The organism is Streptomyces natalensis ATCC 27448, from assembly GCF_000935125.1.
Classification (GTDB): domain Bacteria; phylum Actinomycetota; class Actinomycetes; order Streptomycetales; family Streptomycetaceae; genus Streptomyces; species Streptomyces natalensis.
The window spans coordinates 386445-443733 of record NZ_JRKI01000026.1 but is presented as its reverse complement, the minus strand read 5'-3'; the positions used below and the strand labels follow the sequence as shown (position 1 = coordinate 443733).

Here is a 57289-nt window from a genome sequence, read left to right as displayed (position 1 = left end):
GGGCTTCGTCGGGGAGGGGCTCCACAGCCTGTGCCCCGGCGACGCTGCGGGCGATCTCGCGCTCGAACCTGGGCGTCTCGCCCTCATCGGCCTGTGACCCACCGGAGGTTCACCTGTGGCGTCGGGTCCCGTAGTTATCGCCCGGACAGGAGGAGTCCGCGCGGCAACCAGGGTCGCTGCCCGCGCTGTTCGCCTATTCGAAGGTGAGGACCGGTTTGACGGCGGTGCCGTCCTGCATGCCGGCCACCGCGTCGCCGATGTTCTCGAAGGGGAAGGTGGTGATGAGACGGTCGACCGGGAAGAGGCCGCGTTGGTGGAGGTCGACCAGCTGTGGGATGAAGCGGCCGGGATCCGAGTCACCCTCGATCACTGCGTGGATGCGGATGCCCTTGAGGATCAGGCTCATGATGTCGAAGGTGACTTCGGTGCCGTGGCCGACGAGGGCGAGGCCGCCCCTGGGGCGCAGCGCGCCGACGGCTTGCCTGAGCATCTCGGGCCGGCTGGTGGTGTCCACGATGTGGTGTGCCCCGCCGTCGGTGAGGTGCAGCACGGTGGCGACGAGGTCGTCGCCCGATGTCGGGTCCAGGGCGGCTTTGGCCCCGAGTTCCATGGCCAGGGCACGCCGGGAGGCGACCGGGTCGATGGCGAGGACCGGGGCGCAGTCCGCGGCGACCGCGGCCATCAGGGCGCTGAGTCCGACCCCGCCGGCACCGATGACGACCAGCGACTGGCCCGGCTCGGGACGCAGACGGTTGAGTACGGTGCCCGCTCCCGTCTGCACCCCGCAGCCCAGCGGTGCGGCGACGGTGGCGGGCAGGTCGGCGGGAACCCGGATCGTGTTGCGCTGGTGGGCGATGGCGTACGTGGCGAAGCTGGACTGGCCGAAGAATCCGCCGTGGACGGGGGCGCCGTCGAGGGACAGCGGGGTGGTGCCGTCGTGGCGCCCGCCGGAGAGGTTCAGGGTCTGCAGGCTGTGGCAGTAGGCCGGTTGGTCTGCCGCGCACTGCTCGCATGCACCGCAACTGTGGAAGGTGAGGCACACATGATCGCCCGGGGCGAGGCCGGTCACGTCCGTGCCCACCGCCTCGACCACGCCGGCGCCCTCGTGGCCGAAGACCATGGGTGTCAGCTGCTGGGGCCAGGCGGCCTGGGAACTGAGGTCGGTGTGGCACAGACCGGCCGCGGTGATCCTGACCAGCACCTCGTGCGGCCGCGGGGCTTCGAGGTCCATGTCCCGTACGACGAACGGTCCGCCCTGGGATTCGGTGACGGCGGCTCGGATACGCATGACGAAATCCTTCCTGCGACGTCCTGGGGCTGCTGTCAGGCGGTGCGCTCGAGGGTGAAGTAGAAGAAGGGGCCGTCCTCGGGGACTTCCTTGCCGTTCATGATCGCCATGAGGGTGGTGTCGTCGACCCGCTTGAGGTGATCCAAGGCCGGCATCCCGTCGTAGATCATCGCCGCGGTGACCTCACCGCGGAATTCGACGCTCCACAGGCTGGCCTCGCCCTTGCCGAGCTCGATGTTGGAGTACAGCTCGCCACTTTCGCTCCGGCAGATCGCCGGCTTCGCGTCCCTCACACTCACGAACGTCTTGCCGTACCACCCCACCTGAGCGTGCTGGCCGTTCAGGGGGTGCCCGGTGTGGAACTCGCTGCCTTTCCACTCGCCGAGAATCTCCTCGGGCCGGACAGTGTCCAGCGCGGCCCAGATCTCGTCGAGTTCGGCGGCCGAGACCTGGCCCTCCTGCTTGCGCAGCTCCGAGAACCGGGTACGGGCCTCGATCGCGTCCATGATGACTTCCTCTCGTCGTGCGGTGCCGCACGGGTGCGGCACCCAGTCGCTCTGACACCACAAACCAAAAACCTGACACACCCCTGAGAACTACTTCTTGCCGCGAGCAGGCTTGAGGACCTTGGCGACGATGGCAGGGTGAGCCAGTCTGCTCGGGGGGCTCAGCAGGCTGGCAACCTGGAGAAAAGCTGAGGTCAGTTCAGCGTCGTGCGCGGCCGCTTCGGCCAGGCGTGACAGATACCAGTCGGCCAGTCGTTTTCCGGGAATCCGAGGACCGCTCACGCCGGGCATGGACAGGTCGGAGACGGCGGTGAACCACCAGGGACCGGCGAGCGCGCGGGCGGTGTCGCGGAAGAAGCGGCGCTGGAGGCCGTCGAGGCCGCGACGTACATGGCGGTCCAGAAGGATTGCCTGGGATGCCGCAGCCCCGATCCCGCCCGCGTAAACGGGGTTGGCGCTGCAGAGCGCGTCCCCGATCACCAGCAGCCCTGCCGGGAAGCGGGACAGGCGGTCAAATCGGCGCCGGAAGACGTGCGGGATCTGCATGAGGTGGATGTCGCCGACCGGCTCAGCCGCGCCCAGAGCCGAACCTACATCTGCAGGCAGAAGCGAGTGCACCAGGTCGTAGAACCGCCCAGGGGTGCTGGAGGGGCGGGAAGAGCCGTAACCGACAGCTGTGAGTGACCAGCAGTTGTCCTCTCTCGCAACCAAATAGACCCCCTGGGGCCGAGCCGGATGGGGGATAACGGCGATCACTCGGTCGCCGCCGCAGGCATCTACCGGAAGGCGCAGTACTTGGGTCGCGTAGGCGAGTGAGATGCCCACACGTTGTTCGGGTGGCCGCGAATACCCCAACTCTCGCAGCCAGATCAAGGAGCGGGCACTGCGTCCGGTCGCATCAACGACCAGGTCTGCACGAAGAGACTCGGTCCGTCGGCTCCCCTTGGGTGTAATGACCACTCCGATGACCCGGGTGGCGGCGGGAGCGATCAGGCCAGTGGCTTCCAGGCCGGTGCGCAGGGTGACGCCGGGCAGATCTCGGACGCGTTCCTTGATGCGGTGTTCCAGCAACGGCCGGCTGGCCAGGATGGTGTCCTGGTTCGTGGACGGCCTGTGCAGAGTGTGGCCGTGAAGGTCGATACGGTACTGGGTTCGCATGGAGGCTGTTACGGCCCCGTCGGCAAGATATTCCGCATGCAGTCCGGGAAAGAGCTCCTCCAGCAGCTGTGAGGTCTTCAGAGGGAGCGCGTGCAGATGTCGCCCCTGTGGTACGCCACGCCGAGCACCGAACCCATCACCGCCATCGCGCTCCACTACGGTGACACGGTCGAAGCAGCCGGACAGGACCCGGGCCGCCAGCAGACCGCCAATGCCGGCGCCGAGGACTACTGCATGGTTCCCTACAGGGTCAGTCGATCGACCATCGTGCCTCATCACGGCCTGGTTGGCGGGCAGGGAAAAGGCTCCCGTCATGTGGTCCTCACAGTAGGTGCGGACAGTGGGCGTTGGCCGGCTCTCGACGGTAGGTGCGATGTTCTTGGTAGAGGTCATCGCGGGCGGACTGCCGGTGGAGACCGAGGCGCCGGTGCCGTACACGCGACAGCGGTTCCCGGCAGAGGTGATCGGTCATGCCGCGTAGGCGTATCGCTTTCGCATACGAAACGATCCGGGCCCGGACGACGTTCGGCCCCGCTGCGCCAGGCAGCCGCGCCGCCAGCAGACCCGGCAATTTCCGGCCGGGATGCCGCGTCGCTGTTATCCGCTGTTCGTCCTCAGTGCAGGGTTGGCGCTTTGGCTTGGTGCCGCTCCATCGACGCCGTCAGGAGAAGCTGCCGTAACGGGATGATCGGATATCGGACCCCGCCTGCCATAGCGCGCGGCCTGCACAGAGAATTGCCACTTGGGATCAACCTGCAAACAAGGGGCGCGCGTTCGATCGGCGTGTGGGGGGCATACGGCGCACTTGATCCGTCGCTGCACGTGCCACTGAGCCTACGGCGAGCACTCTCACACTCCTCGCGCCCCTTGTGCGAATGGAAGATCTATTCCTGGGACCCTGGTGGTTGTGCTGGCCGCGGCCGCGGCGATGGTGTCCCGCCGAGTGGGGTAGCCGGGTAAGGGCCGGGAACGCGTGGGTGTCTGCCCCGGGAGTGCATCTGATGCCGGTGACTGCTCCCGCAACAAGGACAGGCCATCGCGCAAGGCTCCCTGGTGAACGGGCAGTTCAACCGGAGGAGCGCACGATGGCTTTGTCCCAGTCTGGGCGGCCCCTCCCCACCACGCCGCGCAGCCCGCCTCCGAGCCCCAGGTACAGCGCCCGTCGCGGGCAACGGCCAGATGCCGGGCGAGGGCGGTACCGACGGGCCAGGTGTCCCGGTGAGGTACGAGCTCGCCGGCGACAGGGGACGAGGAAAGTCTTGGCGCCCACCGCGCCAGCAGCGACACGGTTGGCAGCCAACCAAACACCCAAGCACGGCTTGCGGACACGGAATTCACCGACCACAGCAGGCCGGTGCACATCGCCCACGTATGCGGTGCCCAGCCACGGGAGTCGGGCGGCACAGGCCATGGGCGAAGAAGGCTTGAACCACAACTGCACCTGCTCGTTGACTGTGTGGCCGTGAACATCGTCGTCCCGGAGTGTGGCTGCCTTCTGCCGGGTCTCCGCTGAGGCGACAGTGTCGTCCTTGAGCAGATGACAGAAGTCTCGGCGCAGCGCTCCCGAGGGTGCATCGGGGCGTGAAGGAACGCAGGTGGAGCGCGTACTCAGCCTGTGCTATGTGTGGTGAACCGGTTGTGTGCCGTGTGCGCCCCAGTGCTCCTTCGGGATGCGCACCGGCGGTTTGCCGGTTCGCGCTGGACGGGCATCTCTCTCGCCGTAGAACGCGGCCGGTATCCGCCCGCACCGGATCGAGAAAGCCTCAACGGTCAGGCTGTTCGGCCGGGACGTCCGCGCCGCCCGCCCTGGTGCAGGACGTCATCACGGCTTTGGGGGCCTGGGACCGGTCACCGTCACCGAACACACCACCGCCACCGGACACACCACCGCCACCGAGACTCTCGCCTTCGCCCCGCCCACCGCCGCGACGACACCATGACCACCTCACCCAGTGCTGCTTCCAGTAATTCCAGTACCCCGGCTCCTGCCGGTGCGTGGTCCTTGAAGAGCAGTTCCCCCTGCTGACCCGCATCACCAGTCCGAAGGCGCTGCGCGCCCTGCCCAGGCAGGACCTGCCCGCTCTGGCCGGTCAGATCCGTGCGTCCCTCATCGAGACCGTGTGCGCGAGCGGCGGGCATCTGGACCCGAACCTGGGCGCGGTAGAGGAGCTGACCATCGCCCTGCGACAACGCCGCCCAGGTGCATATCACTCCAGGAGCGTGACCCGATCACGAGCGCCATCAGTGAAGGGCAAGCAATGATCATGACGCCACCGGTCGCCCCGGGGCGAATCCCCGTGGTGGGCCACCTGGTGTCGTTGGGGCGGCGGCCACTGGAGTTCCTCACCTCACTGCCCGCCCACGGCGACCTCGTCGAAATCAGGCTCGGGACTGTCCGGGTGTTGGTGGTGTGCCACCCGGATCTGATGCACCAGGTGCTCCGCGACGGGAAACTCTTCGACAAAGGCGGTGCATTTTTCGAGCAGATGCGACGAGTGACGGGAAACGGCCTGACAACCTGTGAACATCAAGACCATCGGCGCCAACGGCGACTGGTGCACCCGGCGTTCGCCCCAGATCGCCTGACCGGCTACGCCACCACGATCAGCACGCAGGCCGGCGAGGTCTCGCGGTCATGGCGCGACGGTCAAGTGATCGACGCCGTGGCGTCGATGAACGAGACCACCGCCCAGATCACCGCCCAGATCTTGTTCGGCGCCACCCTCACCCGCGAGGAGGTCCGCGATGTTCATCGTTGCCTGACCGCGGTGGTCCGCGGGATCTTCCGACGGATGCTCATCCCGGCGACCCTGCGGTGGATTCCCACTCCGGGCAACCGTCAACTGGACCGCGCGATCACGCGCTTGGACCAACTGGCGCTTCGAATCATCGCCGCGTACCAGCGCGGTGGTGAAGACCACGGTGACATGCTCTCGATGCTGATGTCTGCGCGCGACGACCAGGGCGACACGTTGAGCGACCAGGAGATCCGCGATCAGATCATCACCTTCCTCGGCGCCGGGACCGAGACCACCGCGACCCTGCTGGCCTGGACCCTGCACCTGCTGGCCAGCCACCCCGAAGTGGAACAGCGCCTGCACGCCGAGGTCGATACCGTGCTGGGCGGACGCGCCGCCACCCACGCCGACATCCCCCGCCTGAACTACACCCGCCAGGTCCTCACCGAAGCCCTGCGTATCTACCCACCAGTGTGGCTGGAGACCCGGCACGTCACCCGCGACACCCAGCTGGCCGGGCACGCGGTGCCCGCCGGCACCATCCTGCTGCTCAACCAGTACCTGATTCACCACCGGGCCGACCTGTTTGCCAACCCCGATCAGTTCGATCCCGACCGGTGGCTGCCAGGCCAAGCCGACCTGCCCCGCGGCGCGTTCACCCCCTTCGGTGGCGGCGCCCGCAAGTGCATCGGCGACGACATCGCCATGCTCACCGCCACCTTGGTCCTGGTGGCCATCGTGGGCCGCTGTCGCTTGGTCACCGTCCCGGGCCTCGAGGTCCGGCCACTTCCTCGCGCCTGCCTGCGGCCACACTCCCTGCGGCTGCGTGTGCGGAAACGCTGCCCCTGACCCGAGGTCACGCCACCGCGCGGTGGCGCTGAGCAGCCTCCTGACATGCAGCCGTGAGGAAGGAGAGCAATGTGGAGCAGAACACTCCGGGGTACGCCAGGACACGATTCGACCTTGGATTCCGGTCGAGCGTGAATCCGGAGGTCGACCAATTCCTGGCATCCCCACCCAAGCACGGGGACCTGATGGAAACCGGATTCGGGCCGCGGACCGCGGACGTGGCGCGTGAACCGGACCTGATGTGGCAGTTGCTGCGACGCGCGCACGGTCGACAAGGGCGTCGCCTTCTGCAACCAATTCCGGCTGGCGATGAGAAACGGTTTGGACGTCGACCCGCACCAGGACACCGGCGGTAGCGGCGGCTGGCGCGGCCGGTATTCCACCCGGATCGAATGGCTGGTTCCGTCACGATCACGGTCGACGAATTAGCGAGAACACCCAGATTAATTCTATTCGAAAGAGGTGACGCGCGTGACATCCAACGCTACCGACCCGACTTCCCCGTCTGCGTCCTGGGCGATCGAGCGCACACATCTGCGGGCTGCCGCATTCTTCGGACTATGCCCGTTCGCGCTCACCGTATTCATCATCGCTCTTGGGACATTTCCTTACCCTGAAAACAGTCTAAACGCGCAATTGTACATCGACTATGTCCTCCGGAACCATACTGGCGAAGTGGATCCACTGCTATGGGGTGTAGCCCTGGGAACCATGCTGGTGTTCGTCATTCACTTGGCTGTCGCGTACATGCGACAAGCAGGCCGCGTCACAGCAAGTGGACTCACCATGGTCGCTTGTATGGTGCTCACCACCGGGGTGTCAGTCATCGTTATGGGCTTCTTCGGTGCCACCGCCATGTTTGAGCGTGGCTTTGGGACCAAGCCGGCGGATCTGAGGTTCATCACATTCATCTGGGACACCATGGACGTGGCCTACAATTCGTCCCTGGTCCCGCTGGTGATGATGTGGATCGCCGTCATCGTCGCCAACCGCAGGAATCCCATCCTTCCGCGCGCTCTAGGGCTCTGGGGTGCGGCTGTTGCCGCCCTGGCCAACTTCATCGCTCTCGGCAGTGTGTTCATCAACGGCGGGCACTGGTCGGCAGGCGGCGCGTACAGCTTCATCCTTCACGCTGCACCCACCTTCGGATGGGTGACGATCACGTCCGTATACCTGCTCCGAAAAACAGCCAAGTTCGCAGCCACCCCGTCTGGTGAGCGCGGGCAGTGAACCCTTTTCATCCTCCATTTTCGCAAATCAGAGATGGTGCGGCTGATGCGGTTGGTGCCCTCTCGCGCCTGTACAGGCGCGGAGAACCACCACGACTGCCCCCCCGGTGTCGGCGGGTCGGACGAACTGCCCCTCGTGCTCGTTGACATCACGGGTGAACAAGTCCTCCCACTCAGCCGGTTCCGCGATGGTCAACTGGGCGAGCAGCGCCGACGACATCCGCATGGCGTTCGGGCCGAGGTGGACGAGGCCGACCTGGCCCAGTTCGGGGGCGATCCACGGGTGGCGCAGGGTCATTGCCCGCAGTTCGGTGGCGGCGTGGGTGACGGCCGCCCGCCACCGTGTCCCGTCGACGACGGTCGGTACGTCCGGTTCGCCGTAGACGTCGTCCACGACCAGCTCGATCAGCTCGTCCTTGTTGGCCACGTGCCGGTGCAGGGAGGTGGCAGCCGTGCCCAGGCGGGTGCCGAGCTTGCGCATGCTGAGCTCCTCGACGCCCTCCGCTTCCAGCGGACGGATCGCTTCGTACATCGCGTAGGGCATCGAGGGTGGTGGAGTAGCGGCGGGATTTGGTGGAGAAGTGGCCGCGGAATCCGGGCATGTGGGTCCACTTCCAGAGCTTGAGGTCCGTGAATTCCGGGAGGTGGCCGAGCGCCCAGGCGGTGTGGATCATCTGGCGGACGGGGCGCCGCACGCGGAGGTTGGGGAAGGGTTCGGCCCGTCCGGTGCCTTCGCAGTTGGCGCACAGGTCGCGCAAGCCGTCGGGGCCGCGCAGGTAGCCGCGTCCGCCGCAGGGGGCGCAGACGAGGGAGCGTTCTACGGTGCCGGAGTCTTCGGCGCTTTTGGTGGCGTACGTCAGTCGCACATCTAGGTGGTGAGGAAGGCCGACCTGGTCGAAGCAGTGAGGAGCCAGTCCAAGTTCGATGGCACGCGCTCCAGGTTCCATGTCGGAGGACAGCGACCCGTCGGACAGGCCGCCACCCCCTCATCATCCGCAGCACCTGACCGGATTCCTGAGCCTTGCGCGCAGCGGCGACAGGAGCCTTGCGATCTGACGGCCGCCATTTTGTCTCTACTGCGTGCAGTCGCTGTCGCCAGCGGTCGCCAGTTGTCGGATGGCCGCCGCCGGCGGTCGGGATTGAACACAGCTTTTGATGCGTCGTGTTGGGCAGGAGACTCGGTGGGCGCTGTCCCGGGTCCGGGGTCTGACTCATGAGACGTTTGACCGGAGTGTCCGTATCACACAGTGTCGACTGTTGGCCGGGGATGGTGCGTTGCCAGTACCGGGCGGCGAGGTGTGTCTCGATAGGGGCTTGCCGATCAATCAGGCGTCATCACAATTCTGACCGCCCGACGCGGCCCGGTGCCGGCAACGCGATGAGCCATCGGACCGGAAGGTGCACGGGCATGCCCAGACGAACCACGTCCAGTACGTCTCCTGCCCCGCGAGCCCGCCGACGTCGGCCAACCGGGGAGGTGATTCTGGGGGTGGACACGCACCGGGACACTCACGTGGCTGCCGTGCTCTCCCCGCTCGGGGCAGTGTTCGGCACCGAAGAGTTCCCGGCCAGCGCAGCCGGATACCGCGGACTACTGGCGTGGGCCGGCGCCTTGGGCACGGTGCGGCGGGCCGGGGTAGAGGGGACCGGGTCCTTCGGAGCCGCTCTGTCCCGCTACTTGCTGACCCAGGGCGTGGAAGTGTTCGAGGTGAACCGGCCGGACCGGACCGACCGCCGCCTCCGTGGCAAGTCGGACCCCTTGGATGCCCAGAACGCCGCCCGGGCGGTGCTGAGCGGGCGGGCACGTGCCCGCGCCAAATCAGGCGACGGACCTGTGCAGATCGCCCGGATGTACAAACTCACCAAAGGGTCGGCAGTCAAGGCCCGCACCCAGGCGATCAACCAGCTCAAGGCTGTCCTCATCACCGCTGATCCGGCCCTGCGGGAAGAGCTGGTCGGGCTGAACAACCCGGACCTCTTCCGTGCCTGTGCACGCTTCGCTGACGAGAGCAAGAACGAGGAGGGCGAGGAGGAGACGGTGCTGCAGGCCACCCGCACGACCCTGCGCTTGCTGGCTCACCGGATCGAGCAGCTCACCGAGCAGATCCAGGACGTGGAGCACCGTTTGGCCCGGCTCGCGGAACGCCACGTCCCGCAGCTGCTCGCTGTGGTGGGCATCGGTCCGGACACGGCCGTGACGCTGCTGATCACGATGGGGGACAACCCGGAGCGTCTGAGCAGTGAAGCATCGTTTGCCGCGCTGTGCGGGGTCAGCCCCGTCGAGCGGTCCTCGGGCACTCGCCAGTACCGTCGCCTCAACCGCGGCGGCGACCGGCAGGCCAACGCGGCCCTGCACCGGATCGTGCAGACCCGCCTGAGAGTCGAACCGCGTACCCGGGACTACTTTGAGCGCCGACTCAAGCAGGGCAAAACCCGGCGTGAAATTGTCCGATGCCTCAAACGCTACGCTGCCCGCGAGGTGTTTCACCTGGTCAGGAGGCTGGTGGGTCGTGACGAGATCCGTAGCGCGATGGCGGCGTACTACGAGCGACAGGTGAGGGGGGACCGCTCGCCGAACCTTGAGAAGTCCGGGTACGTGCTGCACACCACCTCCGATCCCGACGTGTTCATCGCCGAGATCGACACGGTATTCGACGGGGACGGAGACGACGTTGTCGTCTCGCTGGTACAGATCTTTCGCATCCGCGACGGGAAGATCGCTCGATTGCGCGACTACTTCACGCCCGAGTTGATGAACTGAGGACATCCGAACAGTTCCCGCCACAGGCATGCACCGACTTTTCGACCGTCTCCTTGGCCGGCGTCGACCCGTTCCGGACTAGCGCCGTCAACGGGCTCCGGGTGGAGCAAGCTCCCCGGGGGACCAGGTGCGACCACAACGGAGCGGTCGGACTCGGACCGCAGGATGAGTCGTGCTGCGTTGACCCTCGCTCTCTTCCATGTCCCCAGGAGGGCAGTCGTTTCCGCTACTGCATCGGCATCTTCGGAACCGGTTCCAACAAGAGCGCTGATCACATACTCGATGGGCTCGACGCCGTCACCGCCGGCCTGAGGCATCCCGAAACGTTGATCAGAGCCGCACTGCATGACTGTTGACAACGGTGGGAAGCGCGGTCTGGGCATCGTGCGGAACCGTGCCCTGCGCCCCTGCGGCGACCACCCTGCCTTGATGTGTTCCCGGCCCACGGTGATGGCTGTGCCCGAACTCCCGGACCACGAGAGCCTGTCCATGCCATGCTTCGGGCTGTCGGCTCAGTTCCTCCACTATGGAGGTAGCCAGGTTGACCGAGGTGCTCACCGCAGCTGCGGCCGCCTGGGGCGGTGCGATCGTGCAGGCTGCGGGGACGGACGTCTGGCACGGGGTCGGGGTCGCTGCGGCCCGGTTGCTCAGCCGCAGCGAAGTCCCGCGCGAACAGGCGGAATCCGAGCGACTCGACCGAACCCGCGCTGTGCTGGAGGCCGCGGAGGAAGGTGAGGCGGAGCGGGTACAGGCAGCGTAGGTAGCAGTCTGGCAGACCCGCTTCGAGACCCTCCTGGAAGAACTGCCCGACGCGTGGCGGCAGCAGGTGGTGTCCAAACTGGACTACCTGGCCGCCTGTCGGGCCTCGAAGCGCTTTGCGAACGCTGGAGACCCTTCGGACCCCCGGAACGGTCCTCATTCTCGCTGTTCAGAGGCGGTTTCCGCGTTCGTGATCGCGATCCGGGCAGCCCCAAAAGCCCGAGGCCAGAGCCCGGCGTGGGGATCGGTCAGTCGTTACGGGGTTGGCTGAACTCTTCGATCAGCACGGCATACTGCTCCCCGCCGTGTCCGGCGGCGACCGCCCGGTCGGCCATCGCCTTGATCAACTTCGGCAGTTCGGCATTGACACCCACCGCCTCGCTCTCCTCGATCAGGTGTGCCATCGACCGGACATGGGTCTCCAGGGACGCCACCTTGGCAGGGAAGGAGCTGCTGTCGATCTGTTCGGCATGCCCCGGCAACCATGCGGCCACCCTGGTGGCCATCTGCTGCGCGAATGGCGCATACGTCACGGCGTCCACACCGGCCGTCCTGAGCAGGGCCGCGCCCTGGAGCCAAGCGTTCAGGACGCTCCACATCATGGCCAGACCCGCCACGTCGTACAGGGACGCCAGCCCGTGATCCGCACCAAGGTAGGTGACAGTGCCGAGCGCGTCGAGTGTTGTCTTGTGCGCCTCGAAGTCCGCCTGCGGCCCGCTGTGCAGAATCGTCGCGTCAGCGGTTCCGATCGCCGGCGGGGGCGCCATGATGGCGCCGTCCAGGTAACGGGCGCCGCGCTGCTCGGCCCATTGGGCGGCCTCCCGGGCCTGGGCCGAGTCACCCGAGGTCAGGTTCACCAACGTCATGCCGTCCAGCTCGATATCGTCCGCCCCGAGCAGACCGTGCATGGCCTGGTAGTCGGTGACGCAGACGATCGTCAGGGAACCCGCCTTGAGCGCGTCGCCCACCGTTGGCGCCAGCAGGGCACCCTCGGCCACCAACTGGTCGGCCTTGGAGGCCGTACGGTGGTGGGATGCCCGGCTTTGAGGAACGCGCTGGCGAGTGCCTGGCCCATCCGTCCCAGGCCGATGAGGGTCACAGGTGTTTCGGTTGCGTTGTTCATGCCAGTATCGTCAACGTTGATACCGGTGTGAAGGTCAAGCGAGGTCTTGATGCGGATCGGGGAGCTGGGGCGCCGGACGGGCGTCAACACCCATCAGTTGCGCTACTACGAGGCCCAGGGCCTGCTGGAGGCGGACCGCGGCACGAACGGCTACCGCGAATACGACGAGAACGCCGTGCTGCGGGTCAGGCAGATCCGGCATCTGCTTGGTGCCGGTTTGTCCTCCGAGGACATCGCGTACGTACTGCCCTGTGCGGTCGGCGAGGCCCCGCAGTTGCCCGGGTGTCCCGAGGTGGTCGCTGCGATGCGGTCACGGCTGCAGCGACTGGACGATCGGATGGACAGCCTCGCTCAATCCCGCGACGCTCTAGCCAACTACATTGCTGCGGCAGAGCGGATGGGCGGCGAGAGCTATCCGCCCTTCGACCATGCGGACCAGGAGCCCGTCCCCTCCTGAACAGCCGGGTACCCCGTCTTGCGGACCATCTCGACCAGCAACATTTCGCCTGCCTGCGAGGCCACCGCCGACGCCCCGGCCTGAACACGAACACGCGGAAACGGAGCAACACGCCTCATCCGGTAAGTGACTTCTTTCCCGCGGTGGACGGAGCCTTGGACAGGCCCCATCTTCCCAAGTCAGGAGCACTCTCCACTCGTTCGATCAGTATCCGGGACGCCTACATCGTGCAAGGCCGAACGCCGGCAGCCAGTGATGCGGTGGGCGGCGGGCAGCTTGTGTCCGCCGTATGGGCCGCTACTGCCGAGGTGAGGGGGTACCCGCGAGGCCGTCGGTCACCGATGTCATGGGCGTGAGGCGGCGTCGATGACCTCGTCGAGGGTGCCTTGCGAGCGGCGCAGGTTCGCGATGGTGCGATTGATGCGCTCGCGTTCAGCCCGCAGTTCCTGCACCAGCCACGGTGTGGCGGTGACCGCTGGGCCGCCGTCGTGGTCACGTATGCAGGGCAGCAGTTGGGCGATCTTCTGGCTGCACAGGCCGGCGGCGAACAGCTCCTGGATGCGGATGACCCGGTCCACGGCGCGCTCCGGATAGCCCCGGTGGCCGCCGGGCGTCCGCTCGGACCCGAGCAATCCCTGCTGTTCGTAGTAGCGCAGCGACCGCTCGCTCACGCCGGTGCGGCGGGCCAATTCACCGATCCGCATCACACATCTCCCCTCGCGGACTTGAACTTGACAGAAGTGTCAGATTCTACGGTTTGCGCATGATGAAGCTCCTGACGCCCTTCACCTCAGCGGATCTGACCCTCTCCAACCGCATCGTGATGGCCCCCATGACGCGCTTCTGCGCCGAAGAGGACGGCACCCCGCTACCGATCGTCGCCGACTACTACCGCCAGAGGGCCAGCGCCGGCCTCATCGTCACCGAGGGCATCTGGCCCGGCCTCCGCGGCCAGAGCGGCTGGCGCATCCCGGGCCTGGAGGCCGAACGGCACGTGTCTGCCTGGAAGCACGTCACCGAGGCAGTGCACGACGCCGGCGGTCGGATCTTCGCCCAGCTGATGCACGGCGGCCGTCAGGGACACCCACGCTCCCGCATCCTCGGCGACATCCCGGCCGGTCCCTCCGCCGTCCCCGGGCCCGTACACGTGAAGGACGGCAAGGCAGACCCGGTCATACCGCGTGCGATGACGCACGACGACATCCGCACGGCCATCGCCGACCACGTCGCCGCCGCCCGCAACGCGATCCGGGCCGGCTTCGACGGCGTCGAACTGCACGGCGCGAACAGCTACCTCATCCACCAGTTCCTGGCCGACAACACCAATCTGCGCACCGACGCCTACGGCGGCGACATCCCCGGCCGCATCCGCTTCCCGCTGGAACTGGTACAGGCCGTCGCTGACGGGGTCGGCGCCGGCCGGCTCGGCCTGCGCCTCTCGCCGGGCAACCCCCAATTCGGCATGGAAGAGGCCGACCCGGCCCCGGTCTATCGTGCGCTCCTCGCCCGCCTCGACGGCCTCGGCCTGGCCTACCTCCACCTCACCGACGACGACCGTTACCCCGCCCTCGCCGACCTGCGCCCGCGCTGGCACGGCACACTTATCGCCAACGTCGGCGAGAACCGCGCCCCGACCACCCGCGCGGCCGGTGAGGCGGTGCTCGCATCGGGGCGCGCAGACCTGGTCTCGTACGGGCGCCTGTTCATCAGCAACCCCGACCTGCCGCACCGCTTCGCAGGCGGCCTGCCGCTGAACACGCACATCGACCAACCAGAGCTGTACGGTCACGGCGCCGCGGGCTACACCCACTACCCGGCATGGAAGGAGCTCCAGCCGGTCGCGACGCGCCAACCCTGACGCTGACTCGGGTCGACTCGGTCACTCACGGGCCAACTCGGACACTGAGACCGACCGGCAAATGGATCACCTGAGGCGGCGCGTGGTGGGACGGCTGTCCCATCGGTAGTCGGGTGGTGGTTGGGGCGCAGTCACGGCTCCCGCATGTTCGCCCTGGCCGCTACGCGGAGTTGATCTGGTGGTGTTGAATGCGAGCTGGCGGTGTCTGTCGACGGCCGTCCAGTTTTACGGGGTTCCAGGGAGATCAATGACTGCTGACAACGGGGCCGGTGTACACGAGCGGCTCGCCGGATACCGGGACCGCTTCAACGGGTTGTTCGCGAACTACTTCGACTCGGTCGCCGAGCAGGGGCCGCCGGGCAATTCGTTCGTGCCCGAGGCGCTGGAGCTGGTACGGGACATGTCGCTGCGGGGCGGGAAGCGGCTACGGGTCGCGCTGCTGTACGAGGCGGCGCGCCTGGTGGCTCCCGATGCCGTGCCCGGGCTGGACGAGGCCGCGCTCAGCATTGAGTTGCTGCAGACGCACGGGCTGATCCACGACGACATCATCGACGACTCCCCGGTACGCCGGGGGGCGCCGTCGGTGTACTACGCCTACCGCGAGCGGTTCCCTGGCCGTCCGCAGACGGCGTTGGGTCTGGCCGTCCTGGCCGGGGACTTGGCCGCGTTTCTGTCGGTCCAGGTGCTGCTGACCGCGCCGGTTCCCCGCGAGCTGCGGCAGGCGATGGCGGCCGTACAGGCGACGGCGGGGGCGGACACGGTCCGCGGGCAATTCCTCGATCTAGAGCGTGACTTCGGCCCGATGCCCGACCGCGAGGTGCTGGACACCGTGTCCGAGTACAAGAGCGCCCGGTACTCGGTGCTGGCCCCGTTGCAGCTGGGTCTGCTCGCGGCGGGCGCGGACCCGGCGGCCCATGAGAACGAACTGGCCCGGTACGCGCGACTGCTCGGGGTGAGCGGGCAGATGCGCGACGACTACCTCGACCTGTTCGTGGACGCAGGCACGGTCGGCAAGCCGGCTGGATCGGATCTTCGCGAGGGCCGCCGAAGCTACGCGGTGTGTGCGCTGCTGGCAGCGACGAGCGGTGCGGAGCGGGCGGTCGTGGAGTCGGCGCTCGCCGGCCCCGGCTGCCTACCGCAGACCGTCGAACGGATTCAGGACATCGCCCGGCGCCACGGCGTCGACAACGAGCTGCTCGCCGAGATCCGCCGCTGTGCCCAGGAGGCGGCCGCCGTCGCGGCCAACTGGCGGGGGCGGTGGCGGGACGAAGCCGTCGAGTTCTTCGAACAGCTGCCGCTGTGGGGCGTGCTGCGCGCCCAGTGATCTTCCGTGCGGTTCGGCGCTGGGGGAGCGCGGTGAAGTCCCATCCGCCGATCGCGGCACCGACCACGACCTGGGCGCGGTCGTCGCAGCCCGGACACGCATACCTGACGCTATCTGTCCGTCTCCACCCCGCGACGGCACGCTGAACCCGTGACTGGTCCGGAAGGGCTGGTCAGGAGCGGGAGAGCCGTGGGAGGAACTGGGAGTTACGGCGCAAGACGGTTCCCGCTCTGAGTCGGACCAATGAAAGGCGCCTGATGGGTAGAACACCAGGTCAGGCGCCTTTTCGCGAGCCCCTAGAAGAACCCGAGCTTCTTCGGCGAGTAGGAGACCAGCAGGTTTTTCGTCTGCTGATAGTGGTCCAGCATCATCTTGTGGTTCTCCCGCCCGATGCCGGACTGCTTGTAGCCGCCGAACGCCGCGTGTGCGGGATAGGCGTGGTAGCAGTTGGTCCACACCCGGCCCGCCTGGATGGCGCGGCCGGCGCGGTAGGCGGTGGAGCCGTCGCGGGTCCAGACGCCCGCGCCCAGTCCGTAGAGGGTGTCGTTGGCGATGCCGATCGCGTCGTCGAAGTCGGAGAAGGGGGCGACCGCCACCACGGGGCCGAAGATCTCCTCCTGGAAGACCCGCATGGCGTTGTTGCCCTCGAAGATCGTCGGACGGACGTAGTAGCCGCTCTCCAGCTCCCCGCCCAACTCGGCGCGGGAGCCGCCGGTCAGGACGCGGGCGCCCTCCTTCTGGCCGATGTCCAGGTAGGAAAGGATCTTCTCCAGCTGGTCGTTGGAGGCCTGGGCGCCGATCATGGTGTCGGTGTCCAGCGGATGCCCCTGGACGATCTTTTCCGTACGGGCCACGCCCGCGGCCAGGAAGTCGGCGTAGTGGCCGCGCTGGATGAGCGCCCGGGAGGGGCAGGTGCAGACCTCGCCCTGGTTGAGGGCGAACATGGTGAAGCCCTCGACGGCCTTGTCCTGGAAGTCGTCCATCAGGGTGGAGACGTCGTCGAAGAAGATGTTGGGGCTCTTGCCGCCGAGTTCGAGGGTCACCGGCCGCAGATGCTCGGAGGCGTACTGCATGATCAGGCGCCCGGTCGTGGTCTCACCGGTGAACGCGACCTTGGCCACCCGGGGGCTGGAGGCGAGTGGTTTGCCCGCCTCCGTGCCGAAGCCGTTGACGATGTTGACCACACCCGGCGGCAGCAGGTCCGCGATCAGGCTCATGAGGAAGTGCACCGAGGCGGGGGTCTGTTCGGCCGGTTTGAGGACCACGGCGTTGCCCGCGGCCAGGGCGGGGGCGAGCTTCCAGACGGCCATCAGGATGGGGAAGTTCCAGGGGATGATCTGGGCGACAACTCCCAGCGGCTCGTGGAAGTGGTACGCGACGGTGTCCTCGTCGATCTCCGAGAGAGTGCCCTCCTGGGCGCGTACGGCGCCCGCGAAGTAACGGAAGTGGTCGACGGCCAGGGGGATGTCGGCCGCCAGCGCCTCCCGCACCGGCTTGCCGTTCTCCCAGCTCTCGGCGACCGCCAGCGCCTCCAGGTTGGCCTCCATCCGGTCGGCGATCTTGTTGAGGACGGCGGCCCGCTCGGCGGCGGGGGTACGGGCCCAGCCGGGCGCGGCGGCGTGCGCGGCGTCCAGCGCGCGCTCGACGTCCTCGGCGGTGCCGCGCGCCACCTCGCAGAACGTCTGACCGTTGACCGGGGTGGGATTGTCGAAGTACCGGCCCAGTGCGGGCGCCACGAACGCGCCGCCGATCCAGTGGTCGTAGCGGCTCTGGTAGCTCATGACGGCATCGGCGGAACCCGGGCTGGCGTAACGGGCCATGGGCGGCCTCCCAATCGCTCTCGACGCGGTGCCCGCCGCTCCCGTGCGACGGGCGTTGCGCGCAGGGTAGGGCGGCGCAGGTTGCTCGAACGTTGCGCCGGGGGGAGGCCGGGCCCCCTAGGGCGCGTATCGGGTGGTGATCAGGAGGTGGTCTGCGTGAGGTCTCTGATCCAGATCATCGAGGCACGTAAGTGGAGGCCGGCCAGGTAGCTTTCGGGGGTCTTGTCGTCCCGTGTGGCGACGGGCCTGCCGCCCCTGCGGCCTTTCTTCGCCCGGTCGGCCGCCTGGTCCCTCTTCTCCGGGATGACCACCTTGACGCCGCGTTTGCGCAGGTGGGCGGGTTCTGCCGTTGCTCGCCGCCGAATGCCCCCGCTGCCGGGCCCAACCCGGCGTCCGCCACACCAGCCCCCGCGGCTGCGGCGGTACGGCCTGACACGTAGCTCAGCCCCCGGCGTGGTCCAGCACCTCCTGGGGTGCCCCAGGAGGTGCTGGAAATGGGCCTTGGCGGAACGACGGACCGTGGGGGTCAGGCCACGGCAGGTGTGGAGGGGCTCGCGTCACCGCCTTCGATGGCGCGGCTGGATCTGCGACTTCCCCGCCGCGCACGGGCGCCCGCTCATCTGCGCCGCCACTCCTCGGCCAGCAGCTCGTAGGAACGCACCCGGTCGGCATGGCGGTGCGTGATGGTGGTGATGAGCAGTTCGTCGGCTCCGGTGGCCGCCTGGAGCCGTTCCAGTTGGTCGGCCACGCGGGCAGGGGAGCCGACGAACTGGGTTTCCACGCGGTCGGCGACCAGCGCCCGGTCCGTGTCGGTCCACACATGGGACCGGGCCTGTTCGGGCGTGGGGAACTCGATCGCGCCCTCGGCGGTGCGGATGCTGCGGACCCACAGGCCGTAGCCGGTGGCGAGTTCGCGGGCGGTCTCGTCGTCCTCGGCGACGACGACATCGGCCGAGACGCTCACGTACGGCTTGTCGAGCACGTCAGAGGGCTGGAACGCGGTCCGGTAGCCTTCCGCTGCCTCCAGCACGGTGGCCGGGCTGACGTGGTAGTTCGCCGCGAACCGCAGACCGTTGCGGCCGGCGACCTCGGCGCTCTGCCCTCCGCTGCTGCCCAGAATCCACACCTGTACGTCGGCGCCCTCGCCTGGGACGACGTGTGCCTCGACGCCGTCCGCGGACCGGTAGGTGCCGGCCAGCAGCGCGAGAATGTCGTCCACCTGCTCGCCGTAGTCCTGCGACTCGGCGCCCGGCTGCTGGAGCAGTCTGCGCTGAAGGGCGACCCTGGGTGAGCCGAGCAGGTGCGCGAAGGAGAAGCGCTCCGGGATCCGCAGCCCGTTGGGGGCCCGGCCGTCGACGACAGGGGTCGCGGTCGGCGGCGGGGTGGCAGGCGGTCCGGCCGGGCGGCCGCCGGATCGTCCGAGGCCCAGGTCGAAACGTCCCGGGTGCAGCGCGTCGATCAGGCCGAACTCCTCGACCGTGGACAGTGCGGTGCGGTGACCGAGCTGTACGGCGCCGGAGCCGAGCCGGATCGTCGACGTCGCGGAGGCGGTCAACGCGAGGATGACGGCGGGTGAGGTGCCCGCCACACCCGGATTGAGGTGGTGTTCGGCGAACCAGTAGCGGGCGTAGCCGAAGCGCTCGGCCTGCCGGGCCAGGTCGATGGAGTTGCGGAGCGCTTCGGTGGCCGTGGAGCCGGACGAGATCGGGACCAGGTCGAGGACGCCGAGGGGGGGTGCTCATGACGCCACCCGCCCGGCCGGCGCCTCGGCGTCGGGGTGGTCCAGACCGAGGTGGTCGCGCAGGGTGGTCCCCTCGTACTCCGTCCGGAACACCCCGCGCTCCTGGAGCAGCGGAACCACGGTGTCGGCGAAGACGTCGAGGCCGCCGGGGGTGATGTGGGGGACGAGGATGAAGCCGTCGGAGGCGTCCGCCTGGACGAACTCGTTGATGGTCTCGGCGACGGTGGCCGGGGAGCCGATGAACGACTGACGGGTGGTGGTCTCGATGACCAGCTCGCGGATGGAGAGGTTCTTCGCCTCCGCGCGCTCGCGCCACTCCTTGGCAACCGCCAGCGGGTCACGGAACTGCCGCACGCTGGCCCGGCCGAGGGCGATGGTGTTCTCGCCGGGGACCGGGTCGACGTCGGGCAGCGGACCGTCCGGGTCGTACGCGGACAGATCCCGGTTCCAGACGTGCTCCAGGTACTTGAGCGCGGTCGCGCCGCTGACCTGCTGGCTCCGTACCTCGTGGGCGAGTTCTCGCGCCTCGGCGTCCGTGTCGCCGAGGACGAACGTCGCGGCGGGCAGGATCAGCAGCTGGTCGTGCCTGCGACCGTAGCGGGCGAGGCGGCCCTTGACGTCCTGGTAGAAGGCCTGCCCCTCTTCGAGCTTGCTGTACCGGCTGAAGATCGCGTCGGCGCTGGAGGCCGCGAACTCGCGCCCCTCGTCGGACGCTCCGGCCTGAAAGATCACAGGGCGTCCCTGGGGGCTGCGCGGGACGTTGAACTGTCCGCTGATGTCGAACTGGTCGCCCTGGTGGACGAAGGCTCCGGCCTGGGCGTCGCGCAGGAAGACTCCGGTCTCCTGGTCGGCGATGACCTCGTCGCCGCGCCAGGAGTCGAACAGTTCGTGGGCCGTGGACAGGAACTCCTTGGCCCGGGTGTAGCGCTCCTCCTGTGGCAGGAAGCCACCGCGGCGGAAGTTCTCGCCGGTGAAGGCGTCCCAGGAAGTGACCACGTTCCAGGCGGCACGCCCGCCCGACAGATGATCGAGGCTGGCGAACTGGCGGGCGACCTCGTAGGGCTCATTGAAGGTGGAGTTGATGGTGCCGGTCAGGCCGAGATGTTCGGTGACGGCTGCGAGCGCGGTGAGGACGGTGAAGGTGTCGGGCCGTCCCACGACGTCGAGGTCGTAGATCCTTCCGCCCTGCTCACGCAATCTCAGCCCCTCGGCGAGGAACAGGAAGTCGAACTTGGCTCGTTCGGCGGTCCGCGCGAAGTGCGCGAAGGAGCTGAACTCGATGTGGCTGCCGGCCTCGGGGGCACTCCACACGGTGGTGTTGTTGACGCCCGGGAAGTGCGCGGCCAGATGGATCTGCTTCAGTTGCTTGCTCATGTCGGTGCGGTCCTTCCGGCTCAGGCAGTGGCGGCGTAGCGGCTGGTGGGGCGGGCGAGCCCGAGCAGCCCGCGGAGGGTGTCGGTTTCGTAGGAGTTCCGGAAAGAGCCTCGGCGCTGGAGTTCGGGCACCAGCCCTCGGGTGATCGCGGGAAGGTCGTGTCCGAGGACGGCGGGGCGCAGCCGGAAGCCGGACAGTCCGGCCTCCCGCAACTCCAGCAGCAGATCGGCGAGTTGGGCGGGCGTGCCGGTAAAGATACGGGCGTCGCTGGTGTACGCGTTTCCCGCGAGGGCGTCGAGGCGGTCCCGGCGGTCCTCCGCCGCGGCCGGAGTGTCGTCCAGGAACACCACCAGGTCTCCGAACAGGTGCAGAGGCTCCTCCGCACGCCCTGCCGCCTCCTGCTCGGACCGCACCGCGGCGACGACGGCGCGCGCCTGCCCGATGTCGCGCGGCGTGACGTACCCGACGTCGGTGGAGCGGGCGACCAGCCGGAACGGGGCGCCGGTCGCTTCCTCGTGTGCGAGCGCGCTCACCAGGGGCTGGCCCTGCGGCGGCCGGGGTGTGATGGAGGGGCCCTTGACGCTGAAGTGCTTGCCCTCGAAGTCGATGTAGTGCACCTTGTCGCGGTCGATGAAGCGACCGGTGGCGACATCCCGGATCTCCGCGTCGTCCTCCCAGCTGTCCCACAGCCGACGCACGACTTCGACGTAGTCGGCTGCCTCGTCGAGGAGGCCGGCCGTCAGTTCCCGTGCAGGCGGGCCGTGCAGGTCCCCGAGGGCGAAGCGGGGGAACGTACGGCGTCCGAAGTGCTCGGCCTCGTTCGGGTGCCGCGTCACCTGCACGCGGAGGCCCGCGCGACCCGCGCTCACGTAGTCGAGCGTGGCGATGGCCTTGGAGATGTGGAACGGCTCGGTGTGGGTGGCCACCACGGTCGGCACGAGTCCGATGTGCCTGGTCAGCGGGGCGACGCGGGCGGCGATGAGGACGGCGTCCAGCCGTCCACGGACCTGGTCGGTGCGCCCCTCCGGCTCCAGGAGGTGCGAGGACTGGAATCCGAGCGAGTCCTCGATCGTCACGAAGTCGAGCAGGCCGCGTTCGGCCTCGGCGACGAGGTCGGCCCAGTAGCCGGCAGTGAGCAGATCCCGGGGCCTGGCCACCGCCTCGCGCCATGCGGCAGGGTGCCAGCCCGCGCCGTCGAGCGCGACGGCCAGGTGCAGCGGAGCGGATGAACGGGGCGAAGAGGACAGCGAAGAGAGCGATGAGGACACGATGGGGGCGCCTTCCTGAGGGAGCGTACGTACCGGGAGTTGGCTCATCTCGTCGTGATCGTCATGAAGCACGACGGATCGGTTGTGGGGGCAGTGCATGGGCCGCGGCGAACGCCCCGTCGTGATGCACCAGTGCCGTCGCGTCCTGATGCGCCGCACCGGCCTCGACCTCGCCCACGACCAGCAGGTGGTCGCCGATGGGCTGGCGCAACGTCACCCGGGCGGTGAGCCAGGCGGGAACGTCGTCGAGTACGGGCAGGGCGTCCTCGTGCTCGGTCCAGGCGATGCCCTGGAACCGGTCGACGCCGCTGCGCGCGAACTGCCGTGCCACTTCGGCGTTCTGGGTGCCGAGAATGTGGACGGCGAACCGGTCGGCTTCCCGGACCGCAGGCGCGGTTGATGCGCCAAGGCCCAGGTAGAAGGACACGAGAGCCGGCCGCAGGGATACGGAGGTGAAAGAGGTGGCTGTGAAGCCGGCCGGGCCCGGGACGGTGATCACCGTTACTCCGGCTGCGTGGTGCCGCAGGGTGCGGCGGAGTATGTCATCGGCGGCAACGGCCGCGGAGGACCGGGCGGGGCGGTTCTCGGAGGCGATCATGTCGGGTCCCTTCGGGGGCTGGGCGTGGTCGCGCAGTGCGACTGCCTGATCAAGGCGTCGGTGCCGGATGACGGCCAGGGGTGCGCACCAGCACGAAGTTCGTACGGCGGCGCAGGGTGAAGCCGATGGACTCGTAGAGGCGAATGGCGGTGGTGTTGCCGGCGAGTGCATGGAGGAAGGGGATCTCCCCGCGTTCCCTGATCCCGGCTGCCACCGCCCGGACCAGCCGCGTGGCCAGGCCCTGCCCACGGTGTGCCGGGTGGGTGCAGACGGCGCTGATCTCCGTCCAGCCCGGCGGATGCACGCGTTCCCCGGCCATGGCGATGAGCCGTCCGCGGTGCCGGATGCCGAGGTAGACGCCGAGTTCGACGGTGCGGGGCAGGAAGGGGCCCGGTTTGGTCAGGGCGACCAGGTCCAGGATCTCGGGGATGTCGTCGAGCCCGAGCCGCACCGCTTCGGGTGCGGGTTCGGCGCGTAGCCCGGTGTCGACCAGTTGAACGCCCTGCCCTCGCTCCACGATTTCCCATCCGTCGGGGACGGCCCGCACTCCCGTGACGGGGGTGACGGTGTCCGGGCCGACCAGCTCGGCCAGGTCGTCCCAGGCCCCCGGGTCGGCCGGGTCGGCGAGGGCGGTGAAGGGGCAGACATCCAGGGGATAGCGGGCGGCGCGGCCGACGCGCTCGGCGAACCGGGCGTGCGGGCCGGTCAGCGCGGCCCAGACGGCGTTGTCCAGGAGGTGGGGTTCGGCCGGACTCTGCGTGGGAGGAAGGGAAGAGCTGGTGGAGATGGCGGTGGGAACGCTCCGCGGCATCAACGTGGAATTCCTTCGGACATGGTGGGTTGGTGTGCCCGGGACTCCGGCGTGGCGCCGGAGTCCCGGGCGGCTGCCCTATGAGCGTTGATCAGGAGTTGTCGAGCGGCAGGCCGGGCGGGTTGACCTTGGAGGTGCTGACGGCCTCGTTGGAGAGGTTCCAGGCCGCCAGCCACTTGGCGTACTGACCGTTCCTGATCAGGTAGTTGATCGCCTCGGAGACCGGCTTGGCCAGCCCGCTGTCCTTCTTCGAGGTCGCTGCGATCAGCCCCTGGAGCTTTGCGCCCGCGCCGGAGAACTTGCCGGCGCTACGGGTCGCGTTGGGGCCACTCGCCGTGTGGGTTGTGTGGTAGGCGATGCTGGGATTGGGGCCGAAGTAGGCGTCGATCTTCCCGCTGTTCAGCGCCAGGTAGACGCTGTTGTTGTCCGGGTAGTACTTGACGGTGAGGTCCTTGCCCTGCTTCTTCAGCTTCGCCTTCCACTCCAGCAGGACCTTCTCCTGGTTGGTGCCCCGGCTCACCGCGACCGTCTTGCCGGCCAGGCTCTGGTAGTCGCCGTCGAAGGTCCAGGTGCTCTTCTTGGGCACCTCGAACCCCAGGTTGTCCTGCCGGTAGGTGGCGAACTCGTACTTCTTCTTGCGCTCCTCGGTGTCGGTGACGTTGGCGAAGGCCGCGTCGACCTTGCCGCTGTCGATGCCGACGAACAGGTTCTCCCAGGTGAGGTTCTTCACCTCGGGCTTGAGGCCGAGGACGGCGGCCACCAGTCGGCCGAAGTCGGGCTCGGATCCGGTGAGCGTCTTCTGGTCGTCGCCAATGAAGTTCAGTGGCACGGAACCGGTGGGCAGGGCACCGACGCCGATGGCCAGCTTGCCCTTCTTGGCAATCGGCTTCGGCAGTTCGGCGCTGATGGACTTGACCTCGGACACCTTGAGCGCGGTCTCCTTGGCGGCCCCGTTGGAATGGGCCCCCACGGTGACCGTCCCGGGCACCTTGCTGTCGGACTTGCCGGCCGCTTCGCTGTTGCCCCCGCAGGCGGCGAGGCCAGTGGCGAGGGTAGCGACGGCGGTGCCGAGGGAGAGGCCGCGGAAGAGGCTGCTGCGGAGTTTGAGGGTGCGCATAGCTGTCCTTGCTTCGGTGAGTGGTGGTGAGGGCGCGTTGCTTGTTCTTCGGCGGTGTGGGGGAGGTGTTCTTCGGTGGTGTGTGGGGGACGCGAGCCCGGACGGGCCGCGGGCAGTGGGACGGACGGCGAGGTCAGAGCACCTTGCTCAGGAAGTCCCTGGTCCGCTCGTGTTTCGGGTGATCCAACAACTCGGTGGGGGGACCCTGTTCGACGATCCGGCCCCCATCGATGAAGACGATCCGGTCGGCCACCTCACGGGCGAAGCCGATCTCGTGGGTGACGATGATGAGGGTGGTGCCGCTGGTGGCCAGGTCCTTGATGACGGCCAATACATCGCCGACCAGTTCGGGATCGAGTGCGGAGGTGGGTTCGTCGAAGAGGATGACCCCCGGTCGCAGGGCGAGGGCGCGGGCGATGGCCACCCGCTGCTGCTGGCCGCCGGACAGCTGCCGCGGATAGGCGCCGACCTTGTCGGCCAGACCCACCCGACCGAGCAGTTCGCGGGCCAGCTCCTGGGCCTTGGGCTTGGCCAGCTTCCCGGTGGCCACGGGAGCGGCGGCCACGTTGTCCAGCGCGGTCAGGTGCGGGAAGAGGTTGAAGTTCTGGAAGACGAAGCCGATCCGGCTGCGCTGGCCCAGGATGACCCGTTCGCTCAGCTCCTTGAGCCTCTCGCCGTGCCGGCGTACGCCGATCGGCTCACCGTTCACGCTGACGTACCCGACCTCCGGCTTCTCCAGGTGGTTGATCACCCGCAGCAAGGTGGACTTGCCGGACCCGGACGGCCCGAGGATCACGGTGACCTCGCCGGGCCATACGGTCAACTCGACGCCGTCCAGAACCTGGTGGGCGCCGTACCACTTGTGCACGTCGTGGACCTGGACCGCGGCCGGTCGTATCTCGGTGGTCCCGGTCTCGGTGGTCTCGGTGGTCATATCGCGGCCTCCCTCCGGGCTCGGGCACGCAGATCACGCAGACCTGCCCGCACCTTCTGCAACGGCGTCGGCGGAAGGGTGCGCGTCGCGCCCCTGGCGAAGTACCGCTCGACGTAGAACTGGACGACGGAGACCGCACTCGTGAGGATCAGGTACCAGACGGTCGCGACGAGCAGCAGCGGGACGATGTCACCCGGGTAGGTGCTGCCCATGCTCTGCGCCGAGCCGAACAGATCGAGCAGCGACACGTAGAAGACGAGCGAGGTGCTCTTGATCAGATTGATCAGCAGATTCACGTAGTTCGGGGTGATGGAGCGCAGGGCCTGCGGAAAGACGATCTTCGTGAACTGGTAGCTCTTCGGCAGGCCCAGCGCCAACGCCGCCTCGTGCTGCCCATGGTCGACCGCGAGGATGCCGCTCCGCACCACCTCGGACGCGTACGCCGCCTCATTGAGGGTGAGTCCGACGACCGCCACGACGATGTCGGTGGCGAGCCGGGACTCGTCGAAGGTCAAGAAGGCGGGCCCGAACGGAACCCCGAGGCTCAGCGTCTTGTACAGCGCGCTGAAGTTGTAGAGGAACAGCAGCACCACGATCAGCGGAACCGAGCGGAACAGCCATGTGTAGGTCCAGGCAACCGCCCGCAACACCGGGCTCCGGGAGAGCCTGCCCAGGGCGACCAGGATGCCGCCGAACAGACCGAGCACGGCACTGTACGCCGTCACCTTGAGGGTGATGAGCAGGCCATCGAGGATCGCCGGGCGCAGGAACCAGTACCGGAACCGGTCCCACTGATAGAAGGGGTTGGTCACCAGTCCATGGGCGATCTGGGCGACCAGCACCAGCACGATCGCCGTGGCGATCCAGCGGCCTGGCCTGTGCAGCGGCAACACCCGCTGCGCCGCCGGCGGCCGCGGTGCGGTGCCGTCGCCCGGCCGTTCGGCCTCGGCAGGACGTGCGGTACGAGGCGGGGAGGAGGGGCCGGGGGGCTCCTCGGCAGGGGGCGCTGAGGCGAGAGGTACCGCAGCGCCAGGGGGTTCACTCATGGAGGACTCCAGCGAATTCGGACAGCCCGGACCACGGATGCCGCAACGGCACGGCGCCGGGCCGACGGGGCTCTGCGTGACGATGCGCACGGGGACGCGCGGAACGGGGTTTGGGCAAGGAGGACGCACACCGCGACAGCGGTGGCGTCAGAGATTCAGAAGACCGTCAGCCCTCAGCCTCGGCGGAAGGCACGGCAGGCGCCGGTACACAGAGCGCTATTGACGCGCAGCAGATCGACCGACCGGTTCGCGCACAGCAGCAGGCAGCCACGGCGCCGCCATGCGGCTGTCCCGAAAGCTGCGTACATTCCGTCACCGTCACTGTTCCGGCCCGTGGGGCTCGCGCTTACCGAAGGTCTTCCGGTCCGGTCGTCACCTGGGGCACCCCACCGCGGCGCGAGGGTTGCCGGTCAGCAAGCCAGGGCTTGTCGCTGACACTCATGACCGATCTGCGGCGCAAGTTAGTCAGATCTCGGCCACGCTTGTCAAAGCGTGCCCGACCTATGGGATGACAAAACGAGTCCGCACAGACCTGATGGAATGTATAAAACTGCCGGACATTGGTGACACGCCTCAGGAGCGTTGCGCGAGCCCGTCGGCAGCACCGAGCGGCCGCCTCCGGTGGTCAGGGATGCTTCAGGGGCCTGGCGGCCTGCGGGGACCGTCGGTCGACCGTGGGGCAGAGGACGAGCCGGTCAGCCCGTACGCCGTCCGCAGGCGCCCCGCCGTGGCGTGCGGGACGTCGCGTGCCGGGGAGTGCGGCGGCAGGGTGTCCTCCAGGGCTTCCCAGACCTCCAGGTCGTGCTCGCCCCAGGGGGTCTGCGACCAGCGGCGCAGCAGCGCGGGGTCGCGGGCGGCCAGCAGGGCGCGCCGCAGCCGGTCCTCCAGGGCCGTGCGCAGACGGCGTATCCCGGGGGCCTCCGAGAGCGGCAGCAGCGGACCGGGGTAGGCATCCAGGGCCGCCGTGAGGTGACCGGCGGTCAACTCCCGCTCGACCGTGTGGAGATCGGTCTCGGTCGGACGGGTCAGCCGGTAGGGCCGGGAGGCGAGCAGCGGGCCGGCGAGCTGCCGCAGCCGGGACAGCTCGGCGCGCAGGGTGACCGGGCTGATCTCCCGTTCGCCGTAGAGGAGGACGGCCAGCTGCTCACCGGTCAGGCCCGCGGGGTGGTGGGCGAGCAGCACCATGATCTCGCTGTGCCGGCGGCCCAGCCGCAGCCGGGTGCCGTCCACGGCCAGCAGCGCCTCGTCCCGTCCCAGTGCGGCCAGGAACGTCCCCAACTCCCGTATCCCGTATGCCAGATGGGCCTCGGCGGCGCGGGCGGTGGCCTGGACCAGGGCCAGGCTGTGCGGGCCGGCCAGATGGTCGCCGCCGGTGATGTCGACGGCGCCCAGCAGCCGCCCGGTCCGCGGATCGTGCAGCGGGGCCGCCGCGCAGGTCCAGCGCTGCACCCGCCGGTTGTAGTGCTCGGCCGCGAAGATCTGTACGGCGTGACCGGAGGCGAGCGCGGTGCCCGGCGCGTTGGTGCCCGCATGCCGCTCGTCCCAGCGCGCCCCGACCACGAAGTTCATCCGCTCCGCCTGCCGCCGTACCCCGGGGTGGCCCTCGACCCACAGCATCCGTCCCTGGGGATCGCAGACCGCCATCAGATGCGCACCGTCCTGGGCGATGCTGCCCAGCAGCTCGCGGAAGACGGGCATCGCCCGAGCCAGGGGGTGGGCGTCCCGGTAGGCCCGCAGCGCGGCCTCGTCCAGCTCGATGGGCGCCGCGCCGTCCGAGGCGGCCCGTGCCCGCGCCGAGCGGCGCCAGGAGTCGGCGACCACCCGGCGTACGGGCGGCAGCACCGTCCCGTCGGCCAGGAACGCCTCATGGGCCCGCCGCACCCTGCGGGTATGTGCCACCGGGTCGGCACCCGACTCCAGCGCCAGCCAAGGGTTGACCACCAGTCACCTCTTCGTCACGGATCCGGCCCCCGCACGCCGATGGTGCGCGCAGCGGACGGGGGCCGTAAAGCCCGCCGGGGGAGCCGGATCAGGAACGCGGACCGGCGTGCAGCCGCAGCCCGTCCGCGACGATCAGGTCGGAGGTGACCAGTGCCTGTTCGGCCGTCACATCGGTCATGTAGACGAAGGGCGGTACGACCGGCGGGACGGGGAGCGTGTCGGGGGTGAAGGTGAGGCAGAGCACGCCCTCCAGACAGCCGCTGAACTTGGTGAGGTAGAGGGTCACCTCGCCGCGGAGGTTCAACGTATCGGCGTTCAGCCCGAGTTGGGGCCCGGTGCGGTCGCGGGTGGTGAGGCGGTAGTCGGTGAGCGAGGCCGCCGACATCTTCAGGACCATGGCTTTGGCCCGGCCGTTTGCCGTCGGGACCTCGGTGACCCCGGCGAGGGTGAAGCCCTTGGGGGCGAACCGCGTGGTGTGCACGGTGGGCGGGACCGGCGGCGCCGGTACGCCGGTCGCCTCGGCCCGTTGCGCCGGGCCCCCGACGGCCGCGAGCAGCGCCACGGGCAGGCCGGCCGCGAGGACCTTGCGGCCGACGCCACGACGGGCCGGCGCCGACGCCTGCGCCGTACGGTCCGCGGGGCGGGCGCCGTCCGGATCCGTCTCCCGTACGAGACCTGCCCGCGGTACCGGATCCGTCCCCTGCACCGGATCCGTCCCCTGTGCCGGACCCGTCTCCCGTCCGGGATCCCCCGCCCGCACCGGCGTCCACCCGAACCCCATCGCGCTGCCCGCGATCCCCAGGCCCATGCCCACCAGAAAGCCGCCCAGATTGGTCGCGGCGAAGGAGAGCACCGACAGGATCAGCGCATTGATACTGACGTAGTGGCGCGCGGCCGGTGTGCACCACAGGAAGATCCCCGCCACCATCAGCGCCAGCCCGATGCCGATCGCCGCCAGCCCGCCGAGCCCCAGGCTCACCAGGACCGTCAGCGGTGAGAGCGGCACCAGCAGCAGCTCCGCGCCGCCGAGCAGGAGCAGCAGCCCGGCCCAGAACGGCCGGGTCCGCCGCCAGCGGCGCAGCGCCGCCCGCCGCTCGGGCCACGGCAGTACCTGCTCAAGGCGGGTGCCCCAGCGGGCACGGCGCGCGCTCAGAAACACTTCTCGCCGTCCAGGCTCACGCTCACCCGCAGCCCCTTGAGCCGGAAGTTGCCGCCGGTGGCGGACCAGGCGTGCGAGCGGACCCCGGCGACCGAGATGTCCCCGGCCTGGAGTCCGAACTTCCCCTTCGGGCCGTGCACACCCGGTACGGCGTCCAGCGAGGCGGCGTCCCGGCCGATCTGCGCGGTGCCGAAGCGGGCGTCGCCGACCAGGTCCTCGCCGTCGATGACCAGACTGTCGGCGGACACCGGCCCGGCCCTGCCGCCCGCCGTCAGCTTGAACACCACGGTGCCGACCGGCGTCTTGACCTGCGCCGACTGGCAGATGTCGGCGAGCGACGCCTTGCCGATGCCGAGCAGCGCGACGGGGTGGCCGCGGCCGTCGGTATCGCGGTCGGTGTGGACGTACGAGGACAGTCCGCTGCTGGTCAGCTTGCCCGAGGAGACCTGGAAGTGGGTTCCGGAGACGGCGAAGGAGGCGGCCAGCACGCCCTGGGCCATCACCGTCGCCAGCGCTCCCACGGCGAGCACGGCGGGCACCGCCACCACGGCGGTCTTCTTCCAGGAGGTGCGCCCCTCGGGCGCGGCGGGCGCGGGGCGGGGCGTTCGGATCGTAGGGCTCACTGTGTCCTCCCCGGGGCAGTGGTCGAATGCGCGAGGAAGTGCTGGGGCGCCGTGGGTAAAACGCGGCGGACGATCGCGAAGGTCATGGGCGAAGAAGCGGATCCGGTCCATGACGCGCTGTCATACTGCGGAAAAATCTTGGCAGTTGGCAGTTGGCAGTTGGCAGTTGGCGAGTTGGTCAGTTGGCGACGAGGCGACTACTGACGAGTCCGTTGGGAGACTAGGGCCGATTTTGAATAATAGTCAACAGCGCGGACAGGACGGCTCCCCGGCCGCCCGCGGCACCGGACGCGCCCAGGCACGGCGCGCCGAACTCATCGCCACCGGGCGTGCGTTGTTCGCCGACACCTCGTACGACGCGCTGTCCATGGACGACATCGCCCGCGCGGCCGGCGTGGCCAAGGGCCTGATCTACTACTACTTCACCAACAAGCGCGGCTATTACCTCGCGATCATCGAGGACGCCGTGGCCCAGCTGGTCGAGCGCGCGGGCAGCACCCATGACCTGCCGCCCGTCGAACGCGTCCAGCGCACCGTCGACGGCTATCTCCGCTACGCCCAGCACCACCAGGCCGCCTACCGCGCCATCGTCACCGGCGGCGTCGGCTCCGACGCCGAGGTGCTGGCGATCCGCGATGCCGTGCGGGCCCGGCTGCTGCGCACCATCGCCCGGGGCGCCTGGGGCCGCGAGGAGATCCCGCCGCTCGCCCGCATCGCCCTGACCGGCTGGCTCACCAGCGTCGAGGGCGTCACCCTCGACTGGATCGCGACCCAGGAGATACCCCGCGAGACGGTGACCGCCCTGCTGGTGCGCGGGCTGGGCGACACCCTGCGGCTGATCGAGGAGTACGAGCCGACCTGCCCGGCGCCGTCCCGGCCGTCCACCTGAGCCGCGCACAGGGAAAGGGCGGGAGGCCCCACTGCCTCCCGCCCGGCTTCCTCGACCGCTTCGGCTACCTGATCGCCTTGATCAGCTCGCCGTTGGCGGTGTCACCGCTCAGTTCCCAGAAGAACGTGCCGCCCAGGCCCTGTGCGTCCTTGAAGGCCATCTTGCTGCCGATGGTCTCCGGGGTGTCGTAACTCCACCACTGGTCACCGCACTTGGCATACGCGGTACCGCCCACCTTGCCGGTGGCCGGGCAGCGGTCCTTGAGCACCTTGTAGTCGTCGATGCCCGCCTCGTACTTGCCCGGGGCCGCACCGGTCGCCGTACCGCCCGGAGCGTCCTGGGTGACACCCTGCCAGCCGCGGCCGTAGAAGCCGATGCCCAGCAGCAGCTTGCCGGCCGGCACGCCCAGCTTCTTCAGCTTGGTGAGGGTGTCGGTGGTGTTGAAGCCGGCCTTCGGGATGCCGTTGTACGACGCGAGCGGGGAGTGCGGGGCCGTCGGGCCCTTGGCGTCCCATGCGCCGAAGTAGTCGTACGTCATCGGGTTGTACCAGTCGACGTACTGCGCCGCGCCCGCATAGTCGGCCGCGTCCATCTTGCCGCCGTCCGAGGCGTCCGCGGTGATCGCCGCGGTCACCAGCTGGTCCTTGCCGAACTTCTCCCGCAGCGCCTTCATGACGTTGGTGAACGCGTCCTTGCCGCTGGTGTCGCAGCTCAGACCGCAGGCATTGGGGTACTCCCAGTCGATGTCGATGCCGTCGAAGACATCCGCCCAGCGCTTGTCCTTGACCAGGTCGTGGCAGGACTGGGCGAACGCCTCGGGGTTCTTGGCGGCCTCGCCGAAACCGCCCGACCAGGTCCAGCCGCCGAAGGACCAGATCACCTTGAGGTTGGGGTGCAGTTTCTTGAGCTTGCGCAGCTGGTTGAAGTTGCCGCGCAGCGCGCCGTCGTCCCAGGTGTCGGCCTTGCCGTCGACGCTCTGGTCGGCGGTGTACGCCTTGTCGTAGTCGGCGTAGGAGTCGCCGATGGCGCATTTGCCGCCTTGGACGTTGCCGAAGGCGTAGTTGATATGCGTCAGTTTGTCGGCCGACCCGGAGGTCTCGATGTTCTTGACGTGGTAATTGCGGTCGTAGACACCCCAGTTGGTGAAGTATCCGACGACCTTGTCACCGGCCGCGGCGGCGGTGTGGGGGGTGGTGCCCGTGGGGCGGGCGGAGGCGGAGCCGGTGAGCAGAAGGCCGGCCAGCGCCGCCGTACACAGCGCGGTGGCGGCGGCGATCAGCCGGTGGGGCGCTCGCCTTCGGTGCGGTCTGAGCATGTCGTCTCCTCGGAGGGGGGCGAGGTGGAGCCGTGACCTGCGTGTGGAAGGAGCGTGCAGGCCGCTCGGCGGCCGGGTGGGGAGAAACGTGAACGGCCGGTGCCGAATTGGCATGAACGCGTAGAACGTTGAGGGAGAAGGTAGAAGGACTAGACCAGTGGGGTCAATGGTTCGGACCAATTTCGTGACCGTGCGGGCCGGTCCGGACCGCCCGGATCCGGTGATCATCAACCCGTGACGTGGGGCCGCCGATCGGGCATACTCCTAGCGCCACAGTCGCAGGTCATCGTCTTCCGAGACCCGGAAGGCGATCATCGGCTGGGCACCCGGAAATCCGGCGGCGCCGCCTCACCCCCGCGTGCGCTGCCGCAGCGCCCGACAGGGAGGAGAGCGCCGCCATGACCGAGTACGGCCCCCGGCCGGTGGACCGCAGGCTGCCCACCGAGGAAGCCCGCGACCTGATGACGCTCGTACGCGAACTCATCGAGCGGGAGATCAGGCCGACCGCCGCCGAGGAGGAGGACGCCGGCCGCTTCCCCCGCGAGACCTTCACCCTCCTCTCGGAATCCGGCCTGCTCTCCCTCCCGTACGCCGAGGAGTTCGGCGGCGGCGACCAGCCCTACGAGGTCTACCTCCAGGTCCTCGAAGAACTCGCGGCCGCCCGGCTCACCGTCGGCCTGGGCGTCAGCGTGCACACCCTGGCCTGTCATGCGCTGGCCGGATACGGCAGCAAGCAGCAGCGCGCCGACCATCTGCCGGCCATGCTCGGCGGCGGGCTGCTCGGCGCGTACTGCCTCTCCGAGCCGTCCTCCGGCTCCGACGCCGCCTCGCTGACCACGCGCGCCACCCGCGACGGCGGTGGGGGCTGGATCATCGACGGCACCAAGGCGTGGATCACCCACGGCGGGGTGGCCGATTTCTACACCGTCCTCGCCCGCACCGGTGGCCCCGGTGCCCGCGGCATCACGGCCTTCCTCGTCCCCGGCGACGCCGAGGGCCTGACCGCTGCGGTGCCCGAGCGCAAGATGGGCATGAAGGGTTCCCCGACCGCCCAGCTGCACTTCGACGGCGTCCGCATCCCCGACTCCCGTCGTATCGGCGACGAGGGCCAGGGCTTCGCCATCGCCCTGTCCGCCCTCGACTCCGGCCGCCTCGGCATCGCCGCCTGCGCCATCGGCGTCGCCCAGGCCGCACTGGACGAGGCGCTCGGCTACGTCGCCGAACGCCGGCAGTTCGGCCGCCCGATCGCCGACTTCCAGGGGCTGCGCTTCATGCTCGCCGACATGGCCACCCAGATCGAGGCCGGCCGCGCCCTCTACCTCACCGCCGCCCGGCTGCGCGACGCCGGGCAGCCGTTCTCCAAGGAGGCGGCGATGGCCAAGCTCTTCTGCACGGACACCGCGATGCGGGTGACCACCGACGCCGTACAGCTCCTCGGAGGCTACGGCTACACCGCGGACTTCCCGGCCGAGCGGTATATGCGCGAGGCCAAGGTCCTCCAGATCGTCGAGGGGACGAACCAGATCCAGCGGATGGTGATCGCCCGGCATCTGGCGGGGCCGGAGTCGCACTGAGCCGGGGGCGGGCCGGAGTGCGCTGATCCAGGGCGGGCCGGAGTCGCGCTGAGCGTGGCGGGCCGGGGCCTCGTCCCGGCCCGCCCTCAGCCCACCAGCCCCTTCAGGCCCGTCGCCGTGCCCATCGCGACCACCAGCACACCGGGCCGGCGGACGAGATCCCACGCCACGGCGGAGGCCACGGCCGACGACGGCTCCAGGACCAGCCCCTCGGCCGCCAGCCGCCGGTGCTCCGCCAGGATCGCCTCGTCGTCCAGTGCCACGGCCGTGCCCCCGCTGCGCCACAGCGCATCGAGCCCCTGCCAGCAGGGCCGTTCCTCCCCTAGGGAGAACGCCACCGTGGGCCCGCTCGCGACCCGCGTGCGCTCCTGCTCCGCCCGGTCCGGGTGGCGCAGCGCCGCGGTGAACGGTGCCGCGGCCGCCGGTTCGGCCGCCACCAGCCGGGGCGCGGACGCGAGCAGCCCCGCGGCCGTCAGCTCGCGGAAGCCGCGGCCGATGCCGCCCAGCAGATCCGCCCGGCTGGTGGGCACCACCACCGCGTCGATCCGCCGCCCCGCGAAATCCCGCGCCAGCTCGTACGCCACCGATTTGTAGCCCTCGTTGGCGTACGGGTTCCCGCCGGGGGAGGGCACGGAGAAGCTGGTCAACGGGTACCAGCCGCGCTCCGCGACGGCCCGCCCCATCGCCTCGTTCCGCTCCAGCGCGCTGCCCGGGTGCACCACGCGCTCGGCACCCAGCGCATCGATCTGCGCCCGCAGCCCGGCCGGCACCGTCTCGTTGGTGAACACCACACAGCGCAGCCCGGCCCGCGCCGCATACGCCGCGGCCGCCGCGCCCGCGTTGCCGGAGGACGCCGCGACGACGGTGTCCGCACCGGCCGCCACCGCCGCCGCCACGCCGACGGCCATCGCCCGGTCCTTGTGCGACCCGGTGGGGTTGCCGCCCTCGTACTTCAGCCACAACTCACCGGCGGAATCGGCCTGTTGGCCGGAATCCGGGTCCGTCCGCAGCCGGATGTTCGGGGTGTTGCCCTCGCCCAGCGTGACCGGTGCCCCCGCCATCGGCAGCGCCGTCGGCAGCCCCCACGGTCCGCCGGGATACCGGGTGAGGTCGACGCCGTTCAGATCCGCGAGCGGCGGCATCGCATTGACGCCGATCCCCTCGGCGGCGCAGCTCCGGCAGCCGTCGAAGCTCCCGGTCGGACGGTCACAGCGCAGGCAGCGCAGGGGTGGTGGGGTCACCGTGGCTCCAGGTCTCTTTCGTGCCGACGCCGGGTCGAATCCGTGCCGACGCCGGATCGGCTCCGTGCCGACGTGGTGCCGACTCCGTGCCGACTCCATGTCCATGCGCCGAATGTAACAGCCGAACCGGGGTTACGTCCCCTACCGTACGCCCCGGCCTCCCCGGAGGTCTGGCCGCCCGTCGAAACCTGACGTACCGTCAACTCCCGCCGTTCGGCCGCGCCCCCAGGAGGAGACCGTGCCCGACCGCCCGATCGCGCTCGACGAGTACCCGATCCACCAGGCGCCGTTGTCCATGCGGCATGTCGTCACCGGCGACCGCAACGCCTATGACCGGTGCATCTTCCACGTCATGGACCACTCCGGCCGCGCCCTGCTCATCGCCGGACTCGGCGTCTACCCCAACACCGGGGTCATCGACGCCTATGCCACCCTTCGCGTCGGCGACCGGCTGCATGCCGTACGGGCCTCCGACGCGCTCACCGATGACCGGCTCGCGCTCACCGTCGGCCCGCTCACCGTCACCGTCGAGGAGCCGCTCGCCCGGATCCGGCTGACCTGCGCCGCGGATCCCGGCGATCCCGACGGCCTCTCCTACGACCTGACCTGGACCGCGGCCCACCCCGCCACCTGGGAGCCGCACCACACCCAGTACCGCGGCGACCGGCTGACGCTGGAGGGCCGGCGGTTCGTCCAGGCGGGCATCTGCACCGGGCGCATCCGGATCGCGGGGGAGGAACTGGCCGTGACGGCGGGGGAGTGGACCGGCACCCGCGACCGCAGCTGGGGCGTCCGCCCGATCCCCGGCGAGGAGGCGGGACGGGCGGGGGAGGAGGCGCGGCCGGAGGGTTTCCACTGGGTATGGTGCCCGGTCCGCTTCGACGACCGGTTCCTCATGGTCATCGTCCAGGAGGACGCCGACGGCCACCGCACCCTGAACGAGGCCCTGTTGGTGCGCGAGGGCGAACGGGACGTCCAACTCGGCTGGCCGCACACCGACATCACCTACCGCCCCGGCACCCGCCACCCCGAACGCGCCGTCCTCCACCTCACCGACCCGGCCCGCAAACCCCTGGAACTCACCGCCGAGATCCTCACCTCCTCCCCTCTGGCCGTCGGCGCCGGCTACCCTCCCGCCGACGACTGGCAGCACGGCACCTGGCGCGGCCGCGGCTGGACCGACCGCCGTACCTACGACCTGTCCGATCCGGCGGCGCACCCCCTTGCCGCCTACGGCGTCACCGACCACGCCGCCCGCTTCACCTTCGAGGGCCGGACCGGCTACGGGATCTTCGAGCACGGCAGCTTCGGCCGCCACGATCCGAGCGGGTTCACCGGGTATGCAGATGTCGCAGGAGAGGACGGCCGGTGACCACCGCTCCCCGCCCCCGCACCACCACCCGCGACCCCGAAGACCTCACCCGCCGCCTCACCGCCTGGCTCGACACCCGGCTCCCCGGCGCCCGCGCCGTCAACGCCACCGTGCCCGCCTCCAACGGCATGTCCAGCGAGACCCTGCTCTTCGACATCGACGGCGCCAACCCGCCGTCCCCCGGGCTCTCGGCGTCGCTCGCGCAGGGAGGGACCCCCATGTCCTGCGCGCTGCGCCTCGCCGCCGACCCCGCCGCGTACACGATCTTTCCGCGCTACGACATGGCCCGGCAGTACCGCACCATGCGCCTGGTCGCCGACCGCACCGGCCTCCCCGTCCCCCGCACCCTCTGGCTGGAAGAGGACCCGCAATTCCTCGGCGCGCCCTTCTTCGTCATGGAGCGCGCCGCCGGGCGCGTCCCACCGGACGTCATGCCCTATACGTACGAGGGGAATTGGCTTTACGCCGCCACCGACGAGGAAAGAGAGCGGCTGGAAGCGGACAGCGTTTCGGTGCTGGCCCAGCTGCACGACCAAGTACCGGTGAAGGAAGCCGAGTTCCTCGCCGTGGACGGAACCGGGACGGCACTGCACCGTCACATCGAGTCCCAACGCCGTTATTACGCCTGGGTGGTGGACGGACTCCCGCCGTCACCGGTTATCGAGCGGGGATTCTCCCGGCTCGCCGACCTCTGGCCCGCCGACCCGGGGGAAACCGTCCTGACCTGGGGCGACGCCCGGATCGGAAATATCGTCTACGACGATGCCTTCCGGCCGGCCGCCGTACTGGACTGGGAAATGGCCGCCCTCGGACCGCGCGAACTCGACCTGGGCTGGATGATCTATCTCCATCGCTTTTTCCAGGACCTCACCGAAAGCGGCGGGCAGCGCGGGCTGCCCGATTTTCTGCGCCGCGACCGTATCGAGGGGCGCTATACCCGGCTCACCGGGCACACACCCCGCGATATGGAATTCCACACCCTTTACGCCGCCCTGCGGCAGGCCATCGTGATGCTGCGGGTGGCATATCGCCAGGTGCATTTCGGAGAGGTGCCGGTGCCGGACGACGCCGATGCGCTGATCCTGCACCGGGACACCTTGGAAGCGATGATCGCCGGCCGGTATTGGTGAGCGGCCGCTACCGGTGATGAGCTCGGCTCAGGCCGCCTGGTCCCGCATCTGCGGGACCCGTACCGGCCGCGTACCGGGGCCGCCGATGTGCGAGAACGGCTGACGGCGCCAGTCCAGACCCTCCGGGAGCGTCAGCAGCACGGCGGCGTCCTGCTCCTGCGCGTCCATCGAGTCCTCGGTCTCCGGCGCCTCGGCGGCCGGCCGGCCGGAGCCCTGGCACACCGTCAGACCGAACGGGTTCCACGGCGAGGGGCACAGTGCGTGCTCCGGAAGCGTGTCCTCGTCCGCGAGAAGCGCGATCGGCTGCCCGCAGTCCGGGCAGGTCACGCGGTAGATGTCAAAGGTCTCGAAGATGTCGTCCGAGCCGTCCGCGGCCTCGCCGCCGGAGAAACCGAGACTGTCGCCCTCCTGGGCGCCGCCGTTCGGCGCCGCGGATTCCTGCTTGACGCGTCGCATGATGTCCATCCCCCTTGGGTGGGCCAGGCCGTACGGACCGCTGACTTCCTTGACGGGCGGTCCAGGCCACCAGCAGCAATTCCCTTCATGCCGCATGCATAATCACCGGCACCCGACGGACACGGGTTCACGGGTGTGGCATTCCTCACATGAGCCGGCGCAGGGCTGTCCACGATCCGGCGTGCGCTGCGCATTCGCGGCCCGGGGCAGTAGGTTGGGCGGGTGGAGGAGTTGGACCGACAAATCGTGGATCTGCTCGTCAAGGACGGGCGGATGAGCTACACCGACCTGGGCAAGGCCACCGGCCTGTCCACCTCGGCCGTGCACCAGCGGGTGCGCCGGCTAGAGCAGCGCGGTGTCATCCGGGGCTATGCCGCCCTCGTGGACCCGGAAGCCGTGGGCCTGCCGCTCACCGCCTTCATCTCGGTCAAACCCTTCGACCCCAGTGCCCCGGACGATATCGCCGACCGGCTGGCGGAGGTCCCCGAGCTGGAGGCCTGCCACAGCGTCGCGGGCGATGAGAACTACATCCTCAAGGTCCGCGTCGCCGCCCCGCTGGAGCTGGAGCATCTGCTCACCCGGATCCGCTCCCTCGCCGGCGTCTCGACCCGTACGACGGTCGTGCTCTCCACACCGTACGAGGCCCGGCCGCCGCGCATCTGACCTGGCGGTATCTCACCCCCGCGGGCGGCGCCGCCGCGCGCAGGGGCCAAACTGTCCGGTATGAGCGAGCGCATCCCCGACCCGGCCCGAGCCCGTACCGTCCTGCTGCGCGGCGGCGAGGTGCACAGCCCCGCCGACCCCTTCGCCACCGCCATGGTGGTCGAGGGCGACCGCATCGCCTGGGTGGGGGAGGAGGGCGCGGCCGATTCCTTCGCCGACGGCGTGGACGAGGTGGTACGGCTGGACGGCGCACTGGTCACTCCCGCCTTTACGGACGCACATGTGCACACCACTGCCACCGGCCTCGCGCTGACCGGGCTCGACCTGGCCGGGACGGACACGCTGTCCGACGCGCTGGCCCGGGTCCGCGCGTATGCCGCCGCGCGTCCGGCGGACCGGGTCCTGCTGGGGCACGGCTGGGACGCCAGCGCCTGGCCCGAGGGACGCCCGCCGTCCCGCACGGAACTGGACGAGGCCGCCGGTGGCCGTCCCCTCTATCTCACCCGGGTCGATGTGCACTCCGCCGTGGTGACCACCGCGCTGCTGGACCTGGTCCCCGGGATCCGCGAACGGTCCGGATTCCACGCCGACGCCCCGCTGACGGGCGACGCCCACCACGCCGTACGGCAGGCCGCCCACGCCACCGTCACGCCCGCCCAGCGCGCCGACGCCCAGGCCGCGGCGCTCGCCCGTGCCGCCTCCCTCGGGATCGGCAGCATCCACGAGTGCGCGGGCCCGGAGATCTCCGGCGAGGACGACTTCACCGGCCTGCTGGCCCTGGCAGCGGTGGGCAACGGCCCGCGGGTCGTCGGTTACTGGGCCGAACAGATCGCATCCGCAAAGGACGCGGAGCGGATCCGTGAGCTCGGCGCCATCGGCGCGGCCGGCGACCTCTTCGCCGACGGCTCCCTCGGCTCGCACACCGCCCATCTGCACGCCCCGTACGCCGACGCCGACCACACCGGCAGCGCGCACCTGGACACCGCGGCCGTCGCCGCCCATGTCGCCGCCTGCACCGAGGCCGGACTCCAGGCCGGATTCCACGCCATCGGCGACGCCGCGCTGACCACCGTCGTCGACGGCGTACGGACCGCCGCCGACCGCATCGGCCTCGACCGCATCCGCGCCGCCCGCCACCGCATCGAACACGCCGAAATGCTCACCGACGCCACCCTCGCCGGCTTCGCCGAGCTGGCCCTGACCGCCTCCGTCCAGCCCGCCTTCGACGCGGCCTGGGGCGGCCCGGACGGCATGTACGCGGCCCGGCTCGGCGCCGACCGCGCCCGCACCCTGAACCCGTACGCCGCCCTGCTGCGGGCCGGGGTCCCGCTCGCCCTCGGCTCCGACAGCCCGGTCACCCCGCTCGACCCCTGGGGCACCCTGCGCGCCGCCGTCTTCCACCGCACCCGCGCCCACGGCATCTCCGCCCGCGCCGCCTTCACCGCCCACACCCGCGGCGGCTGGCGGGCCATCGGCCGGGACGACGCGGGCGTCCTGGTGCCCGGCGCACCCGCCGACTACGCGGTCTGGCACACCGGTGAACTGCTCGTCCAGGCCCCCGACGAGCGGGTGGAGCGCTGGTCCACCGACCCCCGCTCCGGCACCCCCGGCCTGCCCGATCTGACCCCCGGCGGCGACCTCCCGGTCTGCCTGCGTACGGTCGTCGGCGGGCGTACCGTCTTCGCGCGGCCGATCGAGTGACATCGGGCGGGCAGCTGACGCCGAACCGCGTGCTTGCGGCTGCTTGCCCCTGCTGGGCCCGCTCGGCGGTGACCTGGGGCGACGCGAAAACGACGCAGACAGACCACCTGTTGACAGCAGGCGGTCGGCGGCCGGTAGGTTCGGCCGAGTCCACCACAGGACGTCCGATCGGGAGACCTCCGCGCAGTCGTCGAACGCAGCTGGGCCATGGGGCGGAGCGCCCCCTCGGCGCACCGCCACTGGGAGCCAGGTCCAGCGTCCGCGGCACGGCGCGCCGGATCGCCTCGGCCGGTCGGCGGGGTGCGACCCGGGTGGGGCCCGGACGCTCAGTAGACAACGGCTTTCGGTCGACCCGCAGCCAGCGGGTCCCAGGTCGGCCCGAAGGGCACCGGGCCCCTATCCGCACCTCTGTGCTCATTTACGCACCTGGCGCCCGAGATCGCGCCTTTCCGATGTACGGTCAGCTCACTCCCCCCGAGTTCCTCAGGAGCGGGGAGGTGCCCCCACCAGCCCGACCTGCAAGGAAGGCCGTGACCGTGCCATCGGTCTCTGACACCGCCGAAGACGCCGTGAGCGGCGCCTCGGCCGACGACTCGGTGCCGTCCGCCGGCAAGGGCGTGACCGACGCGCCGCACCGCCCCGGACGGCTCCGCCGCCTCGCCGCGCTCGCCCGCCGCGAGGCGCCCCGCACCGCCCTCGCGGCCGCCTCCGGCGCCCTTCTGGGCCTCGCCTTCCCGCCGTACGACCTGTGGCCGCTGTCCCTGGTGGGCGTGGCCGCCTTCGCGCTGCTCACCCGCGGCCGCACCGTACGGCAGGGCGCCTGGAGCGGCTTCGCCCTCGGGCTGCCGTTCTTCGTCCTGCTGCTCAAGTGGCTGCATGTGGTCGGCTGGGACGCGGTGATCGGGCTGTCGATCGCCGAGGCGCTGTTCCTGGCGCTGCTGGGCGCGGCGCTCGCCGGTACCTCCCGGCTTCCGGGCCGGCCGCTGTGGGCCGCCTGCCTGTGGGTCGCCGAGGAATGGGCCCGCGACCGGCTGCCGTTCGGTGGTTTCCCGTGGGGGCGGCTGGCGTTCGCCAACACCGGCTCGCCGTTCACCCCGCTCGCCGCGCTCGGCGGCGCACCGCTGGTGACCTTCGCCGTCGCGCTGGCCGGCACGCTGCTGGCCACCTGTGCCGTGGCGCTGTGGGGCCTGCGCGGGGGCGGCGCATCGCGCAAGGCGGTGACGGCGTTGGAATGCTTCGGGCTGGCCGCCGCCGTGACCGTCGTGGGTGCGGCCGTACCCGTCCCGACCAAGGCCGACGACAGCGTCGACATCGCGGTCGTCCAGGGCAATGTCCAGCAGCCCGGTATGGACTTCCTGGGCCGCCCCATGAAGATCCTCGGCAACCACGCCACGGCCACCGAGAAGCTCGCCGCCGACATCAGGGCGGGCAAGGCCCGCAAGCCGGATCTGGTCATCTGGCCGGAGAACTCCTCCGACCTCGACCCCTTCAAGTACCCGCAGGCGTACGACCGCATCGACCATGCGGTCAAGTCGATCGGGGTGCCCGTTCTCGTCGGCGCCCTGGTCGACCACCCCAGCAAGAAGGGCTATGTCTTCAACGAGGGCATCGTCTGGGACCCGAGGACGGGGCCGGGCGCCTCGTACACCAAGCAGCACCCGGTGCCGTTCGGCGAGTACGTCCCCTTCCGGGAGCAGCTCAGCAAGATCATTACGCGCTTCCAGCGGGTGCCCCGCGACTTCGCCCCCGGCGACCACACCGGCCTCCTGAAGGTCGGCCCCGCCCGGCTCGGTGACGTCATCTGCTTCGAGGTCGCCTACGACCAGATCGTCCACGACACGGTCGGCGCGGGCGCCCGCGCCCTGGTCGTCCAGACCAACAACGCCACCTACGGGCGCACCGGCCAGCCCGAGCAGCAGCTGGCCATGTCCAAGCTGCGCGCCGTGGAACACGGCCGGGCCGTGGTGACCGCCGCCACCAGCGGCATCAGCGCGGTCGTCGCCCCGGACGGCACCATCACCCATCAAATCCCCGAGTTCACCCAGGGCGTGGTCTCCGCGCGGATCCCGCTGCGCGACGAAACGACGCTCGCCGACCTCGTCGGTGCGGCACCTGAGTGGGCGCTCGCTATCGTGGGCCTTCTGTCCTGCGCCGCCGCGGTTGTCGTGGGTCGGCGCGGGCGTTCGAAGGCCGAGAAGGGACAGCAGTGACAGACGGCGGTCAGCGGCAGTACGGTCCGCTCGGCACCACATTGGTGATCATCCCGACCTACAACGAGGCGGAGAACATCAAGCCGATCGTCTCGCGGGTGCGGTCCGCCGTCCCCGAGGCGCATGTCCTGGTCGCGGACGACAACTCCCCGGACGGCACCGGCAAGCTCGCCGACGAGCTCGCCGCCGGGGACGAGCAGGTGCACGTCCTGCACCGCAAGGGCAAGGAAGGGCTCGGCGCCGCCTACCTCGCGGGCTTCCAGTGGGGCATGGACAACGGCTACGGCGTCCTGGTCGAAATGGACGCCGACGGTTCGCACCGGCCCGAGGAGCTGCCGCGCCTGCTGACCGCGCTCAAGGGCGCCGATCTCGTGCTCGGTTCGCGGTGGGTGCCCGGTGGCCGGGTGGTGAACTGGCCCAAGCGCCGCGAGTTCCTCTCGCGGGGTGCGAGCGCGTATTCCCGGGTCCTCCTGGACGTACCGATCCGCGATGTCACCGGCGGCTTCCGGGCCTTCCGGGTGGAGACGCTCAACGGGCTCGGGCTGTCCGAGGTGGCCTCGGCGGGCTACTGCTTCCAGGTCGATCTGGCCCGGCGCGCGGTGCGGGCCGGATTCCACGTCGTCGAGGTCCCGATCACCTTCGTCGACCGGGAACACGGGGACAGCAAGATGAGCCGCGACATCATGGTCGAGGCGCTGTGGCGGATCACCGCCTGGGGTTTCGATACCAGGGTGCGCAAGATCCGCGGCCGCTGACGGTGTGGGGGGCCGGGCCAGGCACACTTGAGGCATGACGTTCGCAGCCATGCCGTCCCCTGGCCCCCGCCCCCCTCAGCAGCGCTCGCGTGCCCGTCGGTTCGTTCCGCTGGGCATCGCCGCCTGGGTGGTGCTGGAGGTCTGGCTGCTGATCGCCGTCGGTGACGCCACGAACGGGCTGACCGTCTTCGTGCTGCTGGCCGCCGGGGTGGTGGCCGGTTCGCTGGTGATCAAACGGGCGGGTCGCCGGGCCTGGCGCAACCTCACCGAGACCCTGCAAGCCGCCGGCCCCACGGAGCAGCCCGCGAGTCCCCGGCCCCCGGCCGACGGCAAGGGCAACAACACGCTGCGGATGCTCGGCGGCCTGCTGCTGATGGTGCCGGGGCTGCTGTCCGACGTGGCGGGGCTGCTGTGCCTCTTCCCGCCCACGGGGAAGCTGATCCAGCGCCGGGCCGAGAAGCTGCTGAGCGGTCGGGCGGGCACCGCCCCGGGATCCTTCGGCGACGCCTTCCGGCAGGCCCGCATCCACCACCCCGACGGCAAGGTCGTCCAGGGCGAGGTCATCCGCGACGACGAACCCCCGTCCCCGCCCCGCCAGGACCCGCCGCTGACCCGCTAGGGCAGCGGCCTACGCGAAGCGCATACGGGGGAGCGCATACGAGCAAGGGCCGGGGCCACTGCGCAATGCAGTGGCCCCGGCCCTCGTGCTGCGATCTCTCGCGCAGGTCCGTCCGGCAGGTGTCAGGCGGACTTGCGGTTGGTGTCGCGCGGATGCACGGCAATGTTCATGGTGCCGGAGCGCAGGACCGCCAGCCGCTCGGCCAGCACTTCCTCCAGCTCCTCGCGGGTGCGCCGCTCCATGAGCATGTCCCAGTGCGTACGCGCGGGCTTGCCCTTCTTCTCCTCGGGACCGTCGCCATCCACCAGAAGCGAGGGTGCACCACACACCTTGCACTCCCACTCCGGCGGAATCTCGGCCTCAACCGAGAACGGCATCTCAAATCGATGACCGTTCTGGCATGCGTACTCCACCGCCTGGCGCGGGGCCAGGTCGATGCCGCGGTCGGTCTCGTAGCTGGTCACCACGAGTCGCGTACCGCGGAGAGCTCGCTCACTCATGAATCGTGCCTCCCGGGCTTGTCGCCCACAGGACAGGTGTCGCTGTCGTCGTCATCCGGTCAACGTCCGGTCGGCGGTGAAGATTCCCGTTCACGTAATCTGCGTCGCCCGTCGTGCCGCCCCTTGTTGTACCCACCAGCGCCCGGTTTGTCACATCTGGCAGCAGATGTCACCCAACGCTTTCCCGAAATGAGCGCGCAGTAACGGTCCGCCTGGTGAGCCAAAGGCGTACACTACCGGCCCGCACCCTCCGAACCTAAATCCGGTCCGGGATGCGGTTGCCCGCCGCCGCTATCGCCTGCCGTACGGGCACCCTCGCCAGCAGCACAAATCCGACCGCGAAGAACGCCACCAGGGACACGATCGCATCCCGGTAGCTGCCGGTCAGCTGATAGGCCACACCGAACACCAGCGGCCCCAGCCAGCTCACCCCGCGGTCGCTCATCTCGTACGCGGAGAAGTATTCCGCCTCCTTGCCGCACGGGATCAGATGCGAGAACAGCGAACGGGAGAGCGCCTGGCTGCCGCCCAGGACCAGACCGATCGCCGACGCCAGCGCAAAGAACCAGACGGGCGCCTTCGCCGGCAGGAAGAATCCGGCCGCCAGCGTCAGGGTCCAGGCCGCCAGGGAGCCCAGGATGGTGCGCTGGGCGCCGTACCGCCGCGCCAGCCGCCCCATCCCCACCGCGCCCGCCGCGGCCAGGATCTGCACCAGCAGCACCGCGACGATCAGCGTCGTCTGGTCCAGCCGGAGCTCCTCGGAGCCGTAGACGGACGCCTGGCTGATCACCGTCTGCACGCCGTCGTTGTAGACGAGATAGGCGAGGAGGAAGGCCAGGGTGAGCGGATGACGCCGCATCTCGCGCAGGGTGCCGCGCAGTTGGCGCCAGCCCTGGCCGAGCGCCGCGCCGCCGGGCTCGTGGGCCGGGGCGCTGCGGGCCGCCCGCCGGTCGCGCAGCCGGCGCAGCGGGATCAGCGCGAAGCCGCCCCACCACAGCCCCGCCGTCGCCAGGCAGATGCGCACGGCGGTGCCCGCGGAGACGCCGAAGGAGTCGTGCCCGGCGTAGAGCGCCAGGTCGGCGATGAGGACCAGCGCGCTGGCCGCGTAGCCGAACGCCCAGCCCCGGGAGGAGACCGCATCGCGCTCGTCGGGCTCGGCTATCTGCGGCAGAAAGGAGTTGTAGAGCATCATCGAGACGACGAAGCACACATTCGCGACGATCAGCAGCGCCCCGCCGAGCAGATAGCGGTCGCCGCGCAGGAAGAACATCCCGGTCGTCGCCGTGGCACCCGTATACGCACAGGCGCCCAGCAGCGGTTTCTTGCGGCCGGTCCGGTCGACCAGCGCCCCGGCGACCGGCATCGCCAGCACCGACACCAGCAGCGACGCGGAGACCGAGTACGCGAAGAAGGAACCGGCCCGCACGGGGATGCCCAGGGGGTGGACGAAGCCGTGCGCATCCGCCGCGGCCTTCGCCACCGCGGTCAGATACGGCCCGAGGAAGACCGTCAGGACGCTCGCGGAATAGACGCTGTTCGCCCAGTCGTACCAGTACCAGCCGCGCTGCTCCCGGCGTCTGGCCCCCGTCTGCGCATCGTCGCCCCCGATCACGGCCTGTGCCTGCACCGCGCCCACCCCCGTCGTGTCGTCCCCGTTGCCGGCAGCGGACCGGCGGCGGGCGGTCGGACCTGGAAGTCCCGCTCGGTCGGTACCGTGCGCAGTGTGTCGATGTGATCGATTATGTGCTGCTCGACCCTGCATCGGTGCGGGCTGCGAAGACAACCCCCTGCAAGATCAATTGGGAGAGTCTTGGGGGAGGTGACGTTCCCGTCGCTGTTGCGCTACGCCCAGCACCCCCGCTCGGTCAGCACCGCCCGCAGCGTCTCGACGTCGTCGGTCATGATGCCGTCCACCCCGAGGTCCAACAGCTCCGCCATCCGTTGCGCGTCGTTGACCGTCCAGACATGGACCTGCATGCCGAGTGCCTGCGCGGCGCGCAGGAACAGCGGGTCGACGACGGGGATGCCGGCGTGCCGTACGGGGACCTGGACGCAGACCGCGTTGCGCCGGACCGCCGCGCCCAGCAGCCGGTCCAGCGGCACCGCTCCGCGCCCGTACGAGCGCAGCCGCAGGCCGGCGACGCCGCGGGTGCCCAGTGAGGTCGCCAGCCGGGGACCGGCCAGTCGCTGGGCGCGGGCGACCCGGGCCTCGGAGAAGGAGCCGACGCACACCCGGTCCCAGGCGTTCGCACGGCGCAGCAGGTCCAGCAGGGGAGCCAGGGCGGCCTCCGCCTTGAGGTCCACGTTCCAGCGGGCCTCGGGGAATTCCTCCAGCAGCTCCTCGAACAGCGGCAGCGGCTCCCGGCCGCCGACCCGGGCGCGGGCGACCGCCCGCCAGGGGAGCGCACCGATCGCGCCGCGCGAGTCGGTGACGCGGTCCAGCGTCGGATCGTGGAAGGCGACGAGCTTGCCGTCCGACGTGGCGTGCACGTCGGTCTCCAGATAGCGGTAGCCGAGGTCCACCGCGTGCCGGAAGGCCGCGGCGGTGTTCTCCAGGCCGTCCGCCGCCCCGCCCCGGTGGGCGAAGGCGAGCGGGGCGGGATGGTCGAGATAGGCGTGGCGGGGGCGTATCGCTGTGGTCACTCCGGCAGTATTGCGCGCCCAGGTGAAGCGGCCCCGCCGCGGGCCACCACCGGGGACGGCCGCTCGGGCAGGCCCTTGATCGCGAAGCACCGCAGAAAGAACTGCGCCATCGGACCGATGGCCAGGGCGTAGACCACCGTGCCGGCCCCGATCGAGCCGCCGAGGGCGAAGCCCGCCGCCAGGACCGTCACCTCGATGCAGGTCCGCACCAGCCGCACCGGGCGGCCGGTACGCAGATGCAGGCCGGTCATCAGGCCGTCGCGCGGCCCGGGGCCGAAGCGGGCGGAGATGTACAGACCGGTCGCGGCGCCGTTGAGGACCACGGCGAAGGCCAGCAGCGCGATCCGGGGGGCCAGGGCGTGCAGCTCGGGAACGAGCGCCAGCGTCCCGTCCATCACCAGCCCGAGGATCACCACGTTCGACACGGTGCCCAGGCCCGGACGCTGCCGCAGCGGGATCCACAGCAGCAGGATCAGCGCGCCGGCGACGATGGTGACGGTGCCGATGGTCAGCCCCGTGTGCCGGGCGATGCCCTGGTTGAGCACGCTCCAGGGCTCCAGGCCGAAGTCCGCGCGCAGCATCAGGCCCATGCTCACGCCGTACAGCGTCAGCCCCGCGTAGAGCTGGATCAGCCGGCGCGGCAGCAGCGCCGTGGGCGTGCCGGGGCCGGCCCCCTCGGCGCCCGGCTCCCCGGCCCCGGATCCCCCGGCCCCGGCCCTCTCGCACTCGGCCCTCTCGGTCCCGGCCCCCTCGGCCACGGACTCCTCGGTCCCCGGATCTCCGGTGACGGACATGACGCTTCCCCCTCCTGGCAGGATTGGACTGATGCATGACACGATGTGGCCGGTAGGAAACCAAGAAGAAGAGCCAATCCGGCGAAGGTGGACTGATTTCCATGGCTCAGTGGACTTCCGCAGTGGGCGCACCCCAACTCGCCCGGCTGCTCCGGTCACAGGACCCGCGGGATGCGGAACTGACCGCCGTTGGGCGACGGTTGCCCGCCTACCGCAGCCTCGCCGACGGTGTCCGCCTGCTCGTCCTTGAGGGGCGGGTGCCGGTCGCCGCCCGCCTGCCCGCCGAACGGGAGCTGGCCGCCGCGTTCGGGGTCAGCCGGACCACCGTCGCCGCCGCCTACGAGGCGCTGCGCGCCGAGGGATTCCTGGAGTCCCGCCGCGGATCGGGCAGTTGGACCGCCGTCCCGGCCGGCAACCCGCTGCCCACCCGCGGCCTGGAACCGCTGCCCCCGGAGGCCGCCGGCTCCATGATCGACCTCGGCTGCGCCGCCCTCCCGGCCCCCGAGCCCTGGCTGACCCGCGCCGTCCAGGGCGCCATGGCCGACCTCCCGCTCTACGCCCACACCCACGGCGACTACCCGGCCGGCCTGCCCGTCCTGCGCCAGGCCCTCGCCGACCGCTACACCGCAAGCGGCATCCCCACCATGCCCGAGCAGATCATGGTCACCACCGGCGCGATGGGCGCCGTCGCCGCGATCTGCCGCCTGTGTACGAGCCCCGGCGAACGGGTCGCCGTCGACTCGCCCTCCTACGCCAACATCCTCCAGCTGATGCGCGACGCCGGCGCCCGCCTCGTCCCCGTCGCCCTGCGGGAGCGGCTGGCCGGCTGGGACATCCCCGCCTGGCGACAGGTCATGCGGGACGCGGCACCGCGGATGGCCTACGTCGTCGCCGACTACCACAACCCCACCGGCACCCTCGCCACCGACGACCAGCGCCGCCGCATGGTCGACGCGGCGCGCTCGGCCGGCACCCTCCTCGTCGTCGACGAGACCATGGCCGAGCTCCACCTGGACGAGGACCCCGCACCGCCGCGCCCGGTGTGCGCCTTCGACCCCGGGGGCAGCGCGGTGATCACCGTCGGCTCGGCCAGCAAGGCGTTCTGGGCCGGTATGCGGATCGGCTGGGTGCGCGCCGCCCCCGACATCATCCGCAGCCTGGTCGCCGCCCGCGCCTACTCCGACCTCGGCTCGCCCGTCCTCGAACAGCTCGCCATCGCCTCGCTCCTGGAGGGCGAGGGCTGGGAGGCGGCCGTCGAGATCCGCCGGCAGCAGGCCCGGGAGAACCGCGAGGCGATCGTCGCGGCGCTCCAGCGGCATCTGCCCGACTGGGAGTTCAGCGTCCCGCACGGCGGCCTGACCCTCTGGGCCCGTACCGGCGGCCTTTCCGGCTCGCGGATCGCCGAGGCGGGGGAGCGGCTGGGGGTCCGCGTCCCGTCCGGCCCGCGGTTCGGCGTCGACGGGGCCTTCGAGGGCTTTGTCCGGCTGCCGTTCACGGTCAACGGCGCTGTTGCCGAGGAGGCCGCCGTCCGCCTGGCGGGCGCCGCGCGGCTGGTGGCGACCGGAGCCCCGGTCGAGCCCGCGGCGCGGCACGCGTTCGTCGCCTGACGGTACGTCCGTACGGTCGGGGTACGGCGCCGGGACCTCAGCCCTCGACGGGCGCGGCCGGCGACCCGTTGACCGGCACGGACCCGCCGTCCTCGACGCCCGTCGCCCGCGCAACGCGCGGGGCGGTCTCCTGCGCGGCGGGCGCGGACTTGGTGAAGGACATCGCCGCGGCCATCGGCACGCTCCGTTCCGGCAGCAGCGCCATCACGGCCCCCCGGTCCGCCTCGTCGGCCTCCTCGTCCAGCGGGTCGGGCGTGGCCGGTACCTGCAACCGCACCACCGGACCGCCGCCCAGCCGGGCATAGCCACGGCCGGGCGGCATCTCCGCGACCGGCGTGGTGTGCGGCGGCGCCCCGAGCACCGACCGCACCTCCTCCGCCGTCGCCGGACCGAGCACCACCCGTGCCCGGGTGTGCGTCCGGATGACGTCACTGAGCAGCTCGGCGCAGGCGAACGGCTCGGCCACCGCCACCGTGACATTGGCCGCCGCGCCGTGCCGCAGCGGCACCTGGAGCAGCCGCTGCGGATCGTCGCGGCCCTCGGCCGCCGCGAGATGGGCCAGCGCGGTGGGCCGGTCCGCGATGATCCACAGCGGCCGCCGGGTGTCCTCCGGCGCCGAACGGCCCGCCTGCCGCGCCCGGTTGGCCGAGATCAGCCGCCGCTCCGTCTCGTGCGCCGCCCACTCCAGCGTCGCCATCGCCCCCGCGAGCCCGCTCTCCACCCCCAGCACACCGCGGCGCCCCGCCAGACATGCGAACTCACCCGTCCCGCTGCCGTCGATGACCAGCACCTCGCCGTCGTCCAGCGCCTGGAGCGCGATCGACCGCAGCAGCGTCGTACCGCCCGTCCCCGGCTGCCCCAGCACCAGCAGATGCGGCTCGGTGGACCGCTGGCCGGTGCGCCAGAGCACCGGCGGCGCATCGCCTTCCTCGTCCTCGTCGCCGTGCACCACCGGGAGGGTCCGGGCGACGGATTCGGGGTCGGTGAACCCGAGGACCGTCTCGCCGGGCGCGGTGACGAAGCGCTGCGCCGCGATGTCCGCGGGCAGCGGGTCCAGGACGCTCAGCACCAGCTGGTTGGCCGCCTCGTCCCAGGCGAAGTGGTACTCCCGGCCGCGTCCGGACTTGGCGTGCAGCACCTGCTCGATACGGGCCCGCGGCCCCTCCTCCCCATCGGTGAAATACGCCGGGTACTTCAGCTGGAGGCGCTCCAGCCGCCCGCTCTCGTCGAAGCCGTACTCGGTGAAGGCCGCCGCCCAGTCGCCGCCGTGGGCGTAGAGCGGGCTGGGGTCGCCCTCCGCCGAGAAGTACGGGACCAACGCCTCGTACAGCGACTGCAACCGCTCCGCCTCGGCCTCCCCGGGGCCGCCGTCCCTGGCGCTGCTGTCCCGCCCCGCCCAGGCCGCCGCCCCCATCACCACAACGCCGGCGAGCAGCAGCCCGTACGGCACCAGCGCCACGCCCAGCACACCCGCGGCGACGAAGAAGAACAACGGGCCACGGCGATCCTTGGGCGTCGCATCCCAGCGCTGTCTGCCGGCCGAAGCCAGCCGGCGCAGTCCACGGCTGATGGTGATCAGCGGATGGAACACGTCGGAGGCGCTGTCGGCGGCGCTGCGCGCGATGTCTCTGCTGCGCGCGAGGGAAGCGCTGTCGGTCAGGATGCGGGGCAAGGGTCGCCGGGCCACATCTGTCTCCTGTTGCTCGTGCGGCGTTCGTGACGGCTCGACGTGGGCGGCGAGCCGGAGCGGTGCGGCGCGCTAGATCTTCAGCCCTCCCAGGAGGCTCGCCAGACTCGCACCGCCCGCCCTGATGCTGGGAGCGATGGCGGAGCCTGCGAGATAGAACCCGAAGAGCGCGCAGACCAGCGCGTGGGAAATCTTGAGGCCGTCCTTGCGGAAGAACAGGAAGACGATGACGCCGAGCAGGATGACGCCGGAAACGGACAGGATCATGGTGGGTTCTCTCCTGGGTGGTGGGGACGATCACCGTGAGTTCTTCCAGCCTCACAGCCAGTATCAAGCCATCAAAAGCTGCGAACGGGTGATTTATCGTTGAAACCCCTCAAACGGGCCCCGTCCGCAGGGCGCGTCGCCTGGAACTGTGCTTGGCGTGTCGCGTTCGCCTCCCGCCACCCGGCGACACGCCGGACTCCGGCACAATCGGGGGGTGCCGAAGAAGAAGCCCCACCAGCCGAAGAAGCCCCGCGCCACCCGCCGCCCGGACGCGGTGACCCCCGCCTCGCCCTGCCCCTGCGGACGTGACGCCACCTACGGCGACTGCTGCGGCGCCTGCCATACGGGGCACGCCGCCGCCCCCACCCCGGAACGGCTGATGCGCTCGCGCTACAGCGCCTTCGCCGTCGGCGACGCCGGCTACCTGCTGCGCACCTGGCACCCCCGCACCCGGCCCGCCGGTCTGGAATTCGACGTGGACCAGCGGTGGACCGGCCTGGAAATCCTCGGCACCACCGGCGGCAGCGCCTTCCACGACGAGGGCACCGTGGAATTCCGCGCGCACTACACCCTGCACGGGCAGGCCGACAGCCAGTACGAGAACAGCCGCTTCGTCCGCGAGGACGGCCGGTGGCTCTACGTGGACGCCCTGCCGTCCGCGTAACCCGCCCCCTGCCGCGCGCCTACTTGCCGCGCAGCATCAACTGCTCGATCTCCCGGCGGTCGCGCTTGGTGGGACGTCCCGCACCCCGCTCCCGGGTGGCGACGGGGACCTCCTCGCGCGGCGGAGGCGGCGGGGAGTTGTCGATGAAGCACTCTGCGGCGACCGGCGCGCCCACCCGCTTGCGGACCAGCTTCGAGACGACCACGATCCGCTCCCGCCCGGCGTACCGCAGCCGCACCTCGTCGCCGCTGCGCACGCCGTGCGCCGGCTTGACCCGCTCGCCGTTGACGCGGACGTGCCCGGCGCGACACGCCGCGGCGGCCTGCGACCGCGTCTTGGTGAGCCGCACCGACCAGATCCAGCTGTCGATACGGGTGGTGGTCCCCTCGTCTGAAGCCATGACACGACTCTAGGCCGAGGGGGGCGGGGTGCGCCCGGATCAAGCCGGGAGGGTCAGGCGGAGGTCTTATTGGCCGACCGTTTCTTGGGGGTGGCTTTCGCGGTGGTCTTGGAGGCGGCTTTGGACGCCGCCTTGGACGTCGCCTTGGAGGCGGCCTTGGCCGTGGAGGCGCCGGCGCTCTTGGCGGACGAGGTCCTGGCCGCGGCTGTCCTCTTCGCGGGGGCCTTCTTCGCGGCGGCCGTCTTCGCCGCCGTCTTCTTCGTAGCCGTCCTCCGCCCCCGTATCGGCGTCACCGACGCCTCCCGCTCCTGCTCCGTCCCGTCGCCCCGCTTGGCCGCCGCCACGCTCTTCTCCAGCGCGGCCATCAGATCGACGACCTGACCGCGGCCGCCCGGCGTCTTCGGGGCCACCGGCGCCCCGCCCTCGAGCTTCTGGGCGACCAGTTCCTCGACGGCCTCGCGGTACTCGTCGTGGAGTTCGGTGGGGTCCACCTCGCCCAGCGCGTCCATCAGCGTCTCGGCGAGCGTGAGCTCGTTGTCGCGGAGCTTCACGTCGCCGTGCGGCCCGATGCCGGTGGCGGGCCGGATCTGGTCGGGCCACAGCAGCGAGTGCATCACGATCGCCCCGTCGTGTGCCCGCAGCATCGCCAGCGACTCCCGCCCGCGGATCGCCACCTTGCCGACCGCGACCTTTCCCTGGTGCTCCAGGGCCTCCCGCAGCACCGCGTACGGTGTGGTGGCGGCGGAGCCGTTCGGCCCCAGGTAGTACGCCTTGTCCATCTGGAGGGGATCGATCTCGTCGGCGCCGACGAACGCCAGGATCGTCATCGTCTTGGCGGTCGGCATCGGCAGCCGGGCCAGATCCTCGTCGGTGATCTCCACGATCGTCTCGTCGTCCGGCGCCTGATAGCCCTTGCCGACCTCCTCGTTCGGCACCTCTTCCCCGTCCAGCTCGCAGATCTTGCGGTAGCGGACCGGCGCGCCGTCCTTCTCATGAATGCGGACGAACGAGACCGACGAGGTGCGCTCGGTCGCGCTGTAGGTCTTCACGGGGATGGTGACCAGGCCGAACGATATGGACCCATTCCATATGGAGCGCATAGCTCATCCCTTTTGCCGGAGATTCATGGGATTCTCATCGTATGTCGCCGATCACCATCGTGGAGGGGCGGCGCCTCTCGCTGACCAACCTGCACAAGGTCATCTATCCGCAGACCGGCACCACCAAGGGCGAGGTGGTGCACTACTGCACCGTCACCGCCGATCCGCTGCTCGCGCACCTCCACGACCGTCCGCTGTCCTTTCTGCGCTATCCCGACGGGCCCGACGGCCAGCGCTTCTTCACCAAGAACGTGCCGCCCGGCGCCCCCACCTGGGTGCGGACCTGCGAGGTGCCGCACACGTCCTCCGGGCCCACCCGCCAGGTGCTGGTGCAGGACCTCCCCTCGCTGGTGTGGGCCGCGAACCTGGTCGTCGAGCTGCACGCACCCCAATGGACCAGCGGGGCGCCGGGGTGCGCCGACCGCCTCGTCCTCGATCTCGACCCCGGCGATCCGGCCACCATCGTGGAATGCTGCGCCGCCGCACAGTGGCTGCACGAGCGGCTGGCCGCGGACGGACTGGAGGTGCACGCCAAGACCAGCGGCGCCAAGGGCCTGCATCTGCTCGTGCCCATCGAGCCGACCCCCTCGGAGCGGGCCACGGCCTACGCCAAAAGCCTCGCCGTCGAGGCGGCCAAGGCCCTCCCGGACCTCGTCGTGCACAAGATGACCCGCGCCCTGCGCCCCGGCAAGGTCTTCATCGACTTCTCCCAGAACGCGGCCGCCAAGACCACCGCCGTCGCCTACACCCTGCGCGCCCGCGCGCTTCCCACCGTCTCCACTCCGGTCACCTGGGACGAGATCGCCGCCTGCACCGAACCTGCCCAACTCGCCTTCCGCTTCGAGGACATCGCGCCCCGCCTCGCCCGCCACGGCGATCTGCACGCCCCGCTCCTCGACCGGGCACGCGCCCGCCCGCTGCCCGGCGACGGCCGCCGGTGAGGGCGCACAGTAGATTGCTCCCATGGTGGAGGGGACAACAACACGCACCGTGACCTCGTCCGATGGGCAGCAGGTGGACGGGGAGCGGGCCGACGGGGACGCCGTATCCGCGGCACCCGACAAGGGGGCCGGGCTCGCGCGGGCGTCACTGCTGATGGCCGCGGGGACGATGGTCTCGCGGGTGACCGGGCTGATCCGCACGGCACTCCAGACCAGCGCGCTGGGCGCCGGTCTGCTCGCGAGCTCGTACGGCATCGCCAACGCCGTCCCGATGAGCATCTACACCCTGCTGATCGGCGGCGCCCTGAACGCCGTCCTGGTGCCCCAGCTCGTACGGGCCAGGGCCGAGCACGCCGACGGCGGCCGGGCCTTCGAGCAGCGGCTGGTCACCCTCGTGCTGAGCGTGCTGGCGGTCGGGACGGCGCTCGCGGTGTGGGCCGCGCCCGGAATCGTCGCGCTCTTCGTCCCCGACACCCCCACGTCCCACGCCGCCTTCGAGCTCACCGTCGTCTTCGCCCGCTTCCTCCTCCCGCAGATCTTCTTCTACGGCCTGTTCTTCATTTTCGGCCAAGTCCTCAACGCCCGGAGCGAGTTCGGCGCGATGATGTGGACGCCCGTCCTCAACAACCTCGTGCTGATCGCGATGTTCGGCCTCTACATGGGCCTGCTGACCGGCCCCGACCGCGTCCAGGAGATCACGCCCGGCCAGATCGACCTCCTGGGCCTGGCCACCACCGGCGGAATCGCCCTCCAGGGCCTGGCCCTGATCCCCTTCGTCCGGGCCGCCGGATTCCGCTTCCGGCCGCGGTTCGACTGGCGCGGCCACGGCCTGCGCAAGAGCATCGTCGCCGCCCGCTGGACCCTGCTGCTGGTGCTCGCCAACCTCGCCGCGATGACCGTCGTCTCCCGCTTCGCCGGCGCCGCGGACCTGCAACTTCCCTATGCCGGTGTCGGATACACGGCCTATTCCATGGCCCAGAACATCTGGAACCTGCCGCAGTCCCTCGTCACCGTCTCGCTGGTCACGGCCCTGCTGCCGCGGATGAGCCGCGCGGCCGCCGACAACCGCCCGGACGATCTGCGCGACGAACTCTCCCGCGCGCTGCGCGTCTCCGGCGTCCTGATCGTCCCGGCCGCGTTCCTCTTCCTGGCCCTCGGCCCGCAGATCGCCCAACTCCTCTACGGCCACGGCGCCGTGGACGCCACGACCGTCGCCCCCACGGGCCACATGCTCCAGGCCTTCGGCCTCGGCCTGATCCCGTTCTCCGGGCAGTATCTGCTGCTGCGCGGTTTCTACGCCTTCGAGGACACCCGGACGCCGTTCTGGATGGCCGTCGGCATGGCCGCCGTCAACATCGCGCTCGCCGCCGCCTGCCACGCCTTCCTGCCGGTCCGCTGGGCGGTCACCGGAATGGCCGCCGCCTATGCCGTCGCGTACGGGATCGGCATGCTGGCCACCGCGCTGCTGCTGCGCCGCCGGCTCTCCGGCCGCCTGGACGGCCGCCGGCTGTGCCGCACCTACGGCAAGCTGACCGCGTCCGCCGCCGTGGCCGGTGCCCTCGGCTGGCTGGTGGCGCGCGCCTGCACCGGCGTTCCGGTGCCGGCCGGCTGGACCCCGGCGCTGTCCCTGGCCGCGGGCGGGGGCACCTTGGCGCTGGTCTTCGTGGCGCTGGCCCGTCTGCTGCGGACCGGGGAATTGCGGAGCCTGCCCGGACTGCGGTGAGGTCCCCGGCACTTGACCGGCCCGCCGCAATGATGGCCATTGCGCGCGGATGGGCGCCACTCGGTGTAGCGTCCTGATCAGCTGTCGTGGTTCCGAAGTGCCGGACGCCCGTGTCGCATTCACGGGCGTTCTTGCTGTGCAGTGCGTCTCCGGACCAGGGCGATCACCTCCGGGTTCCGCATCGCGCGGAAGCCGATTCAAGCCCGTTTTGTCACGAAGGAGACAGGGATATGGCCAGCAGCAGCGGCGTCGTGAAGTGGTTCAACTCCGAGAAAGGCTTCGGATTCATTGCACAGGACGGCGGCGGCGCCGACGTTTTCGCGCACTATTCGAACATCCAAGCCGCGGGCTTCCGTGAGCTTCAGGAAGGCCAGAAGGTGACCTTCGACGTCACCCAGGGCCAGAAGGGCCCCCAGGCGGAGAACATCTGCCCGGCCTGATCACCGGCCCGCACCATGGCGCCCGTCCCGTGCCGGGAGCGGGCGCCATGGCGTGTCCGGCGCACGCACGACCCGCGCGGGAGGCCGCAGCACGGGGTGATGGTCACCCGTTCGGC

The 57289-nt window shown here is 70.3% G+C and carries 49 protein-coding genes, 4 pseudogenes and 1 riboswitch; of the genes and pseudogenes, 22 read left to right on the top strand and 31 right to left on the bottom strand.

Annotated elements, in window-relative coordinates; all coding sequences use genetic code 11:
* Positions 1-193: 193 nt before the first annotated feature.
* The 3 genes from SNA_RS18050 to SNA_RS42440 form a co-directional block, all read right to left on the bottom strand.
* Complete coding sequence (locus SNA_RS18050; protein WP_030065447.1) at positions 194-1288, bottom strand: NAD(P)-dependent alcohol dehydrogenase; 1095 nt, start codon at positions 1286-1288, stop codon at positions 194-196.
* A 35-nt stretch (positions 1289-1323) separates the two neighbouring features.
* Positions 1324-1794, bottom strand: a complete 471-nt coding sequence (locus SNA_RS18045) for a DUF4334 domain-containing protein (protein ID WP_030065446.1) — start codon at positions 1792-1794, stop codon at positions 1324-1326.
* Positions 1795-1884: 90 nt separating this feature from the next.
* Positions 1885-3267 carry an NAD(P)/FAD-dependent oxidoreductase gene (locus SNA_RS42440; protein WP_198535061.1) on the bottom strand — a complete coding sequence of 461 codons (1383 nt, stop codon included), beginning with the start codon at positions 3265-3267 and terminating at the stop codon, positions 1885-1887.
* Positions 3268-4947: 1680 nt separating this feature from the next.
* Between SNA_RS42440 and SNA_RS39740 the strand changes: the two genes are divergently transcribed.
* From SNA_RS39740 to SNA_RS18030, 3 genes are all read left to right on the top strand, one after another.
* Positions 4948-5214, top strand: coding sequence for a 1-deoxy-D-xylulose-5-phosphate synthase N-terminal domain-containing protein (locus tag SNA_RS39740; RefSeq protein ID WP_241779703.1), 267 nt, complete (start codon positions 4948-4950; stop codon positions 5212-5214).
* Entirely contained in the window at positions 5211-6539 is a 1329-nt protein-coding gene (locus tag SNA_RS18035; protein WP_030065444.1) for a cytochrome P450, read from the top strand. The genes SNA_RS39740 and SNA_RS18035 overlap by 4 nt, the downstream gene beginning before the upstream one ends.
* A gap of 471 nt (positions 6540-7010) precedes the next feature.
* Complete coding sequence (locus SNA_RS18030) at positions 7011-7769, top strand: hypothetical protein (RefSeq protein WP_157879966.1); 759 nt, start codon at positions 7011-7013, stop codon at positions 7767-7769.
* 27 nt (positions 7770-7796) lie between these two features.
* On the opposite strand, the gene SNA_RS18025 is transcribed toward SNA_RS18030, so the two are convergent.
* Positions 7797-8300: a TetR/AcrR family transcriptional regulator gene (locus SNA_RS18025; RefSeq protein ID WP_420823492.1), complete on the bottom strand. Its 504-nt coding sequence runs from the start codon at positions 8298-8300 to the stop codon at positions 7797-7799.
* Positions 8293-8622, bottom strand: a pseudogene (locus SNA_RS44725) (replication initiator); the annotation flags it as partial. The pseudogene SNA_RS44725 and the gene SNA_RS18025, both read right to left, overlap by 8 nt.
* A gap of 554 nt (positions 8623-9176) precedes the next feature.
* Between SNA_RS44725 and SNA_RS18015 the strand changes: the two are divergent.
* Both SNA_RS18015 and SNA_RS18010 read left to right on the top strand, forming a co-directional pair.
* Positions 9177-10265, top strand: a pseudogene (locus SNA_RS18015) (IS110 family RNA-guided transposase); the annotation flags it as partial.
* 814 nt (positions 10266-11079) lie between these two features.
* Positions 11080-11289 (top strand): hypothetical protein, encoded by a 210-nt coding sequence (locus SNA_RS18010; protein ID WP_157879965.1) that lies wholly within the window; start codon positions 11080-11082, stop codon positions 11287-11289.
* 247 nt (positions 11290-11536) lie between these two features.
* Here the strand turns inward: SNA_RS18010 and SNA_RS18005 are convergent.
* A pseudogene (locus SNA_RS18005) lies at positions 11537-12411 on the bottom strand (NAD(P)-dependent oxidoreductase).
* 49 nt (positions 12412-12460) lie between these two features.
* Here SNA_RS18005 and SNA_RS18000 point away from each other — a divergent pair.
* Positions 12461-12868 (top strand): MerR family transcriptional regulator, encoded by a 408-nt coding sequence (locus tag SNA_RS18000; protein WP_030070494.1) that lies wholly within the window; start codon positions 12461-12463, stop codon positions 12866-12868.
* A gap of 344 nt (positions 12869-13212) precedes the next feature.
* On the opposite strand, the gene SNA_RS17995 is transcribed toward SNA_RS18000, so the two are convergent.
* Entirely contained in the window at positions 13213-13572 is a 360-nt protein-coding gene (locus SNA_RS17995) for a MerR family transcriptional regulator (RefSeq protein ID WP_030070493.1), read from the bottom strand.
* Positions 13573-13631: 59 nt separating this feature from the next.
* On the opposite strand from SNA_RS17995, the gene SNA_RS17990 reads away from it, so the two are divergent.
* Positions 13632-14726 (top strand): alkene reductase, encoded by a 1095-nt coding sequence (locus SNA_RS17990; RefSeq protein ID WP_078969968.1) that lies wholly within the window; start codon positions 13632-13634, stop codon positions 14724-14726.
* Between the two features lie 247 nt (positions 14727-14973).
* Positions 14974-16050, top strand: a complete 1077-nt coding sequence (locus tag SNA_RS17985) for a polyprenyl synthetase family protein (protein ID WP_044365779.1) — start codon at positions 14974-14976, stop codon at positions 16048-16050.
* 296 nt (positions 16051-16346) lie between these two features.
* Here SNA_RS17985 and exaC read toward each other — a convergent pair whose 3' ends face one another.
* From exaC to SNA_RS17920, 13 genes and pseudogenes are all read right to left on the bottom strand, one after another.
* On the bottom strand, positions 16347-17870 hold the full coding sequence (gene exaC / locus SNA_RS17980; protein WP_030070489.1) for an acetaldehyde dehydrogenase ExaC: 1524 nt from the start codon (positions 17868-17870) through the stop codon (positions 16347-16349).
* A 140-nt stretch (positions 17871-18010) separates the two neighbouring features.
* A pseudogene (locus tag SNA_RS17975) lies at positions 18011-18208 on the bottom strand (hypothetical protein); the annotation flags it as partial.
* A 278-nt stretch (positions 18209-18486) separates the two neighbouring features.
* Positions 18487-19584, bottom strand: a complete 1098-nt coding sequence (locus SNA_RS17970; RefSeq protein WP_030070487.1) for an MsnO8 family LLM class oxidoreductase — start codon at positions 19582-19584, stop codon at positions 18487-18489.
* A 24-nt stretch (positions 19585-19608) separates the two neighbouring features.
* Positions 19609-20985 carry an NtaA/DmoA family FMN-dependent monooxygenase gene (locus SNA_RS17965; protein WP_030070486.1) on the bottom strand — a complete coding sequence of 459 codons (1377 nt, stop codon included), beginning with the start codon at positions 20983-20985 and terminating at the stop codon, positions 19609-19611.
* A 20-nt stretch (positions 20986-21005) separates the two neighbouring features.
* Entirely contained in the window at positions 21006-22232 is a 1227-nt protein-coding gene (locus SNA_RS17960) for an LLM class flavin-dependent oxidoreductase (protein WP_030070485.1), read from the bottom strand.
* 82 nt (positions 22233-22314) lie between these two features.
* Positions 22315-22851 carry a flavin reductase family protein gene (locus SNA_RS17955; RefSeq protein ID WP_037792950.1) on the bottom strand — a complete coding sequence of 179 codons (537 nt, stop codon included), beginning with the start codon at positions 22849-22851 and terminating at the stop codon, positions 22315-22317.
* A gap of 49 nt (positions 22852-22900) precedes the next feature.
* Positions 22901-23662, bottom strand: a complete 762-nt coding sequence (locus SNA_RS17950) for a GNAT family N-acetyltransferase (RefSeq protein ID WP_241779702.1) — start codon at positions 23660-23662, stop codon at positions 22901-22903.
* 91 nt (positions 23663-23753) lie between these two features.
* Entirely contained in the window at positions 23754-24779 is a 1026-nt protein-coding gene (locus SNA_RS17945; RefSeq protein WP_030070482.1) for an ABC transporter substrate-binding protein, read from the bottom strand.
* A gap of 133 nt (positions 24780-24912) precedes the next feature.
* Positions 24913-25713, bottom strand: coding sequence for an amino acid ABC transporter ATP-binding protein (locus SNA_RS17940; RefSeq protein ID WP_044365774.1), 801 nt, complete (start codon positions 25711-25713; stop codon positions 24913-24915).
* Positions 25710-26759 (bottom strand): amino acid ABC transporter permease, encoded by a 1050-nt coding sequence (locus SNA_RS17935; protein WP_044365771.1) that lies wholly within the window; start codon positions 26757-26759, stop codon positions 25710-25712. The genes SNA_RS17940 and SNA_RS17935 overlap by 4 nt, the downstream gene beginning before the upstream one ends.
* Before the next feature lie 337 nt (positions 26760-27096).
* Positions 27097-27205, bottom strand: a riboswitch (SAM riboswitch).
* A 190-nt stretch (positions 27206-27395) separates the two neighbouring features.
* Positions 27396-28700 (bottom strand): GAF domain-containing protein, encoded by a 1305-nt coding sequence (locus tag SNA_RS17930; protein ID WP_044365769.1) that lies wholly within the window; start codon positions 28698-28700, stop codon positions 27396-27398.
* Between the two features lie 88 nt (positions 28701-28788).
* A complete protein-coding gene (locus SNA_RS17925) occupies positions 28789-29859 on the bottom strand; it encodes a DUF6114 domain-containing protein (RefSeq protein WP_030070478.1) in 1071 nt (356 codons plus the stop codon).
* Positions 29850-30359, bottom strand: coding sequence for a DUF6230 family protein (locus tag SNA_RS17920; RefSeq protein ID WP_241779717.1), 510 nt, complete (start codon positions 30357-30359; stop codon positions 29850-29852). The genes SNA_RS17925 and SNA_RS17920 overlap by 10 nt, the downstream gene beginning before the upstream one ends.
* 355 nt (positions 30360-30714) lie before the next feature.
* On the opposite strand from SNA_RS17920, the gene SNA_RS17915 reads away from it, so the two are divergent.
* On the top strand, positions 30715-31371 hold the full coding sequence (locus SNA_RS17915) for a TetR/AcrR family transcriptional regulator (RefSeq protein WP_044365764.1): 657 nt from the start codon (positions 30715-30717) through the stop codon (positions 31369-31371).
* A gap of 64 nt (positions 31372-31435) precedes the next feature.
* On the opposite strand, the gene SNA_RS17910 is transcribed toward SNA_RS17915, so the two are convergent.
* Positions 31436-32686: a glycoside hydrolase family 18 protein gene (locus tag SNA_RS17910; RefSeq protein WP_044365762.1), complete on the bottom strand. Its 1251-nt coding sequence runs from the start codon at positions 32684-32686 to the stop codon at positions 31436-31438.
* Positions 32687-33084: 398 nt separating this feature from the next.
* Here SNA_RS17910 and SNA_RS17905 point away from each other — a divergent pair, with 398 nt between their 5' ends.
* Positions 33085-34260: an acyl-CoA dehydrogenase family protein gene (locus SNA_RS17905; RefSeq protein ID WP_030070474.1), complete on the top strand. Its 1176-nt coding sequence runs from the start codon at positions 33085-33087 to the stop codon at positions 34258-34260.
* 86 nt (positions 34261-34346) lie between these two features.
* Here the strand turns inward: SNA_RS17905 and SNA_RS17900 are convergent, their stop codons facing one another.
* On the bottom strand, positions 34347-35501 hold the full coding sequence (locus tag SNA_RS17900) for a pyridoxal-phosphate dependent enzyme (RefSeq protein ID WP_044365759.1): 1155 nt from the start codon (positions 35499-35501) through the stop codon (positions 34347-34349).
* 238 nt (positions 35502-35739) lie between these two features.
* Here SNA_RS17900 and SNA_RS17895 point away from each other — a divergent pair, with 238 nt between their 5' ends.
* Both SNA_RS17895 and SNA_RS17890 read left to right on the top strand, forming a co-directional pair.
* Positions 35740-36873, top strand: coding sequence for an Rv3169 family protein (locus SNA_RS17895; protein WP_044365757.1), 1134 nt, complete (start codon positions 35740-35742; stop codon positions 36871-36873).
* Entirely contained in the window at positions 36870-38003 is a 1134-nt protein-coding gene (locus tag SNA_RS17890; RefSeq protein WP_030070469.1) for a phosphotransferase family protein, read from the top strand. Before SNA_RS17895 ends, SNA_RS17890 begins: the two co-directional genes overlap by 4 nt.
* Positions 38004-38030: 27 nt before the next feature.
* Here the strand turns inward: SNA_RS17890 and SNA_RS17885 are convergent, their stop codons facing one another.
* Positions 38031-38468, bottom strand: a complete 438-nt coding sequence (locus SNA_RS17885) for a hypothetical protein (protein WP_030070468.1) — start codon at positions 38466-38468, stop codon at positions 38031-38033.
* 213 nt (positions 38469-38681) lie between these two features.
* Here SNA_RS17885 and SNA_RS17880 point away from each other — a divergent pair, with 213 nt between their 5' ends.
* The 5 genes from SNA_RS17880 (at position 38682) to fxsA (ending at position 44407) form a co-directional block, all read left to right on the top strand.
* Positions 38682-39122 (top strand): Lrp/AsnC family transcriptional regulator, encoded by a 441-nt coding sequence (locus tag SNA_RS17880; RefSeq protein WP_030070467.1) that lies wholly within the window; start codon positions 38682-38684, stop codon positions 39120-39122.
* Positions 39123-39182: 60 nt separating this feature from the next.
* Positions 39183-40823, top strand: coding sequence for an amidohydrolase (locus SNA_RS17875; RefSeq protein ID WP_030070466.1), 1641 nt, complete (start codon positions 39183-39185; stop codon positions 40821-40823).
* Between the two features lie 536 nt (positions 40824-41359).
* Positions 41360-43033 carry an apolipoprotein N-acyltransferase gene (gene lnt / locus SNA_RS17870; RefSeq protein WP_044365891.1) on the top strand — a complete coding sequence of 558 codons (1674 nt, stop codon included), beginning with the start codon at positions 41360-41362 and terminating at the stop codon, positions 43031-43033.
* The gene (locus SNA_RS17865) at positions 43030-43788 is read left to right on the top strand and encodes a polyprenol monophosphomannose synthase (protein WP_030070463.1); all 759 of its coding nucleotides are present in this window, start codon (positions 43030-43032) and stop codon (positions 43786-43788) included. The genes lnt and SNA_RS17865 overlap by 4 nt, the downstream gene beginning before the upstream one ends.
* Positions 43789-43822: 34 nt before the next feature.
* Entirely contained in the window at positions 43823-44407 is a 585-nt protein-coding gene (gene fxsA, locus SNA_RS17860) for an FxsA family membrane protein (RefSeq protein WP_030070462.1), read from the top strand.
* 122 nt (positions 44408-44529) lie between these two features.
* On the opposite strand, the gene SNA_RS17855 is transcribed toward fxsA, so the two are convergent.
* From SNA_RS17855 to yczE, 4 genes are all read right to left on the bottom strand, one after another.
* Positions 44530-44907, bottom strand: coding sequence for an RNA polymerase-binding protein RbpA (locus SNA_RS17855; protein ID WP_006601711.1), 378 nt, complete (start codon positions 44905-44907; stop codon positions 44530-44532).
* Positions 44908-45163: 256 nt separating this feature from the next.
* On the bottom strand, positions 45164-46534 hold the full coding sequence (locus SNA_RS17850; RefSeq protein WP_044365889.1) for an MFS transporter: 1371 nt from the start codon (positions 46532-46534) through the stop codon (positions 45164-45166).
* Between the two features lie 215 nt (positions 46535-46749).
* Complete coding sequence (locus SNA_RS17845; protein WP_044365751.1) at positions 46750-47550, bottom strand: glycerophosphodiester phosphodiesterase family protein; 801 nt, start codon at positions 47548-47550, stop codon at positions 46750-46752.
* Complete coding sequence (yczE, locus tag SNA_RS17840) at positions 47547-48140, bottom strand: membrane protein YczE (protein ID WP_198535070.1); 594 nt, start codon at positions 48138-48140, stop codon at positions 47547-47549. The genes SNA_RS17845 and yczE overlap by 4 nt, the downstream gene beginning before the upstream one ends.
* A gap of 305 nt (positions 48141-48445) precedes the next feature.
* Between yczE and SNA_RS17835 the strand changes: the two genes are divergently transcribed.
* Positions 48446-49951: an SCO1417 family PLP biosynthesis transcription factor gene (locus SNA_RS17835; protein WP_078969965.1), complete on the top strand. Its 1506-nt coding sequence runs from the start codon at positions 48446-48448 to the stop codon at positions 49949-49951.
* A gap of 37 nt (positions 49952-49988) precedes the next feature.
* On the opposite strand, the gene SNA_RS17830 is transcribed toward SNA_RS17835, so the two are convergent.
* Positions 49989-51638: an NACHT domain-containing protein gene (locus SNA_RS17830; protein ID WP_078969964.1), complete on the bottom strand. Its 1650-nt coding sequence runs from the start codon at positions 51636-51638 to the stop codon at positions 49989-49991.
* Between the two features lie 72 nt (positions 51639-51710).
* Positions 51711-51905 (bottom strand): hypothetical protein, encoded by a 195-nt coding sequence (locus SNA_RS17825; RefSeq protein ID WP_030070453.1) that lies wholly within the window; start codon positions 51903-51905, stop codon positions 51711-51713.
* 214 nt (positions 51906-52119) lie between these two features.
* Between SNA_RS17825 and SNA_RS17820 the strand changes: the two genes are divergently transcribed.
* On the top strand, positions 52120-52569 hold the full coding sequence (locus SNA_RS17820) for a YchJ family protein (protein ID WP_030070452.1): 450 nt from the start codon (positions 52120-52122) through the stop codon (positions 52567-52569).
* Positions 52570-52588: 19 nt separating this feature from the next.
* Here the strand turns inward: SNA_RS17820 and SNA_RS17815 are convergent, their stop codons facing one another.
* A complete protein-coding gene (locus tag SNA_RS17815) occupies positions 52589-52969 on the bottom strand; it encodes an RNA-binding S4 domain-containing protein (protein ID WP_030070451.1) in 381 nt (126 codons plus the stop codon).
* Positions 52970-53022: 53 nt separating this feature from the next.
* On the bottom strand, positions 53023-54069 hold the full coding sequence (ku, locus tag SNA_RS17810) for a non-homologous end joining protein Ku (protein WP_030070450.1): 1047 nt from the start codon (positions 54067-54069) through the stop codon (positions 53023-53025).
* A 41-nt stretch (positions 54070-54110) separates the two neighbouring features.
* Here ku and ligD point away from each other — a divergent pair, with 41 nt between their 5' ends.
* From ligD to SNA_RS17795, 3 genes are all read left to right on the top strand, one after another.
* Complete coding sequence (gene ligD / locus SNA_RS17805; protein ID WP_030070449.1) at positions 54111-55010, top strand: non-homologous end-joining DNA ligase; 900 nt, start codon at positions 54111-54113, stop codon at positions 55008-55010.
* 22 nt (positions 55011-55032) lie between these two features.
* Positions 55033-56733, top strand: coding sequence for a murein biosynthesis integral membrane protein MurJ (gene murJ, locus SNA_RS17800; protein ID WP_044365747.1), 1701 nt, complete (start codon positions 55033-55035; stop codon positions 56731-56733).
* Between the two features lie 230 nt (positions 56734-56963).
* The gene (locus SNA_RS17795; protein WP_030070447.1) at positions 56964-57173 is read left to right on the top strand and encodes a cold-shock protein; all 210 of its coding nucleotides are present in this window, start codon (positions 56964-56966) and stop codon (positions 57171-57173) included.
* Positions 57174-57289 lie beyond the last annotated feature (116 nt).

What these genes read in the sequence shown, in the direction of transcription:
- SNA_RS17795 (WP_030070447.1), top strand. Translation starts at nt 56,964, where the DNA reads ATGGCCAGCAGCAGCGGCGTCGTGAAGTGGTTCAACTCCGAGAAAGGC.
- SNA_RS17920 (WP_241779717.1), bottom strand. Translation starts at nt 30,359, where the DNA reads ATGGCCCAGGGCGTGCTGGCCGCCTCCTTCGCCGTCTCCGGAACCCAC.
- SNA_RS17955 (WP_037792950.1), bottom strand. Translation starts at nt 22,851, where the DNA reads ATGATCGCCTCCGAGAACCGCCCCGCCCGGTCCTCCGCGGCCGTTGCC.
- SNA_RS17990 (WP_078969968.1), top strand. Translation starts at nt 13,632, where the DNA reads ATGATGAAGCTCCTGACGCCCTTCACCTCAGCGGATCTGACCCTCTCC.
- SNA_RS17815 (WP_030070451.1), bottom strand. Translation starts at nt 52,969, where the DNA reads ATGGCTTCAGACGAGGGGACCACCACCCGTATCGACAGCTGGATCTGG.
- SNA_RS17995 (WP_030070493.1), bottom strand. Translation starts at nt 13,572, where the DNA reads ATGCGGATCGGTGAATTGGCCCGCCGCACCGGCGTGAGCGAGCGGTCG.
- SNA_RS17965 (WP_030070486.1), bottom strand. Translation starts at nt 20,985, where the DNA reads ATGAGCAAGCAACTGAAGCAGATCCATCTGGCCGCGCACTTCCCGGGC.
- SNA_RS17985 (WP_044365779.1), top strand. Translation starts at nt 14,974, where the DNA reads ATGACTGCTGACAACGGGGCCGGTGTACACGAGCGGCTCGCCGGATAC.
- yczE (WP_198535070.1), bottom strand. Translation starts at nt 48,140, where the DNA reads ATGGGCCTGATGCTGCGCGCGGACTTCGGCCTGGAGCCCTGGAGCGTG.
- SNA_RS18025 (WP_420823492.1), bottom strand. Translation starts at nt 8,300, where the DNA reads ATGTACGAAGCGATCCGTCCGCTGGAAGCGGAGGGCGTCGAGGAGCTC.
- SNA_RS17905 (WP_030070474.1), top strand. Translation starts at nt 33,085, where the DNA reads ATGACCGAGTACGGCCCCCGGCCGGTGGACCGCAGGCTGCCCACCGAG.
- murJ (WP_044365747.1), top strand. Translation starts at nt 55,033, where the DNA reads ATGGTGGAGGGGACAACAACACGCACCGTGACCTCGTCCGATGGGCAG.
- SNA_RS17885 (WP_030070468.1), bottom strand. Translation starts at nt 38,468, where the DNA reads ATGGACATCATGCGACGCGTCAAGCAGGAATCCGCGGCGCCGAACGGC.
- SNA_RS18045 (WP_030065446.1), bottom strand. Translation starts at nt 1,794, where the DNA reads ATGGACGCGATCGAGGCCCGTACCCGGTTCTCGGAGCTGCGCAAGCAG.
- SNA_RS42440 (WP_198535061.1), bottom strand. Translation starts at nt 3,267, where the DNA reads ATGACGGGAGCCTTTTCCCTGCCCGCCAACCAGGCCGTGATGAGGCAC.
- fxsA (WP_030070462.1), top strand. Translation starts at nt 43,823, where the DNA reads ATGACGTTCGCAGCCATGCCGTCCCCTGGCCCCCGCCCCCCTCAGCAG.
- SNA_RS17950 (WP_241779702.1), bottom strand. Translation starts at nt 23,662, where the DNA reads ATGCCGCGGAGCGTTCCCACCGCCATCTCCACCAGCTCTTCCCTTCCT.
- SNA_RS17855 (WP_006601711.1), bottom strand. Translation starts at nt 44,907, where the DNA reads ATGAGTGAGCGAGCTCTCCGCGGTACGCGACTCGTGGTGACCAGCTAC.
- ligD (WP_030070449.1), top strand. Translation starts at nt 54,111, where the DNA reads ATGTCGCCGATCACCATCGTGGAGGGGCGGCGCCTCTCGCTGACCAAC.
- SNA_RS17945 (WP_030070482.1), bottom strand. Translation starts at nt 24,779, where the DNA reads ATGCGCACCCTCAAACTCCGCAGCAGCCTCTTCCGCGGCCTCTCCCTC.
- SNA_RS17935 (WP_044365771.1), bottom strand. Translation starts at nt 26,759, where the DNA reads ATGAGTGAACCCCCTGGCGCTGCGGTACCTCTCGCCTCAGCGCCCCCT.
- SNA_RS18035 (WP_030065444.1), top strand. Translation starts at nt 5,211, where the DNA reads ATGATCATGACGCCACCGGTCGCCCCGGGGCGAATCCCCGTGGTGGGC.
- SNA_RS17835 (WP_078969965.1), top strand. Translation starts at nt 48,446, where the DNA reads ATGGCTCAGTGGACTTCCGCAGTGGGCGCACCCCAACTCGCCCGGCTG.
- SNA_RS17825 (WP_030070453.1), bottom strand. Translation starts at nt 51,905, where the DNA reads ATGATCCTGTCCGTTTCCGGCGTCATCCTGCTCGGCGTCATCGTCTTC.
- SNA_RS17940 (WP_044365774.1), bottom strand. Translation starts at nt 25,713, where the DNA reads ATGACCACCGAGACCACCGAGACCGGGACCACCGAGATACGACCGGCC.
- SNA_RS17875 (WP_030070466.1), top strand. Translation starts at nt 39,183, where the DNA reads ATGAGCGAGCGCATCCCCGACCCGGCCCGAGCCCGTACCGTCCTGCTG.
- SNA_RS18000 (WP_030070494.1), top strand. Translation starts at nt 12,461, where the DNA reads ATGCGGATCGGGGAGCTGGGGCGCCGGACGGGCGTCAACACCCATCAG.
- exaC (WP_030070489.1), bottom strand. Translation starts at nt 17,870, where the DNA reads ATGGCCCGTTACGCCAGCCCGGGTTCCGCCGATGCCGTCATGAGCTAC.
- ku (WP_030070450.1), bottom strand. Translation starts at nt 54,069, where the DNA reads ATGCGCTCCATATGGAATGGGTCCATATCGTTCGGCCTGGTCACCATC.
- SNA_RS18050 (WP_030065447.1), bottom strand. Translation starts at nt 1,288, where the DNA reads ATGCGTATCCGAGCCGCCGTCACCGAATCCCAGGGCGGACCGTTCGTC.
- SNA_RS17910 (WP_044365762.1), bottom strand. Translation starts at nt 32,686, where the DNA reads ATGCTCAGACCGCACCGAAGGCGAGCGCCCCACCGGCTGATCGCCGCC.